This is a genomic window from Pantoea sp. PNT03 (genome assembly GCF_014852515.1).
Classification (GTDB): Bacteria; Pseudomonadota; Gammaproteobacteria; order Enterobacterales; family Enterobacteriaceae; genus Pantoea; species Pantoea leporis.
In genome coordinates this window covers 576,716-634,386 of sequence record NZ_JACVBT010000001.1, presented here as the reverse complement: position 1 = coordinate 634,386, position 57,671 = coordinate 576,716, and the positions used below count along the sequence as shown (strand labels likewise).

45 protein-coding genes and 1 tRNA gene (1 of these 46 cut by a window edge) are annotated in these 57,671 nt (G+C 58.1%); 10 read left to right on the top strand and 36 right to left on the bottom strand.

Annotated features, from left to right (window positions below; all coding sequences use genetic code 11):
* Positions 1-68: 68 nt before the first annotated feature.
* Positions 69-767 (bottom strand): phosphohydrolase, encoded by a 699-nt coding sequence (locus IB226_RS02975; RefSeq protein WP_192233517.1) that lies wholly within the window; start codon positions 765-767, stop codon positions 69-71.
* A gap of 570 nt (positions 768-1,337) precedes the next feature.
* On the opposite strand from IB226_RS02975, the gene IB226_RS02970 reads away from it, so the two are divergent.
* From IB226_RS02970 to IB226_RS02960, 3 genes are all read left to right on the top strand, one after another.
* Positions 1,338-2,012, top strand: coding sequence for a hypothetical protein (locus IB226_RS02970; protein ID WP_101763938.1), 675 nt, complete (start codon positions 1,338-1,340; stop codon positions 2,010-2,012).
* A 276-nt stretch (positions 2,013-2,288) separates the two neighbouring features.
* A complete protein-coding gene (gene mtfA / locus IB226_RS02965) occupies positions 2,289-3,065 on the top strand; it encodes a DgsA anti-repressor MtfA (RefSeq protein ID WP_101762794.1) in 777 nt (258 codons plus the stop codon).
* A gap of 103 nt (positions 3,066-3,168) precedes the next feature.
* Positions 3,169-3,244 (top strand) — tRNA-Asn (locus IB226_RS02960).
* A 44-nt stretch (positions 3,245-3,288) separates the two neighbouring features.
* On the opposite strand, the gene ybiX is transcribed toward IB226_RS02960, so the two are convergent.
* From ybiX to IB226_RS02915, 9 genes are all read right to left on the bottom strand, one after another.
* Positions 3,289-3,966 carry a PKHD-type hydroxylase YbiX gene (gene ybiX, locus IB226_RS02955; RefSeq protein ID WP_192233515.1) on the bottom strand — a complete coding sequence of 226 codons (678 nt, stop codon included), beginning with the start codon at positions 3,964-3,966 and terminating at the stop codon, positions 3,289-3,291.
* Between the two features lie 50 nt (positions 3,967-4,016).
* Positions 4,017-6,302, bottom strand: coding sequence for a catecholate siderophore receptor Fiu (locus IB226_RS02950; RefSeq protein WP_192233513.1), 2,286 nt, complete (start codon positions 6,300-6,302; stop codon positions 4,017-4,019).
* A gap of 353 nt (positions 6,303-6,655) precedes the next feature.
* Complete coding sequence (locus IB226_RS02945) at positions 6,656-6,823, bottom strand: hypothetical protein (protein ID WP_167391193.1); 168 nt, start codon at positions 6,821-6,823, stop codon at positions 6,656-6,658.
* 132 nt (positions 6,824-6,955) lie between these two features.
* Positions 6,956-8,368 (bottom strand): EmmdR/YeeO family multidrug/toxin efflux MATE transporter, encoded by a 1,413-nt coding sequence (locus tag IB226_RS02940; RefSeq protein ID WP_137386053.1) that lies wholly within the window; start codon positions 8,366-8,368, stop codon positions 6,956-6,958.
* Positions 8,369-8,488: 120 nt separating this feature from the next.
* Positions 8,489-9,238: an ABC transporter ATP-binding protein gene (locus tag IB226_RS02935; protein WP_192233511.1), complete on the bottom strand. Its 750-nt coding sequence runs from the start codon at positions 9,236-9,238 to the stop codon at positions 8,489-8,491.
* Positions 9,231-10,106: an ABC transporter ATP-binding protein gene (locus IB226_RS02930; protein WP_192233509.1), complete on the bottom strand. Its 876-nt coding sequence runs from the start codon at positions 10,104-10,106 to the stop codon at positions 9,231-9,233. The genes IB226_RS02935 and IB226_RS02930 overlap by 8 nt, the downstream gene beginning before the upstream one ends.
* Entirely contained in the window at positions 10,099-11,379 is a 1,281-nt protein-coding gene (gene livM / locus IB226_RS02925) for a high-affinity branched-chain amino acid ABC transporter permease LivM (protein WP_192233507.1), read from the bottom strand. Before livM ends, IB226_RS02930 begins: the two co-directional genes overlap by 8 nt.
* A 10-nt stretch (positions 11,380-11,389) precedes the next feature.
* On the bottom strand, positions 11,390-12,304 hold the full coding sequence (locus tag IB226_RS02920) for a branched-chain amino acid ABC transporter permease (RefSeq protein ID WP_008105462.1): 915 nt from the start codon (positions 12,302-12,304) through the stop codon (positions 11,390-11,392).
* Positions 12,305-12,386: 82 nt separating this feature from the next.
* Entirely contained in the window at positions 12,387-13,502 is a 1,116-nt protein-coding gene (locus tag IB226_RS02915; protein WP_192233505.1) for a branched-chain amino acid ABC transporter substrate-binding protein, read from the bottom strand.
* A 400-nt stretch (positions 13,503-13,902) separates the two neighbouring features.
* Between IB226_RS02915 and IB226_RS02910 the strand changes: the two genes are divergently transcribed.
* The gene (locus tag IB226_RS02910) at positions 13,903-15,351 is read left to right on the top strand and encodes an AMP nucleosidase (protein WP_110868358.1); all 1,449 of its coding nucleotides are present in this window, start codon (positions 13,903-13,905) and stop codon (positions 15,349-15,351) included.
* A gap of 50 nt (positions 15,352-15,401) precedes the next feature.
* Here the strand turns inward: IB226_RS02910 and IB226_RS02905 are convergent, their stop codons facing one another.
* The 3 genes from IB226_RS02905 to IB226_RS02895 all read right to left on the bottom strand — a co-directional run bounded on the left by IB226_RS02905 (position 15,402) and on the right by IB226_RS02895 (position 17,787).
* Positions 15,402-15,896: a hypothetical protein gene (locus IB226_RS02905; protein WP_225608144.1), complete on the bottom strand. Its 495-nt coding sequence runs from the start codon at positions 15,894-15,896 to the stop codon at positions 15,402-15,404.
* 261 nt (positions 15,897-16,157) lie between these two features.
* Positions 16,158-17,456, bottom strand: coding sequence for an NCS2 family permease (locus IB226_RS02900; RefSeq protein WP_008105472.1), 1,299 nt, complete (start codon positions 17,454-17,456; stop codon positions 16,158-16,160).
* A 61-nt stretch (positions 17,457-17,517) separates the two neighbouring features.
* Complete coding sequence (locus tag IB226_RS02895) at positions 17,518-17,787, bottom strand: hypothetical protein (RefSeq protein WP_192233503.1); 270 nt, start codon at positions 17,785-17,787, stop codon at positions 17,518-17,520.
* An 80-nt stretch (positions 17,788-17,867) separates the two neighbouring features.
* On the opposite strand from IB226_RS02895, the gene IB226_RS02890 reads away from it, so the two are divergent.
* Positions 17,868-18,614: a response regulator gene (locus IB226_RS02890; protein ID WP_137386058.1), complete on the top strand. Its 747-nt coding sequence runs from the start codon at positions 17,868-17,870 to the stop codon at positions 18,612-18,614.
* On the opposite strand, the gene IB226_RS02885 is transcribed toward IB226_RS02890, so the two are convergent.
* The 6 genes from IB226_RS02885 to IB226_RS02860 form a co-directional block, all read right to left on the bottom strand.
* Positions 18,551-19,600 (bottom strand): carbohydrate kinase family protein, encoded by a 1,050-nt coding sequence (locus IB226_RS02885; protein WP_192233501.1) that lies wholly within the window; start codon positions 19,598-19,600, stop codon positions 18,551-18,553. The genes IB226_RS02890 and IB226_RS02885 overlap by 64 nt on opposite strands.
* A gap of 4 nt (positions 19,601-19,604) precedes the next feature.
* Positions 19,605-20,465 (bottom strand): ketose 1,6-bisphosphate aldolase, encoded by an 861-nt coding sequence (locus tag IB226_RS02880; protein WP_192233499.1) that lies wholly within the window; start codon positions 20,463-20,465, stop codon positions 19,605-19,607.
* Positions 20,466-20,476: 11 nt separating this feature from the next.
* Complete coding sequence (locus IB226_RS02875) at positions 20,477-21,160, bottom strand: D-lyxose/D-mannose family sugar isomerase (RefSeq protein WP_110868355.1); 684 nt, start codon at positions 21,158-21,160, stop codon at positions 20,477-20,479.
* A 116-nt stretch (positions 21,161-21,276) separates the two neighbouring features.
* On the bottom strand, positions 21,277-22,215 hold the full coding sequence (locus IB226_RS02870) for an ABC transporter substrate-binding protein (RefSeq protein WP_101762808.1): 939 nt from the start codon (positions 22,213-22,215) through the stop codon (positions 21,277-21,279).
* Positions 22,216-22,436: 221 nt separating this feature from the next.
* On the bottom strand, positions 22,437-23,420 hold the full coding sequence (locus IB226_RS02865; protein ID WP_192233497.1) for a ribose ABC transporter permease: 984 nt from the start codon (positions 23,418-23,420) through the stop codon (positions 22,437-22,439).
* Between the two features lie 10 nt (positions 23,421-23,430).
* Positions 23,431-24,936 (bottom strand): sugar ABC transporter ATP-binding protein, encoded by a 1,506-nt coding sequence (locus IB226_RS02860; RefSeq protein ID WP_192233495.1) that lies wholly within the window; start codon positions 24,934-24,936, stop codon positions 23,431-23,433.
* A 144-nt stretch (positions 24,937-25,080) separates the two neighbouring features.
* Between IB226_RS02860 and IB226_RS02855 the strand changes: the two genes are divergently transcribed.
* Positions 25,081-27,669 carry an ATP-binding protein gene (locus IB226_RS02855; RefSeq protein WP_192233493.1) on the top strand — a complete coding sequence of 863 codons (2,589 nt, stop codon included), beginning with the start codon at positions 25,081-25,083 and terminating at the stop codon, positions 27,667-27,669.
* Here IB226_RS02855 and phnE (IB226_RS02850) read toward each other — a convergent pair.
* From phnE (IB226_RS02850) to phnF, 13 genes are all read right to left on the bottom strand, one after another.
* Positions 27,623-28,507 (bottom strand): phosphonate ABC transporter, permease protein PhnE, encoded by an 885-nt coding sequence (gene phnE, locus IB226_RS02850; protein WP_192233491.1) that lies wholly within the window; start codon positions 28,505-28,507, stop codon positions 27,623-27,625. The two genes, IB226_RS02855 and phnE (IB226_RS02850), sit on opposite strands and share 47 nt — an antisense overlap.
* Positions 28,504-29,367 carry a phosphonate ABC transporter, permease protein PhnE gene (phnE, locus tag IB226_RS02845; protein ID WP_192233488.1) on the bottom strand — a complete coding sequence of 288 codons (864 nt, stop codon included), beginning with the start codon at positions 29,365-29,367 and terminating at the stop codon, positions 28,504-28,506. The genes phnE (IB226_RS02850) and phnE (IB226_RS02845) overlap by 4 nt, the downstream gene beginning before the upstream one ends.
* A 199-nt stretch (positions 29,368-29,566) precedes the next feature.
* Positions 29,567-30,493: a phosphonate ABC transporter substrate-binding protein gene (gene phnD, locus IB226_RS02840; protein ID WP_192233486.1), complete on the bottom strand. Its 927-nt coding sequence runs from the start codon at positions 30,491-30,493 to the stop codon at positions 29,567-29,569.
* A gap of 26 nt (positions 30,494-30,519) precedes the next feature.
* Positions 30,520-31,350, bottom strand: a complete 831-nt coding sequence (gene phnC / locus IB226_RS02835) for a phosphonate ABC transporter ATP-binding protein (protein WP_110868350.1) — start codon at positions 31,348-31,350, stop codon at positions 30,520-30,522.
* 198 nt (positions 31,351-31,548) lie between these two features.
* Positions 31,549-32,082: a ribose 1,5-bisphosphokinase gene (phnN, locus tag IB226_RS02830; protein ID WP_192233484.1), complete on the bottom strand. Its 534-nt coding sequence runs from the start codon at positions 32,080-32,082 to the stop codon at positions 31,549-31,551.
* On the bottom strand, positions 32,082-33,218 hold the full coding sequence (phnM, locus tag IB226_RS02825; protein WP_192233482.1) for an alpha-D-ribose 1-methylphosphonate 5-triphosphate diphosphatase: 1,137 nt from the start codon (positions 33,216-33,218) through the stop codon (positions 32,082-32,084). Before phnM ends, phnN begins: the two co-directional genes overlap by 1 nt.
* Entirely contained in the window at positions 33,215-33,919 is a 705-nt protein-coding gene (gene phnL, locus IB226_RS02820) for a phosphonate C-P lyase system protein PhnL (protein ID WP_192233480.1), read from the bottom strand. Before phnL ends, phnM begins: the two co-directional genes overlap by 4 nt.
* 165 nt (positions 33,920-34,084) lie before the next feature.
* On the bottom strand, positions 34,085-34,846 hold the full coding sequence (phnK, locus tag IB226_RS02815) for a phosphonate C-P lyase system protein PhnK (protein ID WP_192233478.1): 762 nt from the start codon (positions 34,844-34,846) through the stop codon (positions 34,085-34,087).
* A complete protein-coding gene (locus IB226_RS02810) occupies positions 34,836-35,684 on the bottom strand; it encodes an alpha-D-ribose 1-methylphosphonate 5-phosphate C-P-lyase PhnJ (protein ID WP_008105508.1) in 849 nt (282 codons plus the stop codon). Before IB226_RS02810 ends, phnK begins: the two co-directional genes overlap by 11 nt.
* The gene (locus tag IB226_RS02805) at positions 35,677-36,753 is read right to left on the bottom strand and encodes a carbon-phosphorus lyase complex subunit PhnI (protein ID WP_192233476.1); all 1,077 of its coding nucleotides are present in this window, start codon (positions 36,751-36,753) and stop codon (positions 35,677-35,679) included. The genes IB226_RS02810 and IB226_RS02805 overlap by 8 nt, the downstream gene beginning before the upstream one ends.
* Positions 36,753-37,328, bottom strand: a complete 576-nt coding sequence (phnH, locus tag IB226_RS02800) for a phosphonate C-P lyase system protein PhnH (RefSeq protein WP_101762821.1) — start codon at positions 37,326-37,328, stop codon at positions 36,753-36,755. Before phnH ends, IB226_RS02805 begins: the two co-directional genes overlap by 1 nt.
* Complete coding sequence (gene phnG, locus IB226_RS02795; RefSeq protein ID WP_192233474.1) at positions 37,328-37,774, bottom strand: phosphonate C-P lyase system protein PhnG; 447 nt, start codon at positions 37,772-37,774, stop codon at positions 37,328-37,330. Before phnG ends, phnH begins: the two co-directional genes overlap by 1 nt.
* Entirely contained in the window at positions 37,771-38,487 is a 717-nt protein-coding gene (gene phnF, locus IB226_RS02790) for a phosphonate metabolism transcriptional regulator PhnF (protein ID WP_192233472.1), read from the bottom strand. Before phnF ends, phnG begins: the two co-directional genes overlap by 4 nt.
* A gap of 309 nt (positions 38,488-38,796) precedes the next feature.
* On the opposite strand from phnF, the gene IB226_RS02785 reads away from it, so the two are divergent.
* The 3 genes from IB226_RS02785 to IB226_RS02775 all read left to right on the top strand — a co-directional run bounded on the left by IB226_RS02785 (position 38,797) and on the right by IB226_RS02775 (position 43,469).
* Complete coding sequence (locus IB226_RS02785) at positions 38,797-40,980, top strand: bifunctional diguanylate cyclase/phosphodiesterase (protein ID WP_192233470.1); 2,184 nt, start codon at positions 38,797-38,799, stop codon at positions 40,978-40,980.
* A 159-nt stretch (positions 40,981-41,139) separates the two neighbouring features.
* Positions 41,140-42,567, top strand: a complete 1,428-nt coding sequence (locus IB226_RS02780) for an Ig-like domain-containing protein (RefSeq protein ID WP_192233468.1) — start codon at positions 41,140-41,142, stop codon at positions 42,565-42,567.
* Between the two features lie 464 nt (positions 42,568-43,031).
* Positions 43,032-43,469, top strand: a complete 438-nt coding sequence (locus tag IB226_RS02775; RefSeq protein WP_192233466.1) for a transposase — start codon at positions 43,032-43,034, stop codon at positions 43,467-43,469.
* A gap of 412 nt (positions 43,470-43,881) precedes the next feature.
* On the opposite strand, the gene IB226_RS02770 is transcribed toward IB226_RS02775, so the two are convergent.
* Positions 43,882-44,181: a hypothetical protein gene (locus IB226_RS02770; protein ID WP_192233464.1), complete on the bottom strand. Its 300-nt coding sequence runs from the start codon at positions 44,179-44,181 to the stop codon at positions 43,882-43,884.
* 567 nt (positions 44,182-44,748) lie between these two features.
* On the opposite strand from IB226_RS02770, the gene IB226_RS02765 reads away from it, so the two are divergent.
* Positions 44,749-53,205 (top strand): Ig-like domain-containing protein, encoded by an 8,457-nt coding sequence (locus IB226_RS02765; RefSeq protein ID WP_192233462.1) that lies wholly within the window; start codon positions 44,749-44,751, stop codon positions 53,203-53,205.
* A 230-nt stretch (positions 53,206-53,435) separates the two neighbouring features.
* Here IB226_RS02765 and IB226_RS02760 read toward each other — a convergent pair whose 3' ends face one another.
* The 3 genes from IB226_RS02760 to nac form a co-directional block, all read right to left on the bottom strand.
* On the bottom strand, positions 53,436-54,281 hold the full coding sequence (locus IB226_RS02760; RefSeq protein ID WP_192233460.1) for a GNAT family N-acetyltransferase: 846 nt from the start codon (positions 54,279-54,281) through the stop codon (positions 53,436-53,438).
* Positions 54,282-54,395: 114 nt separating this feature from the next.
* Positions 54,396-55,355: an HTH-type transcriptional regulator Cbl gene (gene cbl, locus IB226_RS02755; RefSeq protein ID WP_101762578.1), complete on the bottom strand. Its 960-nt coding sequence runs from the start codon at positions 55,353-55,355 to the stop codon at positions 54,396-54,398.
* Positions 55,356-56,824: 1,469 nt separating this feature from the next.
* Positions 56,825-57,671: the 3' portion of a nitrogen assimilation transcriptional regulator NAC gene (gene nac, locus IB226_RS02750; protein ID WP_101763422.1), read on the bottom strand. It continues 71 nt past the right edge of the window; the window shows 847 of its 918 coding nt (coding positions 72-918); the start codon falls outside the window, past its right edge; it ends in the stop codon at positions 56,825-56,827.

Here is a 57,671-nt window from a genome sequence, read left to right as displayed (position 1 = left end):
TCCCTTTTGATTTACAACAACGTAGCGGAAGCAGATGAAACTTAACAGACTGTCATAAAAATTTAATATTACGAGTGTATAGGGCTGAAATCTCTTAACACCGACTCATCGATGGAGGTCAAATTGCCCTGCAGCTCGGCGCAAAGTTTGCCCATGTAGTGGACGAGAAAATCGGCGTTATGTTCCGCCAGCAGGCGTCCAGCTTCGGTTTGCATGGTTTGCGGTAAACCCAATAGCTTTTTCTGGAAGTGATCCAAGGTCCACTTCACATCATCCAGTTCGCGATCCTTTCCTAACGGATCTTCGCTATCAAACAGCGGACGACCTAACGCGCCCGCCGTATAGAAAACGCGCGCCAGGCCGATAGCACCTAATGATTCGAGACGATCGGCATCCTGCACGATTTTCGCTTCCAGCGTTTGCGGCGCGATACGCGCACTAAAGCTATGAGCCTGCACCGCGTGCGCAACGGCATCCAGCCGTTCGAACGGGAAGTCGGGGAAATCTTGCTGCAGTATGCGGCGCGTCTCTTCCGCGGCATAAGTTGACGCTAAATGACGTTCGGGATGGTTTTTCGGCAGGTTGACCACATCGTGAAAATAGCAGGCGGTCATCACGACCATAGGATCGGCGTCACTGTGCTGCATGATGCGCTTAGCACTCATCCAGACGCGGCGTAGGTGCGCGATATCGTGGGCTTTGTCGTCGTGCAGCCAGTTGAGCTGCAGCCAATTCTCGTAGCGTTGTTGCCATTGAGTAAGTGACATCGTGCTTCTCCTGTTATTGCTGTTATCTACGTTCCTGCGGACATCATAGCGGCCTGGTCATGACACTTTTTTTACATCCGTCCAGGCGGTGCCAGGCGTAAAAATGAGATCCCGATCTTGTTATAACGCTGTTAACGCCGCTTGCACAGCAGCCATTGCGATTTCGGTATTTCCTTAGTGCGTTTTAGTTAAATAACTCTGTTCAATAGGTTTAATATATTCGCGTCATCAACAAATTTCGCTTTAGGGATAAATTCCAGATGTCTATGCTAATAAATGGGGCTTCTTAGAGGCAGATCAACACGGCATAATCTGAAAAGGTTCCCATAATGGCCTTTATAACGTACTGTATCTGGAAAATTTATGGCTTCTGATCCCTTGCAAAGTCCTTTTCAGCACACATTTTGCTTATGAACCATTTTTTACATCTAAAATTGCCAGAATAGCCTGATACTAAGTCGACAAATTATTAAGCAAACTGATTCAAACCCATTATGCTAGCTCTCGCATCTACGGATGTTAGGGGATTCTTCGCAGTTTCCGGGTTTGTGACACATTAAGAGGTATGCAATGAAAGAACGGCCGATTCTTTTTTCCGAACAGCGGGTACGCGCCCTGCTGGTTGGCCAGCAAACGCAGACCCGGCGCATTATGAAAACTCAAGCCTTTGGTCCGGGTCAGGATCATCATGAGGGCGTACACGCATTTGATGTCAGTGCCAATCATCTGCACGGCTATAAATTGATGTCGATGACCGATGTCAGTTCGCACTGCCCATTTGGTCAGGCGGGCGATGGTTTGTGGGTACGTGAAACCTGGCGCGGCCCGATCGTGCCGGAGGCGATGCTGGCGGATTACGAACGCGATCCTCTGCCGTTCCGCAATGCGGCTTACTGCCAATATCGCGCTGACAGCAATGAATTGGGACAGCTGGATGAGAATATGCAGAATGCCGAGCAGTTTGGCTGGCAAACCGCGATTCATATGCCGCGCTGGGCCAGCCGCATCGACCTGCAAATCACCTCGGTGCGAGCCGAGAAGATTCAGGACATTAGTGAAGATGACATCATGGCGGAAGGCGTGCAGACCGATTCGCACTTCCTGAATAACTTTTTCACCATGAATATGAATTCCGAATCGCCAAAAGAAGCGTACCGCAAAGCGTGGCAGAAACAGTACGGCGCCACCAGCTGGGAAGTGAACCCGTGGGTTTGGGTGATCGCGTTCCAGCGGGTTGAACGATAAGACGTCCCCTCCCCCTAACCCTCTTCCGCGGGCGGGCGAGGGAACCGTTTTTAGCGATGTAGAAGTTTGGGGAGCACGTGAAGATTTGCACAGCAAGCTCCCTCTCCCGCCTGCGGGAGAGGGTTGGGGTGAGGGCAAACTTACTTTCCTGCTTTGCCACGCCAATCACAGACAAATCCCCCATTAACTGGTTGAATCTCCGGCTTTGATTCCGCGCTGGTAATTTCCCCTTTGCCGCGCCAGGATACTGTTTTCGTCTGAAGAGTGAGTGACGCAATGTTCAAATGGCCGTGGCATGCGCAAATAGAGACTTCAGTACTGGCGCTGCCCTGGCAACAGGCGCTGGCGCAGCCGATCTTTTCACTGCTCGATCCTGATGAAAAAACCGCGCTGGTTACGCTGGCGCAACGCTTCCTGCAGCAGAAAAAAATCTCGCCTCTGCAAGGCCTGCAACTCGATGAACTGTTACTGACGCGTCTGGCGCTGCTGTTCTGTTTGCCAGTGTTGAAGCTCGGTCTCGAATGGCTCGATGGCTTTCATGAAGTGCTGATCTATCCTGAACCTTTCAATGTCGACGATCGCTGGGAAGATGATAACGGCCTGGTGCATCACGCGCCGGCGGTGCACGCTGGACAAAGCTGGACGCAAGGTCCGGTGGTGCTGAATGCGCTGGATATTCAGGATTCGCTCGATCTCTCCGGTTTTAACCTGGTGATCCACGAAGTGGCGCATAAACTCGATGCGCGCGGCAGCGGCTATACCAGCGGCATTCCGGTGATGGCGCTGCGCGATGTCGCCAGTTGGGAGAAAGACCTGCTGCAGGCAATGGCGGAGATTGAAGCGGAAGTTGAATTAGTCGGTGAACAGGCGGCGACCATCGATCCTTACGCCGCCAGCGATGCGGCTGAATGTTTTGCGGTGCTGTCGGAGTATTTCTTCAGCGCACCGGATTTACTGGCTAACCGTTTCCCGGCGATGTATCGCCATCTGCAGCAGTTCTATCGTCAGGATCCCCTGGCGCGACTGGCGATGCTAACAGCAGAACCTGCTTAAATCGCGATCGCTTTGTACTAATGCTAGCCAGTTGAATACAAATGTGTTTTAAGCTGTTGACACCTGCAAGGGGCGCCATTAATATTCGCCTCGTTCACACGATTCCTCTGTAGTTCAGTCGGTAGAACGGCGGACTGTTAATCCGTATGTCACTGGTTCGAGTCCAGTCAGAGGAGCCATATTTAGAGAAGCCCGCTTAGGAAACTAAGCGGGCTTTTTGCTTTTACACTTCCGTCCAGCCGCGCAGCAGGTTGTGATACATGTTCAGCAGCGACAACAGCTCTGCGCTATCACCGTGACGCGCTTTGAGGCTTTGAATATTGCGATCCAGCTCGAACAGCATGGCACGCTGTTTATCGTCGCGCACCATCGACTGAATCCACAGGAATGAAGCGACGCGCGCACCCTGGGTAACCGGCGTGACGCAATGCAGGCTGCTCGACGGATACAGCACCAGATGGCCCGCTGGCAGTTTCACCTTGTGCTGACCATACGTGTCTTCAATCACCAACTCACCACCTTGGTAGCTTTCAGGTTCGCTGAGGAACAGCGTGGCGGAGAGATCGGTTCGCATCCAGCCCGCCGCGCCGTTATGGCGTACCGCGCCATCGACATGAAAACCGTAGGTTTCGCCCTGCTCATAACGGTTAAACAGCGGTGTGGAAATCGATCGTGGTAATGCAGCGGAAAAGAACAGCGGGTTGTTGTTCAGCGCCTGCATCACTGCAGTTTGCAGGCGATCGTACAGTGGCGTGCGGGTATCGATCTGCTGATTGTTTTTCACCGTCGCGCCCTGGCTGCCGACCGTCGCCCTTCCGTCGATCCATGCGGCCTGTTGCAGCAGCGTGCTAAAACTCGCTACCTCTTCCGGCGTCAGTACAGCAGGAATGTGATACATCATCGCGTTGTTCTCTCAAAAATTGTGGGGCGCGCACGCCCCACGACGTTAACTTAGAAATGCACGTTTGCCGTCAGCAGGAAAGTCCGTGGCTCGCCTGGATGGTAGCGATAACCGCTCTTATTGATTGACGCAACATAGTTGGTGTCAAACAGGTTGTACACGTTGAGCTGCAGATCGAGGTTGTTGTTCACCTTGTAGCCCAGTTTGGCATCGGCGACCCAATAACCTTCGGTGTGATCCGGCGTACCGACCGCACCATCGCTGCCGCGACGCAGGCTGCCCACATAACGCGCACCGGCACCGACTGAAATCGCATCGGTTGCCTGATAGTTGGTCCACAGCGTAAAGGCGTGCTTCGGCGTGTAAGCCAGCGCAGAAGATCCATCCTGCGATACGCTATCCCCTTCGGTCACTGACGCATGCTGTAGGGTATAGCCGGCGATCACTTCCCAATCTGGCGTGATGTTGCCAGTGGCTGAGAGCTCATAACCTTCCACACGTTTTTTACCGGCTTGCGAATAGGTGCCGTCGTCATTAGCGGTGACTTCATTTTCAATATCGGTACGGAACAGCGCTGCATTCAGCAACAGACGTTTATCCAGCACCTGCCATTTAGTGCCCACTTCGCTGGACTTGGCTTTCTGCGGTTTGAAGTCGGTGCGGTTGGCGCTGTTGCCAGTGCCGCCCGCGGCCAGTGCAAAGCTGCTGCCGCCTGGCGGTTGCTGAGAAATGGCATAGTTAACATAGACGTTGCCCTGCTCGGTCAGACGATAAAGCGCACCGGCTTTCCAGTTCACCAGATTGCCCGATTTCGCGGTATCCACGGTGGTAACCGGCGTATTGCGCGGCACGCCAGCTGGGCACGTCAACGCACCGCGTCCGGTGCCGCCACAGGCGGTCGCGCTGTCATATTCAGTGTGATAGTTATCGAGACGAATGCCGCCGTTTAGTTCAAAACTTTTGGTTATCGCGAGCGTATCAAAGGCGTAAATGCCTGCGGTATCGGTTTGCCCGTTAGCATTGGCACCATTCCTGTCCAATCCACCCACCGAAATGCTGCTGATAGGATGGTAGATATTAACCGATGGCGGCGTAATCGCATTGACGCCGTAGTTGGTTTGATTTTCACGCGTAAACTCCACGCCCGCGCTGACATCGTGCCCAACCGAACCGGTGTAAAACTTCGAGGTGATGTTGGTTTGGTTGGAGAGAATGCGGTTGCTGATGTCTTTGGTGTTCGCCAGGCGCGACCAGCTCCAGCTATTCACATCGTTCCGGTTCGGGGCAGTGATATTGGTGGCGCCGCCCATCACCGCCGTCAGCAGATATTCCTGCTTCACGCGCGACCAACGTGTGGTATTGCGGATGGTGGTGCTGTCGTTGATATCGTGCTCAAAGCGTATGGTGGCGCTGTCGGTGGTCGATTTATCAAAGTCAGAATCGGTGCCGTAATAGTTACTGGTCGCGACTTTGCCAGAATTGTTCAGTGCCGATGTCGCCGCATTCGGCGCCGAATAGCCCGGCAGGCCAATGGTTGGAATGCCGCCATCGGGCGTATTGTTTTGATGCACATGCAGATAGTTGAGGTACAAGCGCGTTGCAGTATCCAGACCCAACGCCAGCGATGGCGCAACGCCATAACGCTCGTTCTGCACGTTATCACGCGCCGCATCGTGAGTTTTCTCACCCATCAGATTGAGGCGGAACGCGGCGTTGTCGTTAATCGCCTGGTTGTAATCCAGCGTGCCGCGACGCATCCACGCGCTGCCAACGCTGACTGAGGCGTCGAGCCCGGTATCGAGGCGCGGCTGTTTGCTGATCATATTAATCGAACCTGACGGCGCGCTGCGTCCGTAATCGGTGCCCGATGGCCCTTTAATCACTTCAACCTGCTGAGTGTTGAAGGTATCGCGCGCCACGCTACCAATATCGCGAATACCATCAACGTAAATGCTGTTGGAGGTATCAATGCCACGCATATACACCGCATCACCGGTAGTAGAACTGCCGTTTTCCCCCGCATAGAACGCGCCCACGCCCGGCACGTTTTTCAGCGCGTCGGTAAGATTGGTTACGCCCTGATCTTTAATCACCTGATCCGGAATCACCGTCATGGTGCGGGTGGTATCCACCAGCGGACGATTGAATTTCGGATCGGCAGATGCGTTGGGGGCATACAGCGATGGCGTATGCGCTTCAACCACTAAGGTATCGTCAGATTTTTTGTTGGCATTTTCTGCCGCTAATGCGGCAGCAGGAGAAATACCAATGCAAAGCCCGGTGAACAGGGTCAACGAATTGAAGCTGCCAAACGGCAGGGTGCGATTTTTATCCATTTTTAAGGGAGTGAGTTTCTTGTAATGATTGACGCGCACATCACATCAGCGGAGGGCCTGGCGCAGAAGCATTCCGGCGGCAAGGCGTTGAGCTGGCGTGACACCCAAATGATAACGCCAATGGTTATCATTTACTTTTCTATCTTACACGCACGCCGCGAGTTAGGAATACATTTCTTTACGAGAAAATTACGGAATCAAGACAATTGATAGAGAGTGTGAAAATCTGATGAATTTTTTTGAACGAAGGGTCAAATTTCAGGCATAAAAAAACCCGCTGGCTAGAGCGGGTTCTTTATTCAACAGCGCACAGCTCATTCCAGTAGCTGTAGCGGATGACATGGTGCAGGCGCTCATCTCTCATAGTAACGATACACCGAAGGATGGAACTCAACACCGTACAGCTGGCTGATGGGAATCAGCAGGTCGATATGATTACTGAGATCGAATTCGCGCTCTTCTGCGGGTCCAGTCTCGCCATTGATCAGTTGGTTAAACCACTGCTGCAAGAGGTGTTTCATTGTCAGCTTCTCCACAAATGATTGACGCTGACAGTAAACCGTATTCTCTCCTATAACCAAACCGATTAGTTGTGCGCTTCATTGCCAATTAATGCATATACGTAGAGCCCACAATGGGCACCAGCCAATGCCCTATCCCCTGCTCTTCGCCATCATCTTGCGGTAATTGTTCAGCCATTTGCCGCTGTTGAGTCGCCACCAGAAAAATACGCCGCGCACCGTCCAGTCGAGGAACATGCCGAGCCACACGCCTATCACGCCCATTCCCAACACAATCCCAAGGAAATAACCTGCTACGACGCGGGCGCCCCACATGCTAAACATTGACACATACATGGTGTAACGCGCATCGCGCGCGCCTTTCAGGCTGGCGGGCAGCACCCATGAAGCGGTCCAGATCGGCATAAAGGCGGCATTCAGCCAAATTAAATGCTTAGTAACTGAAATGACTTCCGGATCGCGGCTGTAAAACTGCGCGAGTGTTCCGGCGAGCGGCACGGTGATCAGCGCCAGCGAACACAATCCAATCATCGCCAGCCAGAAAACGTGTTTGATTTGCCGTTCAGCCTGCATCACCTGATTCAGTCCCAACCTGCGGCCGGTAATAATGGTCGACGCCGATCCCAGCGCGTTACCCGGCAGGTTAATCAGCGAAGCAATCGAGAAGGCGATAAAGTTACCGGCGATCTCATTGGTACCCATGCCAGCAACAAAAATCTGCGTCAGCAACTTACCGCCGTTAAACAGCACCGATTCAATACTGGCGGGCACGCCAATGCCCAACACTTCCATCAGAATATTGCGGTCCCAGCGCCGGAAATAGCTGGCGATGGAGATTTTCAGGGCTGGCGTAATGCCGCGATACAGCACATAAATCGCCGCCGCCGCACCGATGTAGCGCGAAATGGTCAAGCCCAATCCGGCACCAACAAAGCCCAGCCCTTCCCAACCGAGGCAGCCGTAAATCAGCACGCTACTGATCACGATGTTGAGAATGTTCATGCCGCCGTTGATCAGCATCGGGATTTTGGTATTGCCCGCACCACGCAGCGCGCCGCTGCCAATCAGCGCAATTGCCGCTGCGGGATAGCTCCACGCCGAGGTTTGCAGATAGCTCAGCGCCAGCTCTTTCACTTTGGGATCGGCGCTGCCGGCAATCACATCAATGATCAGATGCCCCCAAAACTCGATGGCGATCACCAGCACAAACGCCAGCGCGGTCATCAATCCCAGCGACTGTCTGGTGGCGGCTCGCGCCCGTTTGCCGTTGCGTTTCGCCAGGCTGAACGCCACCACCACCGTGGTGCCGAGATCGATGGCGGCAAAGAAGGAGATGATCACCATGTTGAAGCTGTCGGCCAAACCGACGCCCGCCATCGCTTCTTTACCCAGCCAGCTCACCAAAAAGGTACTGAGGACGCCCATCAGCATCACGCAGAGGTTTTCGATAAAGATGGGCACGGCTAATGGGGTGATTTCTCGCCAGAACAACGTACGGTAAGCGCGGCGCTTGGGATACCACGCCGTGTTTCTGACCGCCCGCATCACTGCTACGCCAGGATTTTGCAAGGGATTACCAAATCACTTTGGAGAGGAAGAAGAGTAATAATGATGATAGGCCACTGAGAATTATGCAAAGTGTTTCCCCTCACCATTTAATCATTATTACAAACTTTTTGTCGCCACCACCGCAGGATCGACTGCGCCGCCCAAATAGGCGCTGCGCACGTCGTCATTATTGAGCAGCTCTGCGCCGCTGCCGCTCAGGCGAATCTCACCGTTCACCATCACATAGCCGCGATCGGCTAGCTGCAATGCATGGCGGGCATTCTGCTCCACCAGAAACAGCGTCATGCCTTGCTGGGTCAACTCGCGCAGAATGCCAAAGATCTGCTTCACCACGATCGGCGCGAGGCCAAGGCTGGGTTCGTCGAGCAGCAACAGTTTGGGTCGACTCATCAGCGCGCGCGCAATCGCCAGCATCTGCTGCTCGCCGCCCGAGAGCGTCATGGCGCGCTGCTTACGCCGCTCCAGCAGGCGCGGAAACAGCTGATACATGCGATCTTTGTCCTCTTTAACAAAACGTTCGCCGATAGCGATGGTGCCCATCAGCAGGTTCTCTTCCACCGTCATATCAGGAAAGATGCGTCGTCCTTCCGGAGCCTGCGCAATGCCGCTGGCCGCGATGAAATGCGTCGAACGCTGGCTGATCGCTTCGCCGCGCAAGCGAATCTCGCCGCTGGCAATGCGCGGCTGACCAAAGATCGACATTAGCAGCGTGGATTTTCCCGCGCCGTTAGCGCCGATCAGCGCCACGGTTTCGCCCTGATTCACCGTCAACGACACCTGTTTCAACGCCTGCAAAGGACCGTAAAACACATCGACTTGCTCAAAAGCCAGCATCGGTTCAGCCATGATCGCTCTCCTCTTCTGCGCCGAGATAGGCGGCAATCACTTTGGGATCGTGACGAATTTGCTGCGGCGTGCCCTGGGCAATCACATCGCCATGATCGAGCACTACGATGTGATCGGAAATGCGCATCACCATTGACATGTCGTGTTCAATCAGCAACACGCTGATGCGATGGTCGGCGCGCAGACGATGTAAAATCGCGCTCAACGCCTCGGTTTCCACCGGATTCAGCCCAGCCGCCGGTTCATCCAGACAAATCAGTTCCGGTCGCGTACACATGGCGCGCGCGATCTCCAGCCGCCGTTGCTGACCGTAAGAGAGCGTACCCGCCAGGCGGTTGGCGCTGGCGACCAAATCGACGTTTTCCAGCCAGTAAAAAGCGCGATCCAGCGCGCGATTTTCTGCTTCACGGTAGCCGCGCGTGTTCAGCACGCCCGCCAGCAGCTGACGATTGACCTGCATATGCTGAGCTACCAGCAGATTCTCAATCACCGACATTTCGCGGAACAGCCGGATATTTTGAAAGGTACGCGCCAGCCCGGCGCGGTTCACCAGATGCGCGCCGCCAAACATCTTGTACCAAAGCCGCGAGCCGAGCCGTGTAGGATTGATCCAGTCACCTGCATGAATTTTTTGCCCCAGCACCTGAATCACATCAGTGCTGCGCTGATTGGCGTTAAGCACAATGCGTCCGCCGGTGGCGCGATAAAAACCGGTCAGGCAGTTGAACACCGTGGTTTTACCGGCACCGTTAGGACCAATTAATGAGGTCACCGAACCGCGCTCCACCGCCAGGCTGACGTCATTCAGCGCCTTGATGCCGCCAAAGCGCATCATCAGGTTGTCCACTTGCAGGATGGCATCACTCATGGCGCACTCCTTTTCGCAGTGGCACGCCAACGCGTGCGGTGCGCACCAGCCCACGTGGCCGCCAGATCATCATCAGCACCATTAGCATGCCGAACAGCAGCACGCGGTATTCGGCAAAGCTGCGCAGCAGTTCCGGTGCCACCGTCAGCACAAACGCCGCCAGCACCACGCCGAGCGTCGATCCCATCCCACCGAGCACCACAATGGCGAGAATCAGCGCCGACTCAAAAAAGGTAAACGAGGTGGGATTAACGAAGCCCTGATAGCTGGCAAAAAACACTCCGGCGATGCCCGCCGTTGACGCGCCCAACATAAAGGCTGAAAGCTTAACCAACACATGGTTAAGCCCCATCGCGCGGCAGGCAATCTCTTCTTCACGCAGCGCTTCCCAGGCGCGGCCAATCGGCATACGCGTCAGGCGATGCTTGATCCACAGCACCAGCAACACCACCAGAACCAGCACAACATAGATAAAGATAAATTTCATATTCGGGTTGTAAGTGACGTGCAGAAACTCGTGATACGGCACGCCGCCATCGCGCGCGCGGCGGGCAAACTCGAGGCCAAAGAAGGTCGGCGACGGCACGGAAACCCCGTTCGGGCCGCCGGTAAAGGCGACCCAATTGGTCAGCACCAGACGAATGATTTCACCAAAGCCGAGCGTAACGATCGCCAGATAATCGCCGTGCATGCGCAGCACCGGGAACCCGAGCAGCGCGCCAGCAAAAGCTGCCAGCAGCGCCGCCAGCGGCAGCATGCTCCAGAAACCCAATCCGAAATATTGATAGCCAAGCGCCAGGCCGTACGCTCCGATGGCATAAAAAGCCACGTAGCCGAGATCAAGTAATCCGGCGAGCCCAACCACAATATTCAAGCCCAACCCGAGCAGCACATAAATCAGGCCGAGAATCGCCACCGTCAGCAGATATTTACTGGAGAGAAACGGAAAGGCCAGCGCCACGATCAGCAGCAGCGGCAATATCCAGCGCAAACGCGAACGATAGCCGGGCTCGCGCACGTAAACCCCGTCATCGCTGCTGGCAAACTTGCGCATGATGCGCTGACCAACAGGCGCGTGCAGAAACAAACTGAACAGCAAACGCCCCGCCATCACCACCGCCACCAGCAGCGCCACGCGCTGTGGCGACAGTTTGAAGCTGTAACCGTCGAGCACCACGCCAACAATCGGACCAAATACCACCAGCGCCACTAACCCCGCCAGCAGCGTATCGAGCAGCGCCTGGCGCACAGGATTTTGCGTCATTGCATTCATCGAGGCTTCCTCACACTTTAGCGACCAGCGGACGTCCCAGCAGTCCTTGCGGGCGGAAGATCAAAATCACCACCAGCAGCGAAAACGAGAACACATCTTTGTAGTCAGAATTCACCATCCCGGCGAACTGCGCTTCCGCGACGCCCAGCAGCAATCCTCCAAGCATCGCGCCCGGCAGCGAACCGATGCCGCCGAGCACTGCGGCGGTGAACGCTTTGATGCCAATGATAAATCCGGCGTAAAAATCAAAGGTGCCGTAATTCATGGTCACCAGCACGCCAGCTAATCCCGCCATCGCCGCACCAATCACAAACACCAGCGAGATAACGCGATCGGTATTGATGCCGAGAATGGAAGCCATGCGCCGATCCTGCTGCACTGCGCGGCAGATACGCCCGAGTTTGGTGTACTGGATAATCCAGGTCAGCAGCGCCATGCCGCAAAACGCCGCGATCAGGATGAAGATTTTGGTCCAGGTGATTTGCACCACGCCACCATCAAATTCCATGCGCAACACGCCGGTCAGCAACGTCGGAATGCCCTGCTGATTTGGCCCCTGACTGAGTTGCACATAGTTCTGCAAAATCAGTGACATGCCGATCGCTGAAATCAGCGGCGCAAGGCGCGTCGAGTTGCGCAGCGGTCGATAGGCGATGCGCTCAATCGCCCAGCCGTAAGCCGAGGTGACGATAATGGTGAAGATTAAGGTGCCGAATATCAGTAGCGGGAAGGAGTGAATGCCAAAAAAGCTGAGTAGCGATAAGCCAATGGCACACAGATAGGCGGAGATCATATACACCTCGCCGTGGGCGAAGTTGATCATGCCGATAATGCCGTAAACCATGGTGTAACCGATGGCGATCAGGCCATACACGGCACCGAGCGTTAAACCGTTGATCAGCTGCTGTAAGAAAAAGGCGTCCATAATGTCGTCTCGTACTCAATGGGAGCGCACACCTCGCGCTCAATCGCGAATGGCCCCGCACTGCGCGGGGCCGCGTGGCACATTACAGCTGGTGATACTTGCCTTTGTCGTCCCATTGATACACGACGTAATCCGACACCTTGAGATCGCCTTTACTGTCCCAGGCTTTTTTGCCCATGACGGTATCGACGCTGTTGGCTTTCAGCCAGTCGCTGGCCTTGGCGTTGTCTTTACCGGCTGCTTTGTAAGCGGCGGCCAGCGTCTGCACGGAGGCGTAGGCATACAGGGTGTAACCTTCTGGCTCAAATCCGCCGGCGCGGAATTTGTCGATAACCGCTTTGCCATCGGCGATGGTGCGCGGATCGTTGCCGAAGGTCATGTAGACGCCTTTGGTATATTGCGGGCCGCCTGCTGCCGTCACCATCTCTTCCGTCACAATGCAGTCACCGGAGAAGAAAGCCGCATTGACGCCCTGCTCACGCATCTGGCGCACAAGCGGACCGGCTTCCGGATGACAGCCGCCGAAATAGACCACGTCCGGTTTCAGCGCGCCGATCTTGGTTACCAGCGCATTGAAATCTTTCTCACCGCGCGACAACCCTTCATACAGCACTTCTTTTACGCCGCGCTTCTCAAGTGAGGCTTTGGTGGCATCCGCCAAACCCTGGCCGTAAGTGTCTTTGTCATGAATGATGACCACTTTCTTCGCTTTCAGTTTGTCGATGATGTAATCCGCGGCGATGGCGCCTTGCTGGTCATCACGACCACACATGCGGAATAGGGTTTTCATGCCGCGTTCGGTAATTTTTGGGTTGGTGGATCCGGGCGTGATCGCTAAAACGCCGGCCTCATCATAGACTTCCGAGGCGGGCATGGTGGATGAGGAGCAGAAGTGGCCGACCACCGCCATCACTTTATCCTGATCGACCAGTCGGTTAGCGACGGATACCGCCTGCTTCGGTTCACACGCGTCGTCGCCCTGCACCAGCACGATTTTCTCGCCGTTGATGCCGCCTGACGCATTGATATCCTCCGCGGCCTGGCTTGCGCCTTTCCAGTATTGCGCGCCGTACGTCGCATTAGGCCCAGAGAACGGACCCGCCACACCAATTTTAATATCTGCCTGAGCGTAAAAGGCCACGCTTAAACAACCTGCAATCGCCACCTTCATTGGGTGTTTTATGAATTTCAAAGACATGCTTTCAATCCTCAACGGGTCAGGAACGGAGCCATACCACGGCCTGGGAGAAATCAATTTCTGAAACTTCGGCAGAACAGAGTGCGGCCTCCAACACCCGAAGAGTCGCCATTTATGGCAACCTACTTTAAGAACCGGATAGATTCATTAAGGCCACGGTTGAAAACTAAGCAATAAGCTCGCCAATACCGCGAAGGTGGACGGTTTATTACTCGGGCATCGCTCCAGAACAGGAGACACGCGATGTAACATCCCTGCTGATCATAAACATAGCCGCGGTTACGCCACGCACCAGCACCGTGATGGTGCAGAATGCGGTCGATCACAGATTGTTCATCGTAGCGAAGGGTTTATCCGCTATGCTCTGGTGAAAACGGTCCATGTTTCTGAAGGAGAACCCATGAATACACAACGGAACGGATTGAGCAGCCAGCAAGCGCTGGACGAACTAGAACGCCTGTACGATGCAGCCGTTGACGCGCTGCGCAACGCCATTCGCGATTTCACTGCCACCGGACAGTTGCCGGATGAGGCCGCGCGTCAGCAAGGGCTGTTTGTTTATCCGCAGCTGCGCATCACCTGGCTGGGTGAAGGTCCGCAGCAAAATCGCACCCGCGCGTGGGGACGTTTTACCCATACCGGCAGCTACAGCACCACCATCACGCGCCCGGCGCTGCTGCGCCACTATCTCAGCGAGCAGCTGCAGATGCTGGAGAAGGAGTACGACGTGCTGATTGAGGTCGCGCCTTCACAGCAGGAAATTCCTTATCCTTATGTGATTGACGGCTTGTCACTGGACCGCTCAATGAGCGCCAGCATCGCACGCCATTTCCCCACCACCGAACTGTCGCAAATCGGTGATGAAACCGCCGACGGCCTGTTCCACGCCAATGCGATTTTCCCGCTGTCGCACTTTGACGCCCTGCGCACCGATTTCTCACTGGCACGCCTGCGCCACTACACCGGCACGAGTGTAGAGCACTTTCAGCCGTTCGTGCTGTTTACCAACTACACGCGCTACGTCGATGAGTTCGTGCGCTGGGCGATTGAGCAGGTGCAGGATCCCACCACGCCTTACGACAGCCTGGCCTGCGCCGGTGAAGTGGTGATCACCGCCGATACGCAAGACCCGACGGCGATGATGTCCGATCTGGCGTGGAAGAAGCACCAAATGCCCGCCTGGCACCTGACATCACCGAATCGTCGCGGCATTACGCTGGTGAACATCGGCGTGGGGCCATCCAATGCCAAAACCATCTGTGACCACCTGGCGGTGATTCGTCCGCACGCCTGGCTGATGATTGGCCACTGCGGTGGACTGCGCGAAAGCCAGACCATCGGCGACTATGTGCTGGCGCATGCCTACCTGCGCGACGACCACGTACTGGATAGCGTACTGCCGCCAGATATCCCAATCCCGAGCATCGCCGAAGTGCAACGCGCACTGTATGACGCCACCAAAGCGGTCAGCGGCATGCCCGGCGAAGAAGTTAAACAGCGCCTGCGCACCGGCACCGTGGTCACCACCGATGACCGTAACTGGGAGCTGCGCTACTCCGCTTCGGCGCTGCGCTTCAACCTGAGCCGCGCCGTAGCGGTTGATATGGAGAGCGCCACCATCGCCGCGCAGGGTTATCGCTTCCGCGTGCCTTACGGCACCTTGCTATGCGTATCCGATAAACCGCTGCATGGCGAGATCAAGCTACCGGGCCAGGCAAACCGCTTCTATGAGGGCGCAATCTCTGAGCACCTGCAGATTGGCATCTGCGCGGTAGAACTGCTGCGAGCTGAAGGCGACAAGCTGCATTCGAGGAAGCTGAGAACCTTTAACGAGCCGCCGTTTAGGTAATCATGATGAGTTCCGGCCCATGAAGGGCCGGAATCGTGCAGTAAAGCGCGTCATGACATTTTCAAAACGATATTCTGCACAAACCACGCCAGCACCAGAAGGCCGGTCGGTATCATGATTTTCCAGGTGATGCTGTTATTGAAGGCAGATATTTTATCCTCCAGCTGGTTAAATCTTTGGTCAATTCTTTCAAATCTTTGGTCAATTCTTTCAAATATTAGATCAATTTTGTCGAACTTCGGGTTGAGTTGATCCTCCATCCGCTCAAACTTTTTATCGAGACGTTGTTCAAGCGCCCCCAGCTCGCCCATAATCTCCACACGCATCACGCCCTGCTCGGCTCTGACCTTTTCGATATCCGCTTTAGTCGCAAAATGCTCTGAACGCGCGGTTAGCACCGCAACATCTGTCTGAATCTGCTGCGTGGTTTTTTCCAGCTCTTCAACCCGTTTGGTAAGTTGTTCCATTTGATGATCTCCTTTGTTACCAACGTCAAAAATAAGCGGTGGGAACACTCGAGTTGCCGTGCTAATGGGGTAATCCATCACCGAATCCTCTTCCATCGCGCTGCTCAATCTTTCCACCTCACTGTTAGTGAAACAGATTTGCGCAGCGTTAACATTCCACGATCCCGCCATTCACAGCACATTTTTTGCGGGCAGGTTCAAATAACACGCACAGCCTGGGCTGTTTTGAGAGGGAAGGAAAGTGAGCATCAAAAAGGATTGCGAAATGTCACGCAGAAAATAAACGAAGGGATGCAACAGCAGACACGGAAGCCCGAGCGGGCTTCCGTTAAGTAACATTTACGCGCTCAGCCAGCCCAGTTTGATAACAAACAGTATCGACAGAATGATCAGCGCCGGGTTGACCTCTTTAGTGCGGCCGCTCAGCAGTTTCACCACCGTCCAGGTGATGAAACCGAACGCAATACCGTTGGCGATCGAGTAGGTCAGCGGCATGGTCAGCGCGGTCACGGTTACCGGCGCGGCGGTGGTGATATCTTTCCAGTCAATATCCGCCAGGCCAGACGCCATCAGCACCGCCACAAACAGCAGCGCTGGCGCGGTGGCATAAACCGGTACGCTGCCCGCCAGCGGCGAGAAGAACAGGCTCAGCAGAAACAGAATCGCCACCACAATCGCCGTCAGGCCGGTGCGGCCACCGGCGCTGACGCCGGCAGCAGATTCCACATAGCTGGTGGTGGTTGAAGTACCAAGCAGCGAGCCGAACAGCGCGGCGGCGCTATCTGCGATCAACGCACGGCCCATTTTTGGCACGTTGCCCTGCTCATCTGCCAGACCGGCGCGCTTGGTCACACCCAGCAAGGTGCCCGTGTTATCGAACACGTCCACGAACAGGAAAGCGAAGATTACGCTCACCAAACCGACGTTAAAGGCACCGGCGATATCCAGCTGCATAAAGGTTGGCGCGATAGAGGGCGGAGCGGAGAACACGCCACCAAACGGCGTCAGGCCAATGCCCATAGAAATGAAGGTCACCACCAGAATGCCGATCAGCACCGCACCGGTAACGCGACGCGCTTCCAGCACCACAATGATGAAGAAGCCGAGCAGCGCCAGCAGCGGACCCGGTTTGGTCAGGTCGCCCAGGCCAACCAGCGTTGCTGGGTTATCCACTACGATACCCGCGCCTTCCAGCGCGATAATCGCCAGGAACAGACCGATACCGGCACCAATACCGGCACGCAGCGGCAGCGGAATGCTGTTAATAATCCACTCACGAATTTTGAAAAGCGACATGGCAAAGAAGATCACCGCCGACAAGAACACCGCGCCCAGCGCGACTTGCCAGGTGTAACCCATATGCAGCACCACGGTATAGGTGAAGAAGGCGTTGAGGCCCATGCCCGGTGCAAGTGCAATCGGATAGTTAGCGATCAGGCCCATTAACACACAGCCAATCGCCGCCGCCAGACAGGTCGCCACGAAGACCGCACCTTTATCCATGCCGGTTGCGCCGAGAATGCTCGGGTTAACAAACAGGATGTAAGCCATTGCCAGGAAGGTGGTGATACCCGCAATGATTTCGGTGCGAACCGTGGTGTTGTGCGCTTTTAGTTTGAAGAGTTTTTCTAACATCATCATCTCTCATGAGCGGAGTCGGCACGAATGCGCGCGCTCCTTGCCAATGTGGTTTACATGCTTATTGTTGTTTTGAAAGCGAAGCAAACTGGACAACAGGTTGTGAAACCTTGCGCTTTCCCCTGTCCTTATAGCAATAGCTATGCCACTCCCCTACGCAATCGATTACGTTTTCATTTGCGGCTGCGGCTAAGATTATTCTGAACCAGAATGAGGCGCGATTATGGTGCATTGCACCAGCGCCGCGCAATCGTTTTCCTACCTGACGATGGTTTGGCAAAAAGAGTGCGGCACTGCACGCTTCCGCACTCTGCCAGGCGATGGCGCTCACGTTTCTGTTGCCTTAATCAGCAGGTAAAAAACATCGGGTTACACTGCTTTTAACCCTTTCGTAACAAAAGAGGCGCATCCATGAAGCCCGCGATTCTGGTGGTCGATGATGATCGTGCAGTGTGCGAATTGCTGCACGATGTGTTGAATGAACATGTATTTACCGTTTATTGCTGCCATCAGGGTAAAGATGCGCTAGCCCTGCTCACGCTACACCCGGAAATTTCACTGGTGATGCTGGATATGATGCTGCCAGACACCAACGGCTTGCTGGTGCTGCAACAGATGCAGCGGCAGCGTCCCGATCTGCTAGTGATCATGTTGACCGGCATGGGTTCGGAAGCGGATATGGTGGTGGGGCTGGAGATGGGCGCGGATGATTACATCGCTAAACCGTTCAATCCGCGCGTGGTAGTGGCTCGGGCACGCGCGGCGCTGCGACGCTGCGGACGGCTGGTGCAGCCGGAAGCGTTAGCGGATGAAGGTTGGCAATTTAACGGCTGGCGCCTCGACGATGCGCGCTGCCAGCTGTTCAATCCACAACGCGAAAGCGTGCCGCTAACGCAAGGTGAATACACGCTGCTGCGCGCGCTGGTGGCGCATGCGCGCAAAGTATTAACCCGCGATCAGCTGCTCGAACTGACGCACAGCGAAAGCCTTGAGGTGTTTGATCGCACTATTGATGTGCTGATTATGCGGCTGCGACGCAAGATAGAAATCAATCCGCATCAACCGAGCCTGATCCGCACCATTCGCGGTCTCGGCTATGTTTTCTCCGCCGACGTGATGCGTCCGGCCTCTTCGGCACGTGAAACGCAAATCGCCTGATCCATCCAGCGCTGCATCTCGGCTAATGGCCGCGTGCCGTCCAGCGCGTTGGCGGCATGCAGATTAAAGCAGGCGCAGGTGTGCGCCAGCTTCAGCGTTTCCGTCAGCGACCAGTCTTCATGGCTGGCATAGAGCACACCGGCGCAAAACGCATCGCCCGCCCCCACGCTGCCGACGATCTCTTCTGGCGCTAAGCACCACGCCGGTTGCCAGCGCCCTTCGCCGTCCGCTTGCTGGCCCCACGCGCCTTCGGGTGCGTGGATCACCACCCGCTGACGTACGCCTTGCTGCATTAGCCATGTCGCCGCCTCGGCAAACGCAGTCGGTGCGGCAAGCCCGTGCGGCGTGCGCAAACTGATGCCGGTGAGCGATTGCGCCTCCAGTTCGTTAATCACCAGATAATCGAGCCAGCGCAGCGCAGGTACCACCAGCGGACGATATTCGCTCACGCGCGATACCAAGTCGAGTGAAGTGAGATAGCCGCGCTGCTGCATCTGTGCCAGCAGCCGTGCGCTGCGCGTGCCGTATTGATCGTCCGGCACATCAAGGCTATCCAGCAGCAGCAGATAACCGAGATGAAAGATGCGATGGGACGTGAAGACGTCGGCGAAGTGCGCCAGATCGAGCTTGCCATTGGCGCCGCGCGCATGGAAGAAGGTGCGCTGGCCATCCGGCGTGGTCATCACCTGCGTCATCGCCGTATTGATGCTTGCGATGCGCTGCACAAACTGGCGGTCGATGTGATGATCGTCCAGCAGTTGCAGAATGTAATCGCCGTCGCTGTCCTCGCCCACCATGCCGACGCCCGCCAGCGGCAGATTCAGCTGCATGCGCGCCAGCGTAAACAGCACGTTGAGCGCCGCGCCGCCGCTGCACTTCTCGCTGTGCTGAATCTCGGTTAGCCAGCCTTGTTCCGGCCAATGGCTGATGCGCTGCACGTGATCCACCAGCATGCTGCCGGCACCGATGATTCCGTTACGCACCATGCGATTATGCCCTCCCGGCGCTGCCGAATACCTGCATCTGCTGCGCCACCACGTTGGCGATGTCGCGCTCTACCGCCATCAACAACTCAGCAAAGGCGTCGTAGCGCGCATCGCGCTGGGCGATCTGCGCTTCAATCGCCCCGAGCGCCGCCTGCGACATGCCGGTATAGAAATTGATTTTGTTGATGCCAAGGCTGACGGCGCGGCGGAAATCCCCGTCGCTAATGCCGGAACCGCCATGCAGCACCAGCGGAATGCCGGCCGTCGCGCGAATCGCTGCCAGCCGGTCGAAGTCGAGTTTGGGTTCGCCTTTGTATTTGCCGTGCGCATTGCCAATCGCCACCGCCAGGCAATCAATGCCGGTGGAGTGCACAAAATCAGCGGCCTGCGCCGGATCGGTAAATTTATCGCTATCGGCCTCGCCAAACAGCGCACCGCCTTCATCGCCGCCCACCGCACCGAGTTCGGCCTCCACCGACACGCCGAGCGCGTGACACATCTTCACCACCTCGCGCGTCTGGCGCACGTTCTCCTCGTAGCTGAGCGTCGATCCATCGAACATGACCGAGGTGAAGCCAAGGCGAATCGCCTGCATCACCGCCTCAAAATGCAGGCCATGATCGAGATGCAGCACCACCGGAATAGCGTGCAGCGCCGCTTCGGTACGCACCGCGGCGACCAAATGCTCGAGGCTGACATACTTAAAATGCACTTCAGCGATGCTGATAATAAACGGCGAGCGCTGCCGCTCAGCGGCCTGATAGAGCGCGCGCAGGAAATGGGTGTCGAGGACGTTAAACGCGCCAAGCGCGTAGCCGTTCTGTTGCGCATGGGCCAAACCCTGCGCCAGTGAAATCAGTGCCATATCAGGCTCCTTTAGGCCAGCCAGCGGTGATATTCGTTACACAGCAGCCAGCGCGGTGCTTCATCTTCATCCAGCGGATTGAAGCGCGCCAGCGGCGTGAGAAACACATTGTCATGTTCGTCGTCATTGGGCATCGAGACTTCACCCACCAGCACATCGCCGTAGCCCTCTTCGCCCCAAAAGCTGTGCCAGATGCCCGGCAACAAGGTAACGCTTTCGCCCGGCGATAAACGCAGCTGCGAACCGGCGGCGTGGGTTTGGCGGATGCCATCGAGTGTGACGTTAACCGCCGTATCAGCCAGCTGATTGCCCGCACGGTTATGCAGCGTGACGATCAGATTGCCGCCGCCGCGATTGATAATGTCTTCCATCTTTTGCGGGTGATAATGCAGCGGCGTGACCTGCCCTTCGCGCACATGCATGATTTTTTCGGCATAAGGTTTGGCCCACGGCTGACCACCCCGCGAACCGTTGCGCAGTGTGAACAGGGTTAAACCGGTTTGATTGAAATCGTCAGCGCCGAAGCTGGTGACATCCCAGCCAAGATGCAGCGCCAGCAGTTCATCGGCGTCATGTTTATCGAGCGCGCGCCACTGGCTGAGGCCGTAATCGGCCCACGGCGGCAGATGCACATCCTGACGCATAAAGAATTCGCGGGTGCGTTGTAGGATCGCATTCACTTCTGAGCGTTGCATCTTCACCTCCTTTCCACGCTGGCCCTCACCCCAGCCTTCTCCCGCAAGCAGGAGAGGGCGCTATTTGTCCCCTATCCCATTTATGGGAGAGGGTTAGGGTGAGGGACAGCGGCTGATTACTTCACCGTCCAGCCTTTGTAGCTGCTGACGCTGTTACGATCGATCATCGTCACCGGAATCAGCACCGGCTTATCTGGCGCGGGCTTGCCCTGCAGGATGTCATAGCCGATCTCCACCGCTTTCGCCGCCATCACCTGCGGGTCCTGCGCTGGCGTGGCCACGAACAGCGAGCCTTTGCGTTTCAGCGCCTCTTCACCGTCTGGCGATCCATCGACGCCGACAATAAAGAACTCATTGCGCTGCGCCTGTTTCGCCGCCAGATCGGCACCAATCGCCGTTGGGTCGTTAATCGCGAACACTGCATCAATCTTTGGATTGGCCGACAGAAGGCCGGTCATCACTTCGAGGCCACCTTCGCGGCTGCCTTTGGCGTTCTGGTTGTAGGAGAGCAGCTTGATGTCCGGATGGGTTTTCAGCTCGGTCATGCAGCCTTCGACACGGTTCTGCACCGCAGAAACCGGCGGTCCATTGATGATCACCACGTTGCCTTTGGCCTTCAGGCGGTCGGAGATGTATTTACACGCCATGGCGCCAGCGGCGGTGTTATCGGAGGTGATAGTGGCGTTAGCGCCGTCTGCCGCCACGTCGACCGCCACCACCACAATCCCGGCATCACGCGCACGTTTTACCGCGGGCGCGATACCTTTGGAATCGGCGGCGTTAAGGATGATCATGTCCACTTTAGCGGCGATGAAGTTGTCAATCTGCCCCACCTGCTGGCCGAGATCGTAGCCGCTGGAGACCAGCGTCACGTTGACCTTGTCGCCCGCCAGTTCACGCGCTTTCAGCTCGGCACCTTTGGTGATCTGCACGAAGAACGGGTTGGCGAGATCGCCGACGGTCACACCAATGGATTTCAGCTCTTTGGCCTGCACCAATGGCGCGCTCAGAAGCGTAGCCGCCAGCAGTCCGGTTAGAATCGGATTAAAACGCATAGTCGATGTTCTCCTGCTTTTTGGTTTTTATGATTAGTGCTCGCTGTCCCCCATCCCGGCCTTCCCCCGCAAGCGGGGGAAGGAGACGTTGCCACATGCAGCTTCAGTACGAGCATATGGCAGCATCTTCCTCCCCCACTTGTGGGGGAGGACCGAGGAGGGGGACAGCCAGCACAGTCTGGGACAGCCAGCACCTTCTAAAACAGCCAGCACCTTGTAACTCAACCCACGTGATGCCGCGTCCGGTACTTATCGATCAACACCGCGATAATGATCACCGCGCCCTTAATCACTAACTGCCAGAAATAGGAGACGCCCATCAGCGTCATCCCGTTATTCAGCGTGGCGATAATCAGCGCACCAATCAGCGTGCCGGTGATGGTGCCGATGCCGCCGACAAAGCTGGTGCCACCGAGGATCACCGCCGCTATCGCATCCAGCTCGTAACCGACGCCAAGGTTGCCGTTGGCGCTGTAGAGGCGCGAGGCGCTCATCAATCCGGCCAGCCCCGACAGCAAGCCGCTCATGGCGTAGACAAACAGCAGCACCACGCTGACTTTGATGCCGGTCAGGCGCGCCGCCTGCACGTTGCCGCCAACGGCATAAATGTGTACGCCTAAGGTAGTGCGGCGCAGAATGAACCAGCACAGCGCGATCACCGCAAAAGCGATGATGATCAGCCACGGCACCGGCCCGAGATAGCCGTTGCCTATCCACTCAAAGTTGATGTCGGAGTTGATCACCGTGGTGCCGTTGGCCAGCAGATAAGCCGAGCCGCGCATCGCGGTGTAGGTACCAAGCGTGACAATAAAGGGCGGCAGCCCCGCCCACGCCACCAGAATGCCGTTGAATAACCCCATAATCAGCCCGGCACCTAACGCCGCCGGGATCGTCAGTGACGCAAATGCCGGATCGAGCGACACCGCCATCGCCACCACCGCCGTGGTGCCGAGCATCGAGCCGACCGACAAATCGATGCCGCCGGTGAGAATGACAAAGGTCATGCCCGCCGCCAGCACGATGTTGATCGAGGCCTGACGCGTAATGTTGAGCAGATTGCCCTCGGTGAAGAAGTTCGGCGTGACAAAGCCAAATACCGCCACGATCAGGATCAAAATCGGCAGGATGCCGACGGTTTGCAGCAGGTCACTCATTAACGCGCGCTTGAGGGTGGGACTTTTTACGCGTGCGGATTCACTGGTCATTGCGCTCTCCTCAGGCCTGAACCGGCTGCGCGCCGGTGGCCAGTGTCATAATGTTTTCCTGGCTAATCTCTGCCCCACTCAACTCACCGGCGATGGCGCCTTCACGCATCACATAAACGCGGTCGCTCATGCCCACCACTTCCGGTAACTCGCTGGAGATCATTAAAATCGCCACGCCCTGCTGCGCCATCTGCTGCATCATGCGGTAGATTTCGCTCTTGGCGCCGACATCAACGCCGCGCGTCGGCTCATCAAGAATCAGGATGCGCGGCGCAATCGCCACCCAGCGTGATATCAGCAGCTTCTGCTGATTGCCGCCGGACAAGCCGCCCGCGCGCACCTGCGCATGCGGCACGCGGATGTTCAGCGCATCAATCGCCTCGCTGGCAATCTTCTGCCCTTTGCGCCGATTGAGCAGGCCGTAGCTGGCATCGCGCTCCAGCGTCGCCATCACAATGTTGTCCTGCGCCGCCAGTTCGAGGAACAAACCCTGCTCTTTGCGGTTTTCGGTGAGAAAACCGATGCCGCGTGCGATGGCGTCGCGCGGCGAGTGAATCTGCACTTTCACGCCGTCGATCCAGATCTCACCGCCGCTCGGTTGATGCACGCCAAAAATCAGCTGCGCCAGTTCGCTGCGTCCGGCGCCGACCAGCCCCGCCAGCCCGACAATCTCGCCGGCACGCACCGACAGGCTGCTGGGACGCACTTTGTTTTTGTCGCACAGGTGATTGACGGCGAGACGGATGTCGCCGAGCGGAATATCGCGGTCTTTGTTGAACAGATCGCTGAGCGGACGCCCCACCATCATGCGCACCAGCTCGCTGGCGTTGAGCTGCTCGCGCGTCAGGCTGCCGACGTACTGCCCATCGCGCAGCACGCTCACGCGATCCGACAGCTCATACACTTCCGCCATGCGATGGCTGATGTAGATAATCGCCATGCCTTCGCTGCGCAGCCGTTTAATCAGCGCAAACAGCTGCTCGGTTTCACGATTGGAGAGCGCGGCAGTCGGCTCATCCATCACCAGAATGCGGCTGTTGCGGTGCAGCGCGCGGGCGATTTCCACCTGCTGCTGCTCGGCAATACTCAGGCGGCTCACGAGATCGGTGGCGCTGAACTGCGCACCCAGGCGATCAATCACCCGCTGCGCCTCTTCCGCCATCTGGCGACGCTTCACCAGGCCTCCACGCGTGATTTCACTGCCGAGAAAGATGTTCTCCGCCACCGTCAAATTGGGTGCCAGATTGATCTCCTGATAAATCAGGGTGATGCCCGCCGCCAACGCCTCTTTTGGGCCTTTTATAACATACGGCTGGCCGTCGATAAGAATTTCCCCGCTGCTGGCGGTATAGGCGCCGGCCAGAATTTTCATCAAAGTACTTTTGCCCGCGCCGTTTTCGCCCATCAGCGCATGCACTTCACCGGGCCAGACCGTGAGATCCACGCCCTTGAGCGCATAGAAGTTGCCGAAGCGTCGGGTGATTCCCCGCATGGAGAGTATCGGTGTGGCATCCATTTACAGACTCCTGCTGGCAAAGGTTGCAGCGAGTAAAACCTGCTTAGATAAATGGAAAATGTCAGCGGCCATTCATATTTGTCATATTTCGCCCCGATCGCGCTTCTATACTCGCCAGCAGTTGAGCGGTAAGGAGTGGCAGCCATGAGTCACAGTCTGCACTGGCACGCGGGCGCGCGCAGTCGCCTGCTGCTGTTTAATCTGCTGGTGATGTCAGTGACGCTGGCGGTGAGCCTGGTCGCGATTTTTGGATTTCGCCACGCAGGTCACATTCAGGAACAGGCGCAGGCACAAACGCTGGCCGATATGAACGGCAGCCTGGCGCTGGCGCGCGACACCGCCAATGTGGCCATTGCGGCGGTGCGGTTATCGCAGGTGGTCGGCGCGCTGGAGTATCAGAGCGAATCGGCGCGCCTGCAGCAAACGCAGCGGGAACTGCAACAGTCGCTGAGCTTGCTGGCAAGTGCGCCGCTGGCGGCACAGCAGCCGCAGCTGCTAGCGCGTATTCGTGAGCGCAGCCAGACGCTGGAACAAACCATTAATCAATTGCTGCGCGCCGGGCATCAGCGCCATCTGCAGCGCAACGTGATGCTGAGCGGCTTGTGGCAATCGCAGCTGTTACTCAATCGCATTGACCTGCTTACGCGCACCGATTCCCCTTCTGCCGCGCTGCGTCAGCAAACCCACAGCTTATTCAGCGTGGCGATTCAATCCAGCGCGCCACAGGCCGCGGTGCAGCAGCTGCAATCGGTGCTGCGTCAGTGGCAAGCGTTAAGGCTCAACGGCGCGCTGAATACCCAGGTGCAGCGGCTGATCGCCACCAGCACGGATTTGCAGCCGGTGGCGCAGCAGCTGGAGCAGAGTGATATCGCCATCGCCTACGCGACTTATCGCATCAAAGCGCTGGTGGCGATGCTCAACGATGACATCACCCATTACGTGCAGCAGGTGGCGCAACAGAGTGACGCACGCAGCGCGGTGACGCATGAAGAGCTGGATTCGATCATCGGCTTTATCGGCCTGTTTATGTTGCTGGCGCTGCTGATCACCGGTTACGCCGGTTACTACATTTACCGCAATCTCGGTTCGAGTCTGACCGCCATCGCCCACGCCATGACGCGGCTGGCGCAGGGTGAAAAGAGCGTCAACGTGCCGGGCCTGGCGCGGCGCGATGAGCTGGGCGATCTGGCGCGCGCCTTCAACGTGTTTGCGCGCAATACAGCGTCGCTGGCGCACACGTCGCGCCTGCTAAAAGAGAAAAGCAACCAGCTGGAATCGACCTTTCTCGCCATGCGCGACGGCTTTGCGCTGTTCGATAACAGCGGTCAGCTGGTGGTATGGAATGCGCAATATGCCGAGCTGCTCGGCATCGCGCCGCGTGAACTGCATCGCGGTTTGCACTATCAGCAGCTATTAAAACGCGTTGATGTCGAGCTCAACGGCTTAGCCGATGCGCAGGAAGTACGGCTGGCGGATGGCCGCACGCTGGAGCTGCGCTTCAGCCCGGTGCCGCGGCGCGGCATGGTAAATACCGTGCTGGAGCGCACCACGCGCAAGGCGCTGGAGGAAGCGCTGCTGCACAGCCAGAAGATGAAAGCGGTGGGACAGCTGACCGGCGGACTGGCGCACGACTTCAATAATCTGCTGGCGGTGATCATTGGCAGCCTGGCGTTAACCGTCGATCAGCTGCCGCCCGGCACGCTCGCCAGCCGCATCGAACGCGCACGTCAGGCCGCCGACCGTGCGGCGCAGCTGACGCAGCGCTTGCTGGCCTTCTCACGTAAGCAGGCGCTCTATCCGCGCGCGGTGTCGGTGGTGGAGCTGGTGGATAATCTGCATTCGCTGCTGCAGCACGCGCTGCTGCCCGGTCAGCATTTGGTGATTGATGCGCAGCGTCCTGGCTGGCCAGCGTGGATCGATGCCGGACAGCTGGAGAACGCGCTGATCAATCTGGTGGTCAACGCGCGCGATGCCATGGCGCAGCAGAGCGGCGAAATCCGCCTGCGTATCTGGAATCAGCGCAAACAGGAAGCCGACGGCAAGCGCGATCGCGTTACCATTGAAGTGATCGATCACGGCTGCGGCATGTCGGCCGAGGTGCGTGAACAGGTGTTTGAGCCGTTCTTCACCACCAAAGCCATCGGCAGCGGCAGCGGTTTGGGCTTATCCATGGTGTATGGCTTTGTGCGGCAATCCGGCGGCCAGATTGAGCTGGAAACCGCGCCAGGACAAGGCACCACCGTGCGGCTGTTATTACCGCGCGCGCCCGAAGCGGCGCAACCGCTCAGCGTGCCGCCGCCGCTGGTGCCGCAGGCCAGCAACGATCGGCTGGTGTTGGTGCTGGATGATGAACCGACGGTGCGGCAAACGCTGTGCGAACATCTGCATCAGCTGGGTTATCTGACGCTGGAGTGTGGCGACGGCGAAAGCGCGCTGAGGCTGCTGCGCCAGACGCCGGATATCGATCTGTTCATCAGTGATTTGATGCTGCCGGGCGGCATTAACGGCGCGGATGTGATTCGCCAGGCGCAGGCGCAGTGGCCGCATCTGGCAACGGTGTTGATCAGCGGTCAGGATCTGCGCCAGACGCAGGTCACGCTGCCACTGTGTGAGCGGCTGGCAAAACCCTGGCATCAGGCGCAGCTGGTGCAGGCGCTGGAGCGCGCCTGGCAGCGCAGTGAACGGCTCAGTCGCGCGCGGCAGGCTGCCACAACGGCACCCCTTTCCCCGTGATGTAACGTTTACGCAGCTTGCTGGAGACCACATCCATAATCATCACCACCGCCACCAGAATCAGGGTCAGGAACATCACCACATCCCAGTTCCATAAACGCATGTTCTCGGCATACACCAAGCCGACGCCACCCGCGCCAACAAAGCCCAACACCGCTGCGGAGCGGGTGTTGGACTCAATCTGATACAGGCTGAGCGCGAGGAAGGTCGGGAACGATTGAGTGAAAATGCCGTAGCGATGTTTTTGCAGGCTGTTCGCGCCTACCGCGCTGAGACCGCGACTCGGCGAACGCTCCACCGCTTCGTGCCCTTCGGCGTAGAGTTTGCCGAGCAGGCCGACATCCTGCATCACGATCGCCAGCACACCAGCCAGCGGTCCCATGCCGACGGCACGCACGAAGATCAGCCCCCAAATCGCCATATCGATGCCGCGCAGCACATCCAGTACGCGACGCACCACCAGCGCAATCGGACGCATCAGCGGATCGTGCATCACGTTGCGCGCCGCCAGGAACGAGACCGGCAAGGCGATCAGTGACGCGGTCAACGTGCCGGAAAACACAATCGCCAGCGTAATCCCGACCTGCGTGAAGTAGTAAGCAAACGGCCAGTTGAGGAAATCCTGCCAGACAAACATACGCAGGAAATAGCGGCTGAGCTGCTGGCAGCCAATGAAAAAACGGCTCCACTCAATGCCAAAAAACTCGAAAAAGAACAGGTAATAGAGCGCGATGGCCAGCGCCACCAGCGCGACGCGGCGCAGATAGCGGTTTTGCGCGGCAAACAGGGCGGCATGCTCCTGCTTGAGTTTGGCGACGTCCGGCGCTAGGGCGATCATGATACGTCTCCTTCCACTACGCGGCGACGCAGCCAGCCGGATAGCGTATCCAGCAGCGACACCACCACAATGATCAGCAACAGCGTAATGCTGACCTGATCGTATCGATCGAGTTTGATATTGGTCATCAGCTCTTGCCCGATACCGCCCGCACCGACCAACCCGAGGATGGTGGAGGAGCGGAAGTTGATCTCCAGACGCATAAAGCTGTAGGAGAGAAACGTTGGTTTGACCTGCGGCCAGAAGGCAAAGCGCATGCGCTGCAGTTTGCTGGCACCGCACGCCGCGAGGCCGCGCACCGGTTTATCCGAGGCGCTCTCAATCGCTTCGTAGAACAGTTTGGTCAGGCTACCGACGGTGTGCAGCGCCAGGGCGAGGAAGCCGGGAATGGCCCCAATGCCAAACGCCATCACGAACATCACCGCCCACGCCAGTTCGGGCATGGTGCGCAGGAAGGCGACAAACGCGCGGATCGCCATGCGCAGGCTGCGCGGCGTTTGGGTGTTATCGGCGGCGAAGAATGCCAGCACGCCAGCCACCGCCACCGCCACGATGGTGGACGACAGCGCCAGTTGTAAGGTTTCCCAGATTAGCGGCAGCTGGAAATGCAGGCGATAACCCCAATAGGCCAGCGAACCCTCGGTTTTGCCGTCAGCGAACAGCAGCGGGAGATGCAGCACCGGCAGGGTTTCGCCAATGTAATCGAAAAAGTGTGGCAGCGACTGCCAGACGGTGAGCAGGTTAAATTCCGCCATCTTGCCCGCGGCCAGATAGAGCGCCAGTAACAGCAGCGACCACAGCAGCGAGTCGCGCTTTTGCTGGCGGCGGATGCGTTGGTAGTAGTGTTCGAAATCGGTCAAGGGGGGATTCCTGTTGGTTGGGAGGGTGCGTGCTGGATGGTGCTCGCTGGATGGTGCTCGCTGTCCCCCTCCTCGGTCCTCCCCCATTAATGGGGGAGGAAGATGCTGCAAAATGCAGCTCCGAAGTCGCATGTGGCAGCATCTCCTTCCCCCACTTGTGGGGGAAGGCCGGGATGGGGGACAGCCAGCACCAACTAAATTAACCGCGCGTACCCTTCATCAAATCACGCTTCATATCGATGATATTCTGGTAATCCGCCACGGTAGCCGGGCCGATGTGCTGGGCACCGCCAACCGCTTTAACAAAGCAGCCGTGATCTTCTTTATCCAGTTTCTTGATGGTGGCCACCACTTTCGCTTTGAAGTTAGCGGGCAGATTGTTGCTCACCAGAATCGGACCGTTCGGGATCAGCGGCGACTGCCAGATAATGCGGATCTGCTTCATCAGGTCTGGATGATCCATACGAATCAAACGACCAAAGGCACCCGAGGTATAACCGGTTTCGCGGTCACCAATCAGCGACGTCCAAGTTACTGCGCCTTCGAACTGGCCGTTCAGCACGCCGAGGATGTCCTGCTCGTGACCGCCGGAGAAGGTGACGCTAGAGAAGGTGTTGTTGTACTTATCGTCCACCGTGCCGCCAAACTCTTTCTTGAACGCCTGGTTCGGCATCAGGAAGCCGGAAGTGGAATCCGGATCGGCCATGCCGAACGATTTGCCTTTCAGGTCTTCCAGCTTTTGGTACGGGCTGTCGGCTTTCACGATCACCACCGAGTGATAACCCTGCGAACCGTCTTTGTCGTCCACCACGATGCCCACCACATCCACCGCTTTCGGATTCTGCAGGTAAACCGAGGCAAACGAGGCGGGCGACATGCTCAGCACCAGGTCGATTTTGTTGCCCAGCAAGCCCTGAATCACGCCTGAATAGTCAGACGAGTTGCGCAGTTTGGTATCCACCTGCAGCTCTTTATCGAAGAAATCTTTCACGCATTGGTTATCACCAATCTGCTGCGTGGCATTCTGGCCGCCAAGAATCCCGAGGTTCAACTCTTTTGGTGCATCCGCTGCGTTTGCGCCAAATGCCATCGCAATAGTCAGTAAAGCTAAAGAAGTCAGTTTCATTCTTAGGTTTTCTCTTGCTGTGGGAGTTAGTGGAGCTGGTTAATTTCGTCGCCGTACAGCTCATGCATCAGGCCGTCGGTCAACCGGGAAGGATGTCCATCAAACAGCACTTTGCCGCGCTGAATACCGATGACGCGGGTGCAGTAGCTTTTTACCAATTCAATTGAGTGCAGGTTCACCATTACGCTGATGCCCTGCTCGCTCACCTGACGCAGCACGTCCATGATGCGCTTGGTGTTTTTCGGATCGAGTGACGCCACCGGTTCGTCCGCCAGCAAAATGCGCGGGTTCTGCATCAGCGCCCGGCAAATCGCTACGCGCTGCATCTGGCCGCCAGAGAGATTTTCCGCACGCTGCAGCGCCTGCGGCAGCATGTTCATCCACTGCAGCAGTTCGATTGCGCGGGCGCGGTCTGTTTCGGAGAAGACTTTAAAGAACGATTTCAGCGTCGAGGTCTGGCTTAAACGACCCAGCAGCACGTTGGTCAGCACGTCGAGGCGCGGCACCAGACAGAAGTCCTGGAAGATCATGCCGCATTCGCTGCGCCACTCGCGCATCTGGCGGCTGTTCAGCGTCACCACATCGCGATCCACTTCGCCGTGGCGATTGCTGAGGATCGCGCCCTGCGAAGCGCTGATGGTGCCGTTGAGCATGTGTAACAGTGTCGATTTGCCTGCGCCCGAGCGGCCAATCACCGCCACCAGCTCGCCCGCATGCAGATCGAAGCTGACGTTATCCAGCACCTGGTTGGCGCCGTACGCTTTGCACAATCCCTGCACCGACAGCACCTTGTTGCCCTGCCCGGTAACGTGCGGGAAGGGATTGTCGACAACGGTTTTCAGTAATGCCTGTGCCATGTTGCACTCCATCTCTTCTGAGCTGTTGATTGCACGCTATTACGGGCAAAACGGATGAAAGCTTGATGACAGTAAAATGATTAAACGGTGACAGCGTGGTTTGCTGTCACGACTCGCATGTCCACACCCTGCCCATCCGGACATTGCGCAATAAATTGCGCCGCTACGAATTTTTGCACGTGTCCGTAGCGGCGCGATTTATCGCGCACCCAGCAAACGTCGCAGCTGTTCAAGCGTACTGCTCAACGCACCATCATTATTCAACGCATAACAGTGCGCGGGCAGCGGTTCGGCGGCACGCGCCAGCCGTTGCGCGATCTCCGCTTCTGACTCGCGCCCACGCTGCCGCAAACGCGTCTCCAGCACCGCTGGCGAAACCTGTAACACCAGCGGCAGCAGCTGCGTGCCGTAATGCTGCTGCACCATCGGCAGATGCAGGCGCGAGCCGTTCACCAGCACGTTCATTCCGCGCGCCAGCCACAGATCGATCTCCTCGCCCAGCCCGTAATACATGCCGTGCGCCTGCCAGCTGACGGCGAACAACCCCAGCGCCTCGCGCCGTCGAAACTCGGCTTCGCTTAGCGCCACGTGGTTCTCGCCGCCCGCATCGGCGGCGCGCGTAATGTAGCGATGGGCGATCAGCAAATTCTCCGGCGGCGCTTCACGCAGCGCGTTCAGCAGGCTGTCTTTTCCCGCGCCCGAAGGCCCGGTAAGCCAGATCAGGCGCGCCATCAGAACACCCGCTTGCCTTGCGACCAGACGTGACGAATGTGCGAATGACCATGATCGGTATGCACCAGCACCAAATCGGCACGCAGTCCTTCGGCGATGCGCCCGCGATCGTGCAGGCCAATTGCCCGCGCCGGATTGTGGGTCACCAGCGCGGCCGCCTGCGGCAGCGTCAGCGTGTTGCGCTCATCGGCCACCAGCCGGAACACCGCATCGAGCAAGCTGGCGGGATAGTAGTCGGAGGAGAGAATATCCAGCAGGCCGTGGCTGGCGAGTTCTGCCGCCGCCACGTTGCCGGAGTGCGAACCGCCGCGCACGATGTTGGGCGCGCCCATCAGCACCTGCATGCCGCAGTTGCGTGATGCGCGTGCCGCCTCCAGCGTGGTGGGAAATTCGGCGATGGCGCTGCCGACCGCATGCGATTCGGCAACGTGCGCCGCCGTGGCATCATCGTGGCTGGCCAGCGGAATGCCGCGTGAACGGCACAAGCTGGCGATGGCGTTGCGGTTAGGCGTGGAGAACTCGGCGGCCAGCGCCAACTGCTCACGCTCAAACTGATCCATCTGCTCGTCGTTGAGCTGATATTTGCCCTGATAATAGGTGCGATACATCTCCAGCGAGGCGTACTGGCGCTGGCCCGGCGAGTGATCCATCAGCGACACCAGCGACAGCTCCGGCGTGTTGATCAGCGCTTCAAACAGCGGCAGCGTGGTGTTGTGCGGCAGCTCGCAGCGCAGATGCAAATGGTGATCGGCGCGGTTAATGCCTTTGCGATTGCTGTACTGAATCGCGTCGATCATTTTGGTGAGATTATCCAGGCGATGGCCGCCATCGCGTACGTCGCCGACGCCAATCGCATCCAGCACCGTGGTGATGCCGCTGGCGGCCATCAGCGCATCGTGGCTGCTCATCGCCGAATAGGCTGGCCAATCCACTTTCGGGCGCGGCGTAAAGAACTTGTCGAGGTTATCGGTGTGCAGCTCCACCAACCCCGGCAGCAGGAAAGCGTTTTCGCCATCCAGCGCGCCCGGCTGTTGGCTGACGCTATCGCTAAAGCTGGCGATGCGCCCGTCACGGATTTCCAGCGATCCCGTTACCACTTCGTTTTCCAGCACCAGCTGGACGTTGTTGACGATCATGCTTCTGCTCCTGCTTGCATTGGCTGCATGACGTGCAGGCGATCGGCCACGCGTGCGCGCACCGCTTCGTCATGGAAAATTCCGACAATGGCGGCCCCGCGGGCGCGCGCCTGTTCAATCAGTTCCACCACCGCAGCGCTGTTGGCGCTGTCGAGCGAGGCGGTTGGCTCATCCAGCAGCAGCACCGGATAGTCGGCGATAAAGCCGCGTGCGATGTTGACGCGCTGCTGTTCGCCGCCGGAGAAAGTGGACGGCGCCAGTGACCATAAACGCTCCGGCACGTTGAGGCGCGTCAGCAGCTCTTTGGCGCGCTTTTCGCAGAAGGCGCGCTCGGTGCCGCGCTCCAGCAGCGGCTGCATGACGATCTCCAGCGTGGGCACGCGTGGGATGACACGCAAAAACTGGCTGACCCAGCCAACGCTGTGGCGCCGAATCGCCAGAATCTGGCGGGCGGGCGCGTTGGCCATGTCGATCCATTCGCCCTGATGTTGCAGCCAGATGTGACCGCTGTTGGCCTGATAATTGCCATACAGCGCGCGCAGCAGCGTGGATTTGCCGCTGCCGGAGCGGCCATGCAGCACCACGCATTCGCCGCCGCTGACGTCAAGATTGGCGTCCTGCAATACCGGCAGCGCGGCGCTGCTTTGGTTGTGCAGCACAAAGGTTTTGCTCAGATGCTCTACGCGCAATAAAGGTTGCATGTTAATTTCCTGATATTTGCTGTTTTCCACCACATTCACCCCTTGTACAGCTCTCGACATTGCGCAATAAATTGCGCCGCTACGGTCTGTGCAGGCACCAGATTGCGTGCCCACGAACCGCACGATTCGTAGCGGCGCGATTTATCGCGTTGTTTTGACGTTGCCCTACGCCAAAACCGATGAAACCAGCAGCTGCGTATACGGATGATGCGGATCGTCCAGCACCCGGTCGGTCAACCCGCTCTCCACCACGCGCCCCTGCTTCATCACCAGCAGGCGATGCGCCAGCAACCGCGCCACGCCGAGATCGTGCGTTACAATCACCACCGCCAGATTCAGCTCACGTACCAGCGTGCGCAGCAGATCCAGCAGGCGCGCCTGCACCGACACATCCAGCCCGCCGGTTGGCTCATCCATAAATACCAGCGTCGGCTGCGTCACCAGGTTGCGGGCAATCTGTAAACGCTGCTGCATGCCGCCGGAAAAGGTGGTGGGCAGATCGTCGATGCGATTGGCGGGGATCTCCACATCCTGCAGCCAGCGCATCGCCTCTTGACGAATATCACCGTAATGCCGCTGGCCCACCGCCATCAGCCGCTCGCCGATGTTGCCGCCCGCCGTGACTTGCGGACGCAAACCATCCAGCGGATGCTGATGCACCACGCCCCATTCGGTGCGCAGCAAGCGGCGGCGATCGCTCTCGCTCAGCTGATAGAGATCCTGCGCGCGATAAAGAATGTTGCCCTGCTGCGGCGCTAAGCGTGCCGACAGGCTGCGCAGCAAGGTGGTTTTGCCCGATCCGGATTCCCCAACAATGCCTAACACTTCGCCGGGATAGAGTTCAAAACTCACCTCTTCAAACCCTTTGCCGGGCGCGTAAAGGTGGGTGAGATGGTTGACCGCAAGCAGCGGCTGTTCACTGTGCATGCTGTTGTTCCTGCTGCTGGTGGCAAAAATCGGTATCGGAGCAGACAAACATGCGCGTACCGGCGTCATCCATCACCACCTCGTCGAGGTAGCTGTGGCGCGAACCGCACAGCGCGCAGGGTTCTTCCCACTGCTGCACGCTGAACGGGTGATCGTCGAAGTCGAGGCTTTCCACTTTGGTATACGGCGGCAGCGCATAGATGCGTTTCTCACGTCCGGCACCAAACAGCTGCAGCGCCGGCATCATGTGCATTTTGGGGTTGTCGAATTTGGGGATCGGCGACGGATCCATCACGTAGCGATCGTTGACCTTCACCGGATAGGCATAGGTGGTGGCGATATGGCCGTAGCGGGCGATATCTTCATACAGCTTCACCTGCATGATGCCGTACTCCTCCAGCGCGTGCATGGTGCGGGTTTCGGTCTCGCGCGGCTCGATAAAGCGCAGCGGCTCGGGGATCGGCACCTGGAAAATCAGGATTTGATCTTCTTCCAGCGGCGTTTCCGGAATGCGGTGGCGCGTCTGGATCAGCGTGGCATCACGGGTCGCTTCGGTGGTTGCCGCGCCGCTGACGCGCTGGAAGAAGCGACGAATGGATACCGCGTTGGTGGTGTCATCCGCGCCCTGATCGATCACCTTCAGCACATCGGCATCGCCAATAATACTGGCGGTGATCTGAATCCCGCCGGTGCCCCAACCGTAGGGCATCGGCATTTCGCGTCCGGCGAACGGCACCTGATAACCGGGAATCGCCACCGCCTTCAGAATGGCGCGGCGGATGGTGCGTTTGGTCTGCTCATCCAGATAACCGTTGTTGTAGCCGGTTAACTCACTCATGGTTATGCTCCTGATGCGGTTGGCGCAGTTGCTTCAGCAGCTCAAGCTCCGCCTGGAAATCGACGTAGTGCGGCAGTTTCAGATGCGAGACAAAGCCCGCAGCTTCGACGTTGTCGGCATGCGACAGCACAAACTCTTCGTCCTGCGCCGGGCCGGCAATACGTTCGTGGTACTCCGGCGCCTGCAACGCGCGATCCACCAGCGCCATCGCCATCGCTTTGCGCTCGGAACGGCCAAACACCAAACCGTAACCGCGCGTAAAGTGCGGCGCGCTGTCAGTTTCGGTGGTGAAGCCGTTCACCATCTCGCATTCGGTCAGCAGGATTTCGCCAATCTCAATCTCAAAGCCCAACTCTTCCGGGCAGATTGACACGCTGAGATAACCGGTACGAATTTCGCCGGCGAACGGATGATTACGGCCGTAGCCGCGCTGCGTCGAGTAGCCGAGCGCCAGCAGAAAACCTTCGTCGCCGCGCACCAGCTGTTGCAGCCGTGCGGCGCGCGTTGCCGGATAGCCTGGCGGTTCGCGCGTGATGTCGCACGGCTCGCTGCCGTCATCCTCTTCGCGTGCCGCCAAGCCTTCAGCCGTCATCATGCTGAACACGTGCGGACAACGTTGTGGCAGCGCCTGATCGTCACGCGGCGCGGCGGGCGTTTCGCCATTCGCCAGCAGCGTGAAATCGAGCAGGCGATGGCTGTAATCGTAGGTTGGGCCGAGCACCTGGCCGCCCGGCAAATCCTTGTAAACCGCTGAGATGCGGCGTTCGAGGCGCATCTCAGCGGTTGCCAGCGCCAGGCTATCGGCGAGGCGCGGCAGCGTGGTGCGATAGGCGCGTAGCAGGAAAATCGCTTCCACCAGATCGCCGCTCGCCTGTTTAATTGCTAAAGCCGCCAGCTGCGGATCGTAGATGCCGCCTTCGGTCATCACGCGATCGACCGCTAAACCCAACTGTTGCGCCACCTGATCGCAACCCAATTCGGCGACCTCGCGATCGCCACGACGCAGATCGGCCTGCAGCTGATGGGCGCTGGCTATCGCCTTTTCGCCCCCTTTGACCGCAACGTACATCAGCACACCTCCACGTCGGTGGTGCGTGGCAGCGCCATCATCGCTTCACCGCAGGTGAAAATCAGATCCACACCTTGCGGGAACGGATGCGGACGCTCACGCAGATAGTGCAGAATCGCTTCCGGCAGCTGCGGCGCAATGGCGCGCGGCTCACGTAAACCGGGACCGGACAGGCGCAGCGTCAAGCCACCGCTCAGTGACGGCACTTCCACAATCAGCGTGGTGCTTTTTTCCGGGGACATGTTGTCGCCAGAAGCAAACAGCGCCGGATCCGGATTGGCCGCCGCGTGCGTCAGCGCAAAGGGGGCGTCGCGCTCATCGACAATCGGCACGCCGGTGTGGAAACGCAGGTTGCTGCGTACCACGTCATTATCGATGCGGCCATCCAGCCACAGCGCGCTCTCCTGATCGACCAGCGTCAGCAGCACCGCCGTGGCCGCCGGCGAGAGATCGCCCCAGCCCTGTTGCAGCGGCAACGATACCATCACGCCCGGCTCGCTCATCGCTTTGAGGATGCGACGAAAAGCACGTTGGGCATCGGCCACCGGATGGGTAAAACTTGCCAGTAAAGTCATCAGTTATCTCCGCGAACCAGCGTAAAGAAATCCACTTTGGAGCTGGCGATTTCACGCGCGCGCAGCTGTCGCTGCTCTTCACGCAGAGCCGCCAGCGGGGCAATCAATTTTTCCTGCAACAGCGTCTGGGTTTCCGGCTGTTGCAGCAGCGCATCAATCAGCGCGCAGCGTTCGGCGTGCGCTTTGTCGCGCCCCAGCACGTAGCTAAAGCCGAGCGTGCCGTTGTGCAGCTTCACCACCGCACGCGTCACCGTGGCATCGCCCATCACAAAGCGCTTACCGCTGCCGCCCATGCGCGCCTGCAGGCGAGTTAAGCCAGTTTCTGCCGGACGGATGCGTTCAAAATCAGTATTGATACGTAACGGCTGCCAGTGCGCTTCAAGCTGGCTGGCTTCACTGTGCGCCAGCACCGAGAGCCAATGCTGGCGGGCGGTTTGCTGTGTCATTCGTGCTCCAGAGTCAGTTCAATCATGTCGCCACGCGTCAGACTGACGGAGTATTCCGCTACCTGACCGTCGCTGTGTTTATTGAGGGTGCGCACACACAGCAGCGGCGACTGCAGCGCAATCTCAAGCTGCTTGCACTCTTTGGCTTGTGCACGACGCGTACTGATGCGGGTTTGGCTGCGCGTCAGGCTCAGGCCAAGCTGCTGCTGCATAAAGTCGTGCAGTGAACCGCTGTGGAACTGTTGCAGCGCCGGCCACCAGCTGAGTTGCGCCAGGAAGTGGTTAATGACGCACACCGCCACACCATTGACGCGGCGCAGCGTGCGCAAGTGGATAACGTTGTCACCTTCGTTGACGCCCAGCGCGCTCGCCACATCACTGCTCGCCGGACGCAGCACCGCCAGCAGACGCTCGCTGGTGGGATGGCTGCCCTGCTCCATCAGGTTCTGGCTGAAGCGCGCCTGCGCATGCAGCGGATAATCGTACGGCCGCATCAGCACCAAAATGCCCACGCCGTGACGCCGTTGCAGCAGGCCTTTGTTGACCAGCTCATCCACCGCGCGCCGCAAGGTGTGACGATTCACTGCGTAGTGATCGGCCAACTGCTGTTCAGAAGGCAGATAGTCGCCGCAGCGATAGCGCTCCTGCAGCGCCTGCTCAAGTTGGGCGGCAACAGCCTGATAAACAGTGGTCGGATGTCTGGATATCTCCATCACGCTCAATACCTCATTCGCATTGGTTGAGGAACGCAGCGGGCTTGCTGCGGGATGGCGATTACATTGCGCATGTCAGATGACAGCGCCGTGACGGCTCAATGACGGGCGGATGAATTTGTTTTAGGGCAGCAGAATTGCAGCGAAACGGACGGCGTTTTTAATAAATTATTTTTAACTGTTCGTTTGTGACAGCATTCAAAAAATTAACGCTAATTTACATCACGCTTTCAGCCCCCATACAGAATACAGCCTGCGGATGTTCTGCTAGGTTAAAGGATGAACCCTTCTTGTCAGGCCAACTTTAAAATGATTAACGCAATAAAACTATCGGATGGTTTTCGCCGCAACTTTGTGCGTGAAGTTATTTTGCCGCTGCTGGCAATTTTGCTTCTTACCTTTGTCGGCGCGGGCGTGGGTCTGTTCTGGGGCACAGCGTTAAGCAATAACGAAGCGCGCGATCAGCAACAGCGCATGATCCAGGCTTCGTTTACCCAGAGCCTGACGGAACATCTGCGCCAGCTGCGCAGCCTGACGCGCTGGTCTCCGCTGGCCGATCAGCTGGCGTCGTCGCATCCCGATCAACGCTGGCTGACGCAAAATGTCGGCGGCTGGCTCTATGACATGTTTGATCACCAGCTGGTGGTGCTGCTGGACCGCGACAACCAGCTGATTAACGTGTGGCGCAACGGCCAGCCGGTGCCGGACAAGCGCATCGGCCCTTATCTGCAGGACATGCTGAACAGTCCGCTGGTGCAAAACAGCGATGTGGTGGCGGGCCCCACCGATCACGCCGATTTCGTGCGCATCGGTCAACGCGCCGCCGCGCTGGCGGTGGGCGATATCAGCAGTACTAAACAGGCCGGGCGCTATCGTCTGGTAAGCATTAAGTTTCTCGACGATGGCTATCTGCGCAACCTCGCCGATCGCAGCCAGCTACGTCAGTTGCATTTCAGCGACAGCGAGCCAGCGGGAAAAACCAAAGCGCGCTATCTGCTGAATTCACAACAGGGCGAACCGGTCGGTTATCTCAGCTGGAATCCTGATAAGCCCGGCGCGCACATGTTACGCACCCTCGGCCCTTCTACCTTGCTGTCGGTGATCCTGATTACCGTGCTGTGTTGGGTGATGGTGCGCCGCATCTGGACCTCGTCACTCAAGCTGTCGCAGTCGCTGCTGAAACTCGGTGCCAGTGAAGCGCAGGCGCAGCATCTGGCATTTCATGATGTGTTAACCGGTTTGCCCAATCGTTCCCTGGTGGAAGATCGCTTAACTCAGGCGCTGGCGCTGGCCGGACGCCACGATCAGCGCGTGGCGCTGCTGCTGCTGGATCTTGATCGCTTCAAAAATATCAATGATACCTACGGCCATCACGCCGGCGATGAGTTGATCATTGAGGTGGCGCGCCGCCTCAATGAGATTGTGCGCACCAGCGACACCGTGGGCCGCATTGGCGGCGACGAGTTCATCATCGTGATGCCGGAGGTGGAGAATATTGGTCAGGTGCAATCGCTGGCGCAACGCATCATCAGCCGCCTCAGCGAGCCGTATCAGCTGGTGGGCAGCGAGCTGTGGGTGGGCGTCAGCATCGGTCTGGCGCTGGCGCCAAAAGACGGCATTGATCGGCTGGAGCTGATGCGCAAAGCGGATATCGCCCTTTATGATGCCAAAAACCACGGACGCGGCCAGTATCGCCAGTTCGAAAAAGTGATGGATGAATCGCTGCGCACCCGTCAGCAGATGGCGGCGGATTTGCGTCAGGCGCTGGTGAAGTTTAGTGGATTAGCGGTGTGGTATCAGCCGCTAATGGATATCAGCGGCCAGCAGGTGGTAGGTCTGGAAGCGCTGCTGCGCTGGCATCACGCCATGCGCGGCGACGTTGCACCGGGTGATTTCATCGTCATCGCCGAAGAGACCGGCATGATCATCCCGCTCGGCGAATGGGTGCTGCGCGAAGCCTGTAAAACGTCGCTCAAGCTGCCGGATATTGTGGTGGCGGTGAACGTCTCGCCGGTGCAGTTCCGCGCGGTGAATTTTGTTGAGCGCATCATCCATATCGTGCAGGAAGAAGGTGCCGATCCGCAGCGCATGGAGCTGGAGATCACCGAAGGCGTGCTGATTGAGGATGAACACGAGGCGCGCAACAGCATCATTGCGCTGCGCGAAGCCGGCTTCCGGATTGCGCTGGATGATTTCGGTACCGGCTATTCAAGCCTTAATTACCTCAGCAGCTTCCCGGTGGACAAAATCAAGATTGACCGTTCGTTTACTCAGTCGCTGGGCGTGGCGCAGAACTCTACCGCGATTGTGGAATCGGTGGTGCGGCTGGGTCACGCGATGGGCTTAACGGTGACCGCCGAAGGCGTGGAAACCGAAGGCCAGAAAAACGCGCTGGCCGATGCAGGCTGTAATCAGCTGCAAGGCTATTTGTTTAGCCGCGCGGTGCCGCTGGATGGCATTTTGACCATGTTGCCGCCCGCTTCGCGCCCTTAACGCCGCCGACTGCCGCGCTTTTCTCGCTAACGCATTGAAAAGCCACATGCGCATCGGGACCATTCTCGTACCCTGATTAACGCGTTTAACCCACTCTGTCGTCTGTGCGCCTGTCAAGCAGGCGTCAATCCCTTCTTTTACTCTGTTAAGGAACCACAGATGAAAACACGCTATCCGTATTACACCCTCGACACCGACCGCGCGTCGCGTGAAAACGGTTCAACCGCCTATATCGCGCTCGATAATTCAACTTATGTGATTGAGCAAACCGCCACCAAATCCCTGAGCAGTCTCCATGAAAGCCTCGTCAGCGACACACCGGTAAGCTACGCACACCAGCCTTCGTCTTACGCTTATGGCGTAAAAGCGATCACCCCGGTTATTCGCTATGCCTGGGATGACGTTGGACAGGAGCAAGGCGTGCGTGCCAGCGGCAACCGCACCGATGATGCCGCTCCGACCCTGCGCGGCACCGGCCCGGCGAACACTTACATGGACATTATGTTCACCAATGGCAGCGTGACCCGCTACAACGGCATCACCACCGATGCTGACGGTAACTGGAGCTGGACGCCACGCGCCGATTTGGCCGATGGTACCTGGACATTTAAAGTGCAGGCCGACGGTCAGGACACGTGGAGCAATGCGTTCAAGCTGGTCATCGACACCCCGGCGGCACCGGACGCGCTGATCACCCACATCTACGATAACGTGGGCAGCGAGCAAGGCGAACGTTTCAGCGGCAGCATTACCGATGATGCGATGCCGACCCTGCACGGCACCGGACCGGCTAACACGCTGATTGATATCCTGTATACCGATGGCGGCAGGGTGCGCACTAACAGCACCTTCACCGACAACGAGGGCAACTGGAGCTGGACGCCCTGGCAGAATCTGAATGACGGCTACTGGACATTCCAGGTGCAGGTTGAGGGCGCACCGAGCTGGAGCCAGAGCTTCGCGATCACCATTGATACGCCAGAAGGCCGTATGGCGATGCGCGACGCTGAGATCTCCCATATTACGGATAATGTCGGCAGCGATCAGGGTGATCGTTACAGCGGCAGCATCACTGACGACGCGTTGCCAACCCTGCACGGCACCGGTCCGGCCAATAAGCTGATCGATATTTTATATACCGACGGCGGCAGAGTGCGCACCAACAGCACCTTCACCGACAACGAGGGCAACTGGAGCTGGACGCCCTGGCAGAATCTGAATGACGGCTACTGGACATTCCAGGTGCAGGTTGAGGGCGCACCAAGCTGGAGCCAGAGCTTCGCGATCACCATTGATACCTCAGCAGATACAGCAAGCGGGGATGACGCGTTTGACAACGCGTTAACGTCACTGAGTGTTGGCGATCTGCTTTCCGTTGTTGATAGTGACGTATTGATTGATAACGGTAAAACGCAGTACATGCTGGACAGCGACGCCAACAACGTGGTGAAGCTGGAGGATATTCTGTCCGGCAACGATATTGACGGCTGGCAACAGCAGCAAGGCACCCTCACCGTTGCTGGCATTCAATACGATGTTTATCAGTACACGGATGAGACCGAATTACTGGTGCAACACGCCGTTTAATCAGCATTAATTGAGAGCCGTATTAACCAAGCCATGCCGCCTTTGCTGCATGGCTTTTTTGTTTTTGGCCAGCGTTAAATTAGGTGCGCGTGAGTAGAGTTTAATATCGATCAGTTAAACGCCGTATTAAATCACCGTACCTTCCGTAGCGGCGCGATTTATCGCGCAATGAATTGCGTAATGTCGATCAGTTGAGCGCCGTAGCAAATCACCGCACCTTCCGTAGCGGCGCGATTCATCGCGCAATGAATTGCGCCGCTACAATGTGTGCGCTCGGAAATTAGGGTTTTCATGTCTTAACTGACGAGCATTAGCATAAATAGGGTTACCTGACATACGCTGGAGAAAAGCGTCTTAACAATAGGTTCATTTTAAAAAGATTGGAATAGGGCTCGGCATAACGAACCTCGAATCTGACATTGCGCGCTGAATAAAAGATGCTTGGGGTAAAACAGGGAGGCGCAATGAAAGGACGCAAGAACATTCGGTTATTGAATTATGATTACACCGCTTCGGGCGCGTATTTTATTACGCTGGTTACGCGTTTGCGTGCGCCACTCTTTGGCCATATCGATCATCATCTCTTTTTTCCCTCCCCGATGGGCCACACCGCCAAACAAGCCTGGCTGGCGCTGCCCACACGTATAGCCGGTATAAAACTGGATAGTTTTGTCGTCATGCCCAATCACCTGCATGGCATCATCTGGTTAACCGGGGATAACACCGTTTCATTGTCAACCATTATTGCCCTCTATAAAGCGGGCATGAGCCGGATGTGGCAGCAATCACTTTGGCAACGTAACTTTTATGAACGGGTTATTCGGGATGAGCGGGAACTGTTTTTCGCCCGACAATATATTGAGCAAAACCCTTTGCGTTGGACGTTGGACCGTTATTACTGAACCAACAAACCACGCCCGCCGTTATGCGGCTGAACATTATCACCATACACACCATCCGCACGTCACCGTTGCGGCGCGATTTATCGCGCGTGCCGACGGTGGCACCGTGCCCTCATCCGGCATTGCGCAATAAATTGCGCCGCTACAGGGGCAGCAGCCATCATCACAACGCAAACAACCCGCACATCTCCGTTGCGGCGCGATTTATCGCGCATGCTGACAGCGGCACCGTGCCCTCATCCGGCATTGCGCAATAAATTGCGCCGCTACATTGCCCGGCAGCCATCATCACAACGCAAACAATCCGCACATCTCCGTTGCGGCGCGATTTATCGCGCATGCTGACGGCGGCACCGTGCCCTAATCCGGCATTGCGCAATAAATTGCGCCGCTACAGGGGCAGCAGCCTTCATCACAACGCAAACAATCCGCACATCTCCGTTGCGGCGCGATTTATCGCGCGTGCCGACGGCGGCACCGTGCCCTCATCCGGCATTGCGCAATAAATTGCGCCGCTACATTGCCCGGCAGCCATCATCACAACGCAAACAATCCGCACATCTCCGTTGCGGCGCGATTTATCACGCGTGCTGACAGCGGCACCGTGCCCCGCCCGGCATTGCGCAATAAATTGCGCCGCTACAGGGGCAGCAGTCATCATCACAACGCATACAATCCGCACATCTCCGTTGCGGCGCGATTTATCGCGCATGCTGACAGCGGCACCGTGCCCCCATCCGGCATTGCGCAATAAATTGCGCCGCTACAGGGGCAGCAGCCATCATCACAACGCAAACAACCCGCACATCTCCGTTGCGGCGCGATTTATCGCGCGTGCCGACGGTGGCACCGTGCCCTCATCCGGCATTGCGCAATAAATTGCGCCGCTACATTGCCCGGCAGCCATCATCACAACGCAAACAATCCGCACATCTCCGTTGCGGCGCGATTTATCGCGCGTGCTGACAGCGGCACCGTGCCCCCATCCGGCATTGCGCAATAAATTGCGCCGCTACATTGCCCGGCAGCCATCATCACAACGCAAACAATCCGCACATCTCCGTTGCGGCGCGATTTATCGCGCATGCTGACAGCGGCACCGTGCCCTCATCCGGCATTGCGCAATAAATTGCGCCGCTACGCTCCACCAGGAATTTTCCTTCTTTGCAGACGGTTCTTGATACGAGTCCGTAACGCGCTGCTCTAACATTCCCGCCGCTGTGCGATGTCGTGTAAACCGCGTCGCACTTACATTGACAACACATTATGGACGATTCTTATGATTGATTTATTTGCCCGCAGCCAGACCCTTTACTTTGAAAGCGCCGACGGCAAGCTGGTGTTTGGTAACAATGAGAAGCTGGAGCCCGGTGGCTTTATTGAGCTGGTCATCGGCACCGACACCTTCCGCGTCCCCGTAGACGACAAAGGCTTTTACCGCTGGGAAGCGCCTTCCGCCTACGCCGACGGCCACTACAGCTTCTCAATCCGCCACTTTGATAACGCCGGCAACCGCAATCCGCCGACGCTCGGCACTGTGATTGTTGACACCAGCGCGCCCGCCGCCCCTGAACTGCTGAACCTCTACGACGACCAGGGCGACAAAACCGGCAGCTTTGACGCCGGCAAGGCCACCGACGACAAACGCCCGACGCTGACCGGCATCGCGCAGAAAGGCAGCACCGTTTACCTGCTCAACGACAAAAATGAAAAAATCGGCAGCGCGGTGGCGGACAAGGTCACCGGCAAGTGGGTGATGGAGCCGGCGCAGGACTTAAAAGACGGCAGCAACAGCCTGCGCCTGATGGCCGAAGAGACCTTTGGTAAACAGCTGCGCGCCGGCACGCCGTCTGCGCCGTTTAACATCATTACCGGCAACGGCAGCGCGCAGGTTGAACACACCGGTGACGCGGCCGCCGCGCCGGTCAGCGAGGCCGCACCGGCCGCCACCGAACCGCTGGCCCGCAGCAAGACCCTCTACTTTGAAAGCGCCGACGGCAAACTGGTGTTTGGGAACAAAGAGAAGCTGGAGCCCGGCGGCTTTATTGAGCTGGTCATCGGCACCGACATCTTCCGCGTCCCGGTAAACGATGAAGGCTTTTACCGCTGGGAAGCGCCGACGCCCTACGCCGACGGCGAGTACAGCTTCTCCATCCGCCACTTTGACAACGCCGGCAACCGCAACCCGCCGACGCTCGGCACCATGATTGTGGATACCACCGCGCCGGACGCGCCGGAGCTGATTAACCTCTACGACGACCAGGGCGTCGTGACCGGCAGCTTTGACGCCGGCAAGGCTACCGACGACAAACGCCCGACGCTGACCGGCATCGCGCAGAAAGGCAGCACCGTTTACCTGCTCAACGACAAAAATGAAAAAATCGGCAGCGCGGTGGCGGACAAGGTCACCGGCAAGTGGGTGATGGCGCCATCGCAGGACTTAAAAGACGGCATTAACAGCCTGCGCCTGATGGCCGAAGAGACCTTTGGTAAGCAGCTGCGCGCCGGCGCGCCTTCGGCGGCGTTTGACATCGTGATTGCCGGCGACAACGTCACGGTTACCATTACCGATGCGTTTGACGACGCGGGCAGCTTCACCGGGGCGCTCGGCAACGGCGCGCTCACCGACGACGCCACGCCGACCCTGCGCGGCGAGGTCTCCGCCGCTGACACCGTTATCGTCTATTACCGCCTCGCCGGCAGCCCGACCTGGGCCGGCAGCGCCACCGCCACCCTCAGCGGCGACACCTGGAGCTGGACGCCGGGCAGCAACCTGCCGGCCGGCCGCTATGAGTTTCAGGCCAGCACCGGCGACGTCGCCTCGGCGCTGTTTGAGCTGGAGATCGTCAGCCCGTCCGATATTGCCCTGCGCACCCGCTTTGAAACGGTTATCGACGACTTCGGCGATGCCACCGGCCTGCTGGAAAGCGGCGCCATCACCGACGACGCCACGCCCACCTTCCAGGGCCGGGCGGAAGCCAACAGCCAGGTGGTGATCCGCTATACGCTGGCGGGCGGCGCTGCTGCCTCCGTCACCGTTGACGCCGACAGCACCGGCCGCTGGAGCTGGACGCCGGGCACCGGGCTGGCCGCCGGCCAGTGGTCGTTCGACGTCAAATCTCTGGGGCAGACGCACTGGAACGACAGTTTTGATCTGATCATTGTTTCTGAAAGCGACGGCGGCTTTGCGCCCGTCATCGATTACGCGGTGGATGATTTCGGTCCCGTGACCGGCAACCTCGGCAGCGGCGGCAGGACCGACGACAGCACGCCAGCGCTGCACGGTCGCGCCGAAGCCAACAGCCTGGTGATCCTGCGCTACACCCTGGGCGACGGCCGCTATGACAGCGCCAGCATAAAAGCAGATGCAGGCGGCAACTGGTCCTGGACGCCGCCGGAGCTGGCCAGCGGCAGCTGGACCTTCGAGGTGAAGAAGAGCGGTCAGATGGACTGGAGCAGCTTTACGCTCACCATCGATCCCAATGCCGATCGCAACGCCAGCATCGACAGCGCGCTGGACAACGCGGGCCCGGTGACCGGCAGCCTGAGCAGCGGCGCGTCCACCGATGACACCACGCCAACCCTGCGCGGGACCGGCCCGGCCAGCAGCGTTATCACCCTGCGCTATAAAATGGACGGCGGCAGCTACGCCTCCACCACGGTGAGCGTGGACAACGCAGGCAACTGGTCGTGGACGCCGTCCGCGCTGGTGAAAGGCAGCTGGACCTTTGAAGTACAGAAGGCCGGCCAGAGCGGCTGGAGCAGCTTCCGGCTGACCATCGATCCGGACCTCGACCGCTACCCGACCATCGACAGCGCGCTGGATAACGCGGGCCCGGTGACCGGCAGCCTGAGCAGCGGCGCGTCCACCGACGACACCACGCCGACCCTGCGCGGTACCGGCCCGGCCAACAGCGTCATCACCCTGCGCTACAAGCTCGGTAACGGTGGCTACACCCTCGACAGCGCGAGCGTGGATGCAGACGGCAACTGGTCGTGGACGCCAAATACGCTGGCGAAAGGCAGCTGGACCTTTGAGGTACAGAAGGCCGGCCAGAGCGGCTGGAGCAGCTTTAAGCTGACCATCGATCCGGCGCTGGACCTGAAGCCAACCATTGACAGCGCCTGGGACGACTTTGGCGCGGTAACCGGCAGCCTGACAAGCGGTGACACCACCGATGACAACACGCCAACCCTGCGCGGTACCGGCGTGGCCGGCACCATCATCCACTTCCAGAACGGCCTGGCGGGCGGCAAGTGGTATGACGTGGGCAGCACCGTCGTTAAAGCGGACGGCACCTGGGAGTGGACCTCACCGGTACTGAGCAAAAACGGCACCTGGGAGTTTCACGCGAAGGCGCAAAACGGCGACGTTATCAGCGGCTGGACCGGGAAATTTATTCTGAAGTACGTTGCTGCCGCCGGACCGGTGATTACCGATGCGCTGGACAACGTCGGCCCGGTAACCGGCAGCCTGAACAGCGGCGCGTCCACCGACGACAGCACGCCAACCCTGCGCGGCACCGGCCCGGCCAACAGCACCATCACGCTGCGCTACAAGCTCGGCAGCGGCAGCTACGCCTCCACCACGGTGAGCGTGGATAACGCAGGCAACTGGTCGTGGACGCCGGATACGCTGGCGAAGGGCAGCTGGACCTTTGAGGTGCAGAACGCCGGCCAGAGCGGCTGGAACAGCTTCCAGCTGACCATCGATCCGGACCTCGATCGTTACCCGACCATCGACAGCGCGCTGGATAACGCAGGCCCGGTGACCGGCAGCCTGAGCAGCGGCGCGACCACCGATGACACCACGCCAACCCTGCGCGGCAGCGGCCCGGCCAACAGCGTTATCACCCTGCGCTACAAGCTTGGCAGCGGCAATTACGCCAGCACCACGGTAAGCGTGGACGGCAACGGCAAGTGGACGTGGACGCCGTCCGCGCTGGCCAACGGCAGCTGGACCTTTGAGGTGCAGAAAGCTGGCCAGAGCGGCTGGAGCAGCTTCCAGCTGACCATCGATCCCACCGTGGACCGCGATGCCGTGATCAACAGCGCCTGGGATGACTTTGGCGCCGTGACCGGCACCATTGCTAACGGCGGGACCACCGACGACAGCACGCCAACGCTGCGCGGCACCGGCCCGGCCAACAGCAGCATCACGCTGAAGTACAGCAATGGCGACCGCAGCGGCGGCATCATAGTTAAAGTGGACGCCAGCGGGAACTGGACGTGGACCGCGCCAGATCTGGAGGACGGACACTGGACCTTTGAGGTGAAGAAGGACGGCCAGGAAAACTGGAGCCGCTACGAGCTGACCATTGATTCCAACGCGGACCGCAACGCCAGCATCGACGGCGCGTTCGACAACGTCGGCCCGGTGACCGGCAGCCTGAGCAGCGGCAGCAGCACCGACGACACCACCCCAACCCTGCGCGGCAGCGGCCCGTCCAGCGGCACCATCACGCTGCGCTACAAGCTCGGCACCGGCAGCTACGCCTCCACCACGGTGAGCGTGGACAACGCAGGCAACTGGTCGTGGACGCCGTCCGGGCTGGCGAAAGGCAGCTGGACCTTTGAGGTGCAGAAGGCCGGCCAGAACGGCTGGAGCAGCTTCCAGCTGACCATCGATCCGGACCTCGATCGCTACCCGACCATCGACAGCGCGCTCGACAACGTGGGCCCGGTGACCGGCAGCCTGAGCAGCGGCGCGACCACCGACGACAGCACGCCAACCCTGCGCGGCAGCGGCCCGGCCAACAGCGTTATCACCCTGCGCTACAAGCTCGGCAACGGTGGCTACACCATCGACAGCGCGAGCGTGGATGCCAGCGGCAACTGGTCATGGACACCAAATACGCTGGCGAAAGGCAGCTGGACCTTTGAGGTGCAGAAGGACGGCCAGAGCGGCTGGAGCAGCTTTAAGCTGACCATCGATCCTAACCTGGATCGCAATGCCACCATCGACAGCGCGTTCGACAACGTCGGCCCGGTGACCGGCAGCCTGAGCAGCGGCAGCAGCACCGATGACACCACGCCGACCCTGCGCGGCAGCGGCCCGGCCAGCAGCACCATTACGCTGCGCTATAAATTGGACGGCGGCAGCTATGCCTCTACCACGGTGAGCGTGGACGTAAACGGCACCTGGTCGTGGACGCCAAATACGCTGGCAAAAGGCAGCTGGACCTTTGAGGTGCAGAAGAGCGGCCAGAGCGGCTGGAGCAGCTTCCAGCTGACCATCGATCCCACCGTGGACCGCGATGCCGTGATTAACAGCGCCTGGGATGACTTCGGCGCCGTGACCGGCACCATTGCCAACGGCGGGATCACCGACGACAGCACCCCGACGCTGCGCGGCACCGGCCCGGCCAACAGCACCATCACGCTGCGCTACAAGCTCGGCACCGGCAGCTACGCCTCCACCACGGTGAGCGTGGACAACGCAGGCAACTGGTCGTGGACGCCGTCCGGGCTGGCGAAAGGCAGCTGGACCTTTGAGGTGCAGAAGGCCGGCCAGAGCGGCTGGAGCAGCTTCCAGCTGACCATCGATCCGGATCTCGATCGCTACCCGACCATTGACAGCGCGCTGGATAACGTCGGCCCGGTGACCGGCAGCCTGAGCAGCGGCAGCAGCACCGACGACAGCACGCCAACCCTGCGCGGCAGCGGCCCGGCCAACAGCGTTATCACCCTGCGCTACAAGCTTGGCAGCGGCAGCTACGCCAGCACCACAGTAAGCGTGGACGGCAACGGCAAGTGGACGTGGACGCCGTCCGCGCTGGCCAACGGCAGCTGGACCTTTGAGGTGCAGAAAGCCGGCCAGAGCGGCTGGAGCAGCTTCCAGCTGACCATCGATCCCACCGTGGACCGCGATGCCGTGATCACCAGCGCCTGGGATGACTTCGGCGCCGTGACCGGCACCATTGCCAACGGCGGGACCACCGACGACAGCACCCCGACGCTGCGCGGCACCGGCCCGGCCAACAGCAGCATCTCGCTGAAGTACAGCAACGGCGACCGCAGCGGCGGCATCATAGTTAAAGTGGACGCCAGCGGGAACTGGACGTGGACCGCGCCAGATCTGGAGGACGGACACTGGACCTTTGAGGTGAAGAAGGACGGCCAGGAAAACTGGAGCCGCTACGAGCTGACCATCGATTCCAACGCGGATCGCAACGCCAGCATCGACAGCGCGTTCGACAACGCGGGTCCGGTGACCGGCAGCCTGAGCAGCGGCGCGTCCACCGACGACACCACGCCGACCCTGCGCGGCAGCGGCCCGGCCAACAGTACCATTACGCTGCGCTACAAAATGGACGGCGGCAGCTACGCCTCCACCACGGTGAGCGTGGACAACGCAGGCAACTGGTCGTGGACGCCGTCCGGGTTGGCGAAAGGCAGCTGGACCTTTGAGGTGCAGAAGAGCGGCCAGAACGGCTGGAGCAGCTTTAAGCTGACCATCGATCCGGCGCTGGATATGCAGCCCACCATCGACGATGCCTGGGACAATTTTGGCGCGGTGACCGGCAGCCTGAAGAACGGTGACACCACCGACGACAGCACGCCGACCCTGCGCGGCAAAGGCGTGGCCGGCACCATCATCCACATTCAGAGCAGCCCGCCAGGCGTGCCGTGGGAGGCCGTGGGCAGCACCGTGGTGAGAGCCGACGGCACCTGGGAGTGGACCTCACCGGCGCTGAGTGGCAGCAACACCTGGGACTTCCAGGCCCGGGCGCAGACCGGCGATCACTTCAGCGCGTGGAGCAACAAGTTCGTGGTGAAATACGTCGCGGCAGCGCCTGACAAGCCGACCATCACCGATGCGTTTGACGACGTCGGTCCGGTGACCGGCAGCGTGAAGAGCGAGGGCTACACCGATGACAGCACGCCAACCCTGCGCGGCAAAGGCGTGGCGGGCAGCATCATTCACTTCCAGAACGGCCCGTGGAATAAGCCGTGGGTGAACGTGGGCAGCACGGTGGTGAAAGCCGACGGCACCTGGGAGTGGACGTCGCCGGCGCTGGACCACAGCGACAACTGGCACTTCCGTGTGTACGTAGAGAACAGCAACGGCAAAAGCGACTGGTCAGACAGCTTTATTCTGAACTACACCGATCCGACGCCGATCATTGTTGACGCGTTTGATGATTTTGGTGCCCAGACCGGCAGCCTGCAGAACGGTGATACCACCGACGACAGCACGCCGACCCTGCGCGGCAGAGGCGTGGCCGGCACCATCATCCACATTCAGAGCAGCCCGCCGGGCGTGCCGTGGGAGCCAGTGGGCAGCACCGTGGTGAAAGCCGACGGCACCTGGGAGTGGACCTCACCGGCGCTGAGCAGCAGCAACACCTGGGACTTCCAGGCCCGGGCGCAGAACGGCGATCACTACAGCGCGTGGAGCAACAAGTTTGTGGTGAAATACGTCGCGGCGGTTCCAAACAAGCCAGTAATCACTGATGCCTTCGATGATTATGGTGCATCAACTGGCAGTATTGCTAACGGCGGTACCACCGATGATGAAACGCCAACCTTGCGCGGTACAGGCGTGCCCGGCAGCGTTGTAATTGTTGAGTACAGTTTGGCAAGCGGTAGCTGGTCAGACGCAGGTTCAGCTGTTGTTCAGGCAAACGGAAAATGGGAATTCACATCACCTAAACTTTCTGAAAATGGTGACTGGGAATATCGCGCTAAAACTATCGATGGTTCAAGCCAGAGTGATTGGAGCAATATATTTGGAGTGCACTTTGAGAGTTCAGGAGCATCAGGTGGATCTAAAGGTGTAGAAGATTTTGAAAGTTATGATTCTGGTTTCGGTAAGTCAGAAGACCCAATAAATTTCAATAATGGGTTAAAAATGGAATCATATTATACATACACTTACAATGGTAAACCTATAACTAGGAATCTTGATACCTGTGTACATACCAGTCCATTCACTAAAGGGTTGATTATCATTCGAATAGTTGATACTGGAGTTATGAAACAAACAATGAATCGGCTGTCATTTGGTGAAGAAACTAGTGCTGTAAGCTTTGGTTATACAGATAGCGTTTTCACCACCAACAAAGCCATGATTTATGATAAAAATCATATTTTAATTGGAGTAATTAATTTCGATAAAAACAAATCCGATTATAAAAATGTATTCTTTAGGGCGCCTTATGGAAAAATGATCGCATATGTTGACTTTGATCTCGAAAATACCTCGTATAGCTCTTCTTATCCTGGCTATAATAGAATTCAAATTGACAATTTACGCTGGGGTGATGAAGCCATCAAGCATCACGATAATAGCGTAACTTCACACGAAATATCACCACATGATGATGTAACTCAGCTTGCTGTCGATCTTGACGCTGTTTATTCGCAAGAGATACATATTGGAGCCGATGAACCGCACTTTGATTTACATAATCTTGAGCGAGCGGCAAATTCACTAACAACTCTACAGTTAAGTGAAAAGGGTGATGTTGAACTGACTGTTTCGTCCGAAGACATATTGCACTTGGGTCAAAAAGATCTGTTTATCGAAGACGGTAAAACCCAGCTTATGGTAAACGGCGATGCCGGCGATGTGGTGCAGCTGAAAGATATTCTGCCGGAAGGCAGCGATATCAGTGAATGGCAGCATCAGCAGGGCACCGTGACGGTCGCGGGCGTGGAGTACGAAGTGTACAGCCACGGCGATGACGCGGAACTGCTGGTGCAGCAGGGGGTGAAAACCGAGCTGATTTAGCGGTTAGAACGTTGCAAATTTGTCTAGAAAGCCACCGAAATTCGGTGGCTTTTTTTGTTGTTTACCCACTCAGAAACTTCGGGCATTGCGCACCGGCTGGCATTGCGCATCGGCTGGCATTGCGCACCGGCTGGCATTGCGCGATAAATCGCGCCGCTACGTTGCGCGGCGATCACGGCACACCGCATCCGCCGCGACGGCCGCGGCAGCGATCCCCTCTTCATCCGGCATCACCCCATCGCCTGCGTCATCAACCCATAAGCCTGCATCGCGCCGGGCTGTGGCGCCCATGGCGTGCCGCGCACCATGATGGTGGGCGCATCCACCTGTTCAAGACCCAGGGTTTTTAGCCATGGCGCCAGCGGTAACGCCGCGTCGGTATCGATACGCACAAACTCGCCGCGCAGGGTTTGCATTAGGGCGGCAATCAAGATTTGCGCACTCGCCAGATTCAGCGCAATCACCGGGCCAATCGACCAGCCGTGACCAAACCGCCGCAGGCTGGCGAAGCCCTGCACGCGCTGCTGCGCATCCAGCAATATGCGGGTTTGTGCAGCGGCAATCAGGTGGGTGATTAACGCGGGGCGCCATAGGCCGTGCGCCTGGTGATCGAGGGCGGTCAACGGTTGTGCCTCTGCGGGCAACGCGGGACGCAGCGTGAAACCGGCTGGCATATTCAACGCCGGCACCGCCGCCAGCGCGCGCGTTTGATGCTGCAGGATCTGGCCCGTCACCGCAAAGCCGAGTTTTCGATACAGCGGCTTGCCGCTCTCGGTGGCGTGCAGCCGCAGCCGGTAATCAGGGAATTGTTCCAGCAGCGCCAGCATCAACTGTTTGCCGATGCCCTGCCCTTGCCAGCGTGGGCTGACGATGACGAGTCCGATGGTGGCCGCCTGCTCGCCCCAGCGAAACCCCAGCGCGCTGCCGGCGTAGTCGCCCTGATGCTCAGCCACCGTGCCTGCGCCGAACGTCAGCGCCTGCTGCCAGTCTTCGCGGCGATGCGGCCAGTGCAGTTGCTGCGTGAGGGCAACGCCGGAATCGATGTCGCGTGGCGTCATAGCGCGTAGCCTGATCATGTTTGCTCCTGATGTGCGGGAAATGCCCTTGTCTTTAGCACATTTCAGGGCGGGGATGAAAGCGGGAACGCGGTTGCGTGGCGGTGCGGCTGGGTTGCGCCGCACCGTGCTGGCTTAAATCTGGAAGTCGATGGCCGGTTCGTTTTCGGTTTCGTAGGAGAGCGCCTGCCGCTTGATCTCCTCCAGCGACAGGTTGGCATTACAGAGTTCGAGGAACTGCCAAACGTAATTGCGTTGCAGCTGGCCGCGCTTCAGGCCGAGCCACACGGTATTGGCATCGAACAGATGATGGGTATCGATTTTTACCAGGTCTTCCCCTTCGTAAATATCGCACGCCTGATCGGCGAGAATCCCCACGCCAAGACCGAGTTCGACATAGGTTTTCACCACGTCAGAATCCTGCGCGCTGAGCACGATATCCGGGCGCAGACCGGCAGCCTGGAATGCCCGATCCACCCGAGAACGGCCGGTAATGCCCTGACGATAAGTGATTAACGGATAACGGCTCAGGCTGGCGAGCGTAATGGGCTGCTGCTGTAGCAGTTCATGATCGTGCGGTACCAGCAGCGAGTGATGCCAGCTGAACCACGGGAATGCCGCAAGACTACTGTTATTCACCAGCTGCTCGGAGGCGATACCGATATCGGCTTCACCGGCCAGCAGCATGGCGACGATCTCCTGCGGCGATCCCTGATTGAGCTCAAGGCGCACGTTGGGATAGAGCTGGCGAAACGCTTTGATCACGCGCGGCAGGCTGTAACGCGCCTGGGTGTGCGTGGTGGCGATGGTCAGCACGCCGCTGGTTTCATTGGTAAACACATCCGCTAAGCGGCGCACTTTGCCCGCTTCATCAAGGATGCGCTCAGCAATGGTCAACAGCGCCTTGCCCGGTTCGGTCATGCCTAACAGTCGCTTGCCACGACGAATAAAGATTTCCACGCCCAGTTCATCTTCCAGATCGCGAATATGGCGGCTGACTCCGGATTGGGAGGTAAACAGCGTATTCGCCACTTCGGTCAGGTTGAACTCGCAACGGGCCGCTTCACGTATAATTTTAAGTTGCTGGAAATTCACACCCTTTTCTCCTGGTTCCTGCCCCTGTTTCGTCCATGTTATGAAGTTGGTGTCATCGCAACAAATAATAAAAAACGGTGTGTTATGCGGAATAGTAATAAGGAGTCGTTTGAAGGACGCCCTCACCCCCGCCCTCTCCCGCAAGCGGGCGAGGGAGTTGATTGAGCGGTTGGTTGGTGAGGTGATCATTGTGGCTAAAAATGGGCTAATGCCGATCAGTTAAGCGCCATATCAAATCACCGCACCTTCCGTAGCGGCGCGGTTTATCGCGCAATGAATTGCGCCGCTACAATGTGTGCTCTCGGTAAGGAGGGGTTTTCATGTCTTAACTGACGAGCGTTAGGCTAAATATGGGCTAATGCCGATCAGTTAAGCGCCGTACCAAATCACCGCACCTTCCGTAGCGGCGCGATTTATCGCGCAATGAATTGCGCCGCTACAATGTGTGCTCTCGGTAAGGAGGGGTTTTCATGTCTTAACTGACGAGCGTTAGGCTAAATATGGGCTAATGCCGATCAGTTAAGCGCCGTACCAAATCACCGCACCTTCCGTAGCGGCGCGATTTATCGCGCAATGAATTGCGCCGCTACTATGTGTGCGCTCGGTAATTACGGATTTCCATGTCTTAACTGACGAGCGTTAGGCCAAATATGGGCTAATGCCGATCAGTTAAGCGCCGTATCAAATCACCGCACCTTCCGTAGCGGCGCGATTTATCGCGCAATGAATTGCGCCGCTACAATGTGTGCGCTCGGTAATTACGGGTTTTCATGTCTTAACTGACGAGCGTTAGGCTAAATATGGGCTAATGCCGATCAGTTAAGCGCCGTACCAAATCACCGCACCTTCCGTAGCGGCGCGATTTATCGCGAAATGAATTGCGCCGCTACAATGTGTGCGCTCGGTGATTACGGGTTTTCATGTCTTAACTGACGAGCGTTAGGCTAAATATGGGCTAATGCCGATCAGTTAAGCGCCGTACCAAATCACCGCACCTTCCGTAGCGGCGCGATTTATCGCGCAATGAATTGCGCCGCTACAATGTGTGCGCTCGGTAATGACGGGTTTTCATGTCTTAACTGACGAGCATGAGGCTGAATATGGGCTAATGCCGATCAGTTAAGCGCCGTACCAAATCACCGCACCTTCCGTAACGGCGCGATTTATCGCGCAATGAATTGCGCCGCTACTATGTGTGCGCTCAGTAATTACGGGTTTTCATGTCTTAACTGACGAGCATGAGGCTAAATATGGGCTAATGCCGATCAGTTAAGCGCCGTACCAAATCACCGCACCTTCCGTAGCGGCGCGATTTATCGCGCAATGAATTGCGCCGCTACTATGTGTGCGCTCGGTAATTACGGATTTCCATGTCTTAACTGACGAGCGTTAGGCTAAATATGGGGCGGGATCGGTCCCCTCTCCCATTGATGGGAGAGGGTTAGGGTGAGGGGAAAAGTGCGCTTAACTCATCCCACCAGCATCAATTCGCGGTCCTCTACCGCTGGCTTATTCAGCAGCGACAGCAAAATATTCTTCACGGCCTGCGCCGATGGCGACAGCGGCAGACGCGCCGAGATGTTCAGCGACAGCGGCAAATTCAGTGACGGACTGTTAATGCGCGCCATCCACGCATGGGTTGAACTCACTAGCGCCCGCGCTGCAGATTCTGGCAGCACCGTCACGCCCATGCCGCTGGACACCGCCGCCGTCAGCGTCGAAATGGATTCGATTTCGCCGATGATGCGCGCGCTCAGACGGCGCAGCGAGAACGCTTCATCGACACGTTTACGCACCGCACTGTAATCGCGCGGCAGGAACAGGCTCATCTGCGCCACATCGGCCAGATCGACCGTCGCACCCGGGCACGCTGTTGCGCCCACCAGATAGAGCTCTTCTTTCATTAAAGGAATGCTGTTGATGCCCGCCGTTGGCGCACGGTCGTACAGCACCGCCATATCCAGCTGGCCGTTCATCACTTTTTCATTGAGCGAGGTGCCGCTGTTTTCATGCAGATACACCAGCACATCCGGGAACTGCTCACGCACCGTGTGCAGCAGCGGCATGGTGAGCGAAGATGCGGCGGTGCCCGGCGCTAAACCAATCGAAACCTGGCCGTTCAGTGCCTGGCCGGCGTTGATCACCGCCGTTTGCGCCTGTTCACACTGGCGCAGAATGGTGCGAGCGTGGGCATACAGAATTTTTCCAGCTTCAGTCGGCGTTACGCCGCGCTTGGTGCGGATCAGCAATTGCTGATCGAGTTCATTTTCCAGCGTCGCCACCTGCTGGCTAAGCGCAGGCTGCGCGATGTGCAGC

Excerpts from the sequence above, each read along its gene's own strand:
- IB226_RS02945 (WP_167391193.1), bottom strand. The coding sequence starts at position 6,823 with ATGAAACACCTCTTGCAGCAGTGGTTTAACCAACTGATCAATGGCGAG.
- IB226_RS02975 (WP_192233517.1), bottom strand. The coding sequence starts at position 767 with ATGTCACTTACTCAATGGCAACAACGCTACGAGAATTGGCTGCAGCTC.
- phnG (WP_192233474.1), bottom strand. The coding sequence starts at position 37,774 with ATGACACAGCAAACCGCCCGCCAGCATTGGCTCTCGGTGCTGGCGCAC.
- ybiX (WP_192233515.1), bottom strand. The coding sequence starts at position 3,966 with ATGATGTATCACATTCCTGCTGTACTGACGCCGGAAGAGGTAGCGAGT.
- IB226_RS02890 (WP_137386058.1), top strand. The coding sequence starts at position 17,868 with ATGAAGCCCGCGATTCTGGTGGTCGATGATGATCGTGCAGTGTGCGAA.
- IB226_RS02905 (WP_225608144.1), bottom strand. The coding sequence starts at position 15,896 with ATGGATTACCCCATTAGCACGGCAACTCGAGTGTTCCCACCGCTTATT.
- IB226_RS02940 (WP_137386053.1), bottom strand. The coding sequence starts at position 8,368 with ATGCGGGCGGTCAGAAACACGGCGTGGTATCCCAAGCGCCGCGCTTAC.
- mtfA (WP_101762794.1), top strand. The coding sequence starts at position 2,289 with ATGTTCAAATGGCCGTGGCATGCGCAAATAGAGACTTCAGTACTGGCG.
- IB226_RS02880 (WP_192233499.1), bottom strand. The coding sequence starts at position 20,465 with ATGGCACTGATTTCACTGGCGCAGGGTTTGGCCCATGCGCAACAGAAC.
- IB226_RS02910 (WP_110868358.1), top strand. The coding sequence starts at position 13,903 with ATGAATACACAACGGAACGGATTGAGCAGCCAGCAAGCGCTGGACGAA.
- phnF (WP_192233472.1), bottom strand. The coding sequence starts at position 38,487 with ATGGAGATATCCAGACATCCGACCACTGTTTATCAGGCTGTTGCCGCC.
- IB226_RS02875 (WP_110868355.1), bottom strand. The coding sequence starts at position 21,160 with ATGCAACGCTCAGAAGTGAATGCGATCCTACAACGCACCCGCGAATTC.
- IB226_RS02950 (WP_192233513.1), bottom strand. The coding sequence starts at position 6,302 with ATGGATAAAAATCGCACCCTGCCGTTTGGCAGCTTCAATTCGTTGACC.
- IB226_RS02885 (WP_192233501.1), bottom strand. The coding sequence starts at position 19,600 with ATGGTGCGTAACGGAATCATCGGTGCCGGCAGCATGCTGGTGGATCAC.
- IB226_RS02865 (WP_192233497.1), bottom strand. The coding sequence starts at position 23,420 with ATGACCAGTGAATCCGCACGCGTAAAAAGTCCCACCCTCAAGCGCGCG.
- IB226_RS02870 (WP_101762808.1), bottom strand. The coding sequence starts at position 22,215 with ATGCGTTTTAATCCGATTCTAACCGGACTGCTGGCGGCTACGCTTCTG.
- phnK (WP_192233478.1), bottom strand. The coding sequence starts at position 34,846 with ATGCACAGTGAACAGCCGCTGCTTGCGGTCAACCATCTCACCCACCTT.
- IB226_RS02770 (WP_192233464.1), bottom strand. The coding sequence starts at position 44,181 with ATGCGCGATAAATCGCGCCGCAACGGAGATGTGCGGATTGTATGCGTT.
- IB226_RS02970 (WP_101763938.1), top strand. The coding sequence starts at position 1,338 with ATGAAAGAACGGCCGATTCTTTTTTCCGAACAGCGGGTACGCGCCCTG.
- livM (WP_192233507.1), bottom strand. The coding sequence starts at position 11,379 with ATGAATGCAATGACGCAAAATCCTGTGCGCCAGGCGCTGCTCGATACG.
- phnC (WP_110868350.1), bottom strand. The coding sequence starts at position 31,350 with ATGGCACAGGCATTACTGAAAACCGTTGTCGACAATCCCTTCCCGCAC.
- IB226_RS02785 (WP_192233470.1), top strand. The coding sequence starts at position 38,797 with ATGATTAACGCAATAAAACTATCGGATGGTTTTCGCCGCAACTTTGTG.
- IB226_RS02765 (WP_192233462.1), top strand. The coding sequence starts at position 44,749 with ATGATTGATTTATTTGCCCGCAGCCAGACCCTTTACTTTGAAAGCGCC.
- IB226_RS02935 (WP_192233511.1), bottom strand. The coding sequence starts at position 9,238 with ATGGCTGAACCGATGCTGGCTTTTGAGCAAGTCGATGTGTTTTACGGT.
- phnH (WP_101762821.1), bottom strand. The coding sequence starts at position 37,328 with ATGACTTTACTGGCAAGTTTTACCCATCCGGTGGCCGATGCCCAACGT.
- IB226_RS02915 (WP_192233505.1), bottom strand. The coding sequence starts at position 13,502 with ATGTCTTTGAAATTCATAAAACACCCAATGAAGGTGGCGATTGCAGGT.
- IB226_RS02760 (WP_192233460.1), bottom strand. The coding sequence starts at position 54,281 with ATGATCAGGCTACGCGCTATGACGCCACGCGACATCGATTCCGGCGTT.
- IB226_RS02900 (WP_008105472.1), bottom strand. The coding sequence starts at position 17,456 with ATGATGTTAGAAAAACTCTTCAAACTAAAAGCGCACAACACCACGGTT.
- IB226_RS02805 (WP_192233476.1), bottom strand. The coding sequence starts at position 36,753 with ATGTACGTTGCGGTCAAAGGGGGCGAAAAGGCGATAGCCAGCGCCCAT.
- IB226_RS02855 (WP_192233493.1), top strand. The coding sequence starts at position 25,081 with ATGAGTCACAGTCTGCACTGGCACGCGGGCGCGCGCAGTCGCCTGCTG.
- phnN (WP_192233484.1), bottom strand. The coding sequence starts at position 32,082 with ATGGCGCGCCTGATCTGGCTTACCGGGCCTTCGGGCGCGGGAAAAGAC.
- IB226_RS02860 (WP_192233495.1), bottom strand. The coding sequence starts at position 24,936 with ATGGATGCCACACCGATACTCTCCATGCGGGGAATCACCCGACGCTTC.
- IB226_RS02780 (WP_192233468.1), top strand. The coding sequence starts at position 41,140 with ATGAAAACACGCTATCCGTATTACACCCTCGACACCGACCGCGCGTCG.
- IB226_RS02920 (WP_008105462.1), bottom strand. The coding sequence starts at position 12,304 with ATGGACGCCTTTTTCTTACAGCAGCTGATCAACGGTTTAACGCTCGGT.
- IB226_RS02775 (WP_192233466.1), top strand. The coding sequence starts at position 43,032 with ATGAAAGGACGCAAGAACATTCGGTTATTGAATTATGATTACACCGCT.
- IB226_RS02810 (WP_008105508.1), bottom strand. The coding sequence starts at position 35,684 with ATGAGTGAGTTAACCGGCTACAACAACGGTTATCTGGATGAGCAGACC.
- phnL (WP_192233480.1), bottom strand. The coding sequence starts at position 33,919 with ATGCAACCTTTATTGCGCGTAGAGCATCTGAGCAAAACCTTTGTGCTG.
- phnM (WP_192233482.1), bottom strand. The coding sequence starts at position 33,218 with ATGATCGTCAACAACGTCCAGCTGGTGCTGGAAAACGAAGTGGTAACG.
- phnE (WP_192233491.1), bottom strand. The coding sequence starts at position 28,507 with ATGATCGCCCTAGCGCCGGACGTCGCCAAACTCAAGCAGGAGCATGCC.
- phnD (WP_192233486.1), bottom strand. The coding sequence starts at position 30,493 with ATGAAACTGACTTCTTTAGCTTTACTGACTATTGCGATGGCATTTGGC.
- IB226_RS02930 (WP_192233509.1), bottom strand. The coding sequence starts at position 10,106 with ATGAGTGATGCCATCCTGCAAGTGGACAACCTGATGATGCGCTTTGGC.